This is a genomic window from Pseudonocardia sp. Ae505_Ps2 (assembly GCF_001932425.1).
GTDB lineage: Bacteria > Actinomycetota > Actinomycetes > Mycobacteriales > Pseudonocardiaceae > Pseudonocardia.
Window position 1 is genome coordinate 3,091,579 of sequence record NZ_MCIP01000001.1, and the last position, 55,951, is coordinate 3,147,529.

Below are 55,951 nucleotides of genomic sequence, written 5' to 3' on the forward strand. Positions count from 1 at the left end.
CCGGGGGGGGGGGGGGCAACGCCTACGGCGCGTCGAAGTCCTGGGTGCTGGCGTTCAGCGACACCGTCGCGGCGTCGCTGCACGGCACCGGGGTGACCGTGACCGCGGTCGCCGCGGGCCGGATCCGGACCGACGACGACCCGCAGGGCCCGCTGTGGCTCGACCCCTGCGACGTCGTGCGCCGCTCGCTCGACGACCTGGCCCGCGGCCGCACGCTGTCCGCGCCGGGCTGGGTGTACCGGGCGCTGGTCGGCTACCTGGAGGCGCCGCGCACCGCGCTGCGGCTGGCCGCACGGGTCGCGGGCCGGGGCCGGGAGCGCTGTGAGCGGCTGGAGCGGGGGAGCGGGCACACCCGGCCGTCGCCGGTCCCGACGCCGTTCCGCGACGAGCCCGCTCCGTCCCGGCCGCTGCCCGCCGTGGCGGTGGGCCCGGCGACGCCGGTGCCGCCGGTCCTGCCCGAGGAGCCGGTGCGGCCCGCGCACGTCGCCGCCGCGACCGTCCCGGCGCCGCGGGTGTCGGGCACCGGGCCGCTGCCCGTCGTGACCCGTCCGGCCGTGGCAGGGTCCGGGGCCCTCCCGGCCCGCCCGACCGCCGCGCGGGCGGCCACCTCCGCGACGGCCCGCGCCGCCGTCCGCAGGCTGCCCGCCGCCCCCCGTCCGGTGCAGCCGGCCCGCGAGGTCGCGACCGTCCGGCTCGCCGCGGGCTGAGAGCCCCGGGCCGGCTCCGGGGCCGGTTCCGGGCCGTCGGCGGGGACCGCGCGTTCGACGGCGGAAACGGACAGATGTGATGAGGCTCGCGTACCCCCCGTTGTCGGAACCCAGAGCCATGCCCTAGCGTTTGCCCGGTCGAAGGGGAGTACTCCCGAACACGGCGTCGCCGTCAATACGGAACCAGGACGAGCTGGTCCCGGTGGCGCCGGTCCATCGCGGTCACCGCGGCGGGCGGAGGAGACCTTCAGCGCCCCTATCTGCGCTGGAGGATCCCGCAATGAACGTTCCCCTCTGGGTGTGGCTGGCGACGGTCGCCGTCGTCATCGGCATGCTCGTGTTCGACTTCGTCGGGCACGCCCGTGACCCGCACGAGCCCACGCTGCGCGAGTCGGCGATCTGGTCGGCCGGCTACATCGCGATCGCCCTGCTGTTCGGTGTCGGTGTCGGTGTCTTCTCGGGCTGGCAGTACGGCGGCGAGTACATGGCCGGCTGGCTGACCGAGAAGGCCCTCTCGGTCGACAACCTGTTCGTCTTCCTGCTGATCATGACCAGCTTCGCGGTGCCGAAGGTGCACCAGCAGAAGGTGCTGCTGATCGGCATCGCGATAGCGATCGTCATGCGCGGTGCGTTCATCGCGGTCGGTGCGGTGATCATCGAGCAGTTCGTCGCGGTGTTCTACCTGTTCGCGATCATCCTGTTCTGGCTCGCCTGGTCCCAGATCCGCGAGGCGCTGTCCTCCGACGACCACGAGCAGGCCGACGCCGGTGACTCGAGGCTCATCCGCCTGGTCCGCAGGGTGCTGCCCACCTCCACCGAGTACGACGGCGCGAAGCTCGTCACCCGCATCGACGGCAAGCGGCTCCTCACCCCGATGGCGCTGGTCATCGTCGCGATCGGGCTGACCGACCTGCTGTTCGCGTTCGACTCGATCCCGGCGATCTTCGGCCTCACCCAGGAGCCGTTCCTGGTGTTCACCGCGAACGCCTTCGCCCTGCTCGGCCTGCGCCAGCTGTACTTCCTGATCGGCGGCCTGCTGGAGCGCCTGATCTACCTGGCGCACGGCCTCTCGGTGATCCTCGCGTTCATCGGCGTCAAGCTCACCCTGCACGCGCTGCACGAGAACAACGTGCCGTTCATCAACGGCGGGCAGCCGGTGCCGGTGCCCGAGGTGCCGATCTGGCTGTCGCTGCTGGTCATCACCGGGACGATCGCCGTCGCCGCCGTCGCGAGCCTGGTGGTCTCGCGCCGCCGCGCCGCCGCGGCCGGTGACGCCCCCTCCGGTGCTGCCGGCACCGGCTCCGGGGGCACCGGCTCCGACGACGGCGGGGCCGCCGGTCACGGCGACGCCGCCGGTCACGGCGACGCCACCGGCCACGGCGACGCCACCGGGCACGGCGACGACACCGTGCGCGCGGGTCAGAGCCCCAGCACCAGCCGGGCGACCGAGAAGTAGATCAGCAGCCCGGTCGCGTCGACGAGGGTCGTGACCAGGGGAGCGGACACCACCGCCGGGTCGATCCCGACCCGGCGGGCCAGCAGCGGCATCGTCGCTCCGACCGTCGCCGCCCAGCCGCAGATCGCCACCAGGGTCACCGCCACCACGACGGCGACCTGGACCCCGACCAGCAGCGACGCGACGAGCAGGCCGAGCGCGCCGAGCAGGGTGCCCAGCAGCAGCCCGACCCGCAGCTCCCGCCAGACGACGGCGGGCAGGTCGGCCAGCCGCACCTCCCCGACGGCGATCGCCCGGACCGCCGCCGACGCGGACTGGGCACCGGCGTTGCCGCCGGTGCCCACGAGCAGCGGGATGAACAGGGCCAGTGCGGTGACCTGCTCCAGGGCGTCCTCGAAGATCTGGAGCACGTTGACCGTGAGCACCGCGGCGAGCAGCAGCACCGCCAGCCACACCGCGCGGGTGCGCGCCAGCTTCGTGACCCGCACGTACATGTAGTGGCCCGACCACGGGGCCGCACCGGACTGGCGGGCGGTGTCCTCGGTATCGGCGCGCTCCAGGATCTCGACGGCGTCGTCGATGGTGAGCAGGCCCAGCAGCCGGTCCTCGGAGTCGACGACCAGCAGGTCGAGCAGGTTCGCCTCACCCATCAGCCGTGCGGCGTCCTCGGCGGTGTCGGTGGCCCGCACCCGTGGGGCGCCGTCGTCGACGAGGTCGGCGACGGCGTCGTCCGGGCGGGCCAGCACCAGGTCGCGCAGCGAGACGGTGCCGATCACCCGGCGCCCGGCGTCGGTGACGGCGAGGGTGTAGACGGTCTCGGCCCGGGCGCCCTTGCGCCGCACGACGGCCAGCGCCTCGGTCACGCTGCTGTGCAGCGGTACGGCGACGGTCTCCGGGGTCATCACCCGCCCGACCGAGCCGTCGGGGTAGCCCAGCAGCGCCGCGGTCATCTCCCGCTCCGAGGCCGAGAGCCCGGCGAGCACCCGGGTCGCGACCTTCGCCGGGGCCTCGCCGAGCATCCGTGCGCGGTCGTCGGGATCCATGTCCTCGACCAGGGCGGTCACCGCGTCGTCGCGCAGCCCGGCCAGCAGCTCCTGCTGGTCGACCGGGTCGAGCTCCTCGAACACGTCGAGCGCGCGGTCCTTGTCGAGCAGCCGGAACACCCATCCCGCGTCGACCGGTTGCATCCGGGCCAGCGCGTCGGCGATCTCGTGGGCGGGCCGTCCGTCGAGCCGGTCGAGGACTCCGGCGGGGTCGTGGCGTTCGACGAGATCGGTCCAGCGTTCCATGCGGCCGATCCTGCCGCCGGGGCCTGCCGCGTGCAGCGGCGGGAGTATGTCCGTTTCGGTAGGATCGGTGACATCTTCAGCACATCCCGGATGGCTGTGGCCGGGAGCGGGAACCCGGTCGGTGGCACCGAGGAGGTCACGATGTCCGTCACACCCCCGCCCCTGCCGCCGTCGTCGCCCGGCGGTGGGACCGGCGATCCCGATCCGCACCCGTCTGCGCGACCCCTGGACCGCGACGAGGAGCTCCGCCTCTCCGCCCTCGAGCAGGAGCTGCGCCGTTCCGACCCGCGGCTCGACACCGAGCTGACCGCACCGCACCGGCCATCGCGTGCCGCGGGCGGCCGTGCCGACCGGATCCTGCAGGCCGTCGCGATCACCGTGATCGTGCTGGTCCTCGTGCCGGGCGACTGGATCGCCGGGCTGCTGTCGTTCGGGCTGCTGCTCGGCATCCCGGTGGTGATGGCCTGGATCGCGGTCCGGGCGCACCGGGAGAACGTCGCCCGGGAGCAGGCCGAGGGCCGCGACGACGAGCGCCCCTGAGCGCCGGGCCCGCCGCGGCCCGATCGGATCCGGCGCCGTCGGCCGCGTCGACTGCCGGAGCCGCCGTCGAGCACGACGGCACCGTCGGCGGCACCGTCAGCCCGCGGTCGGAGCCGCCGTCGCCGCCTCGGTCGGGTCGGTCGTCGAGCGGACGGCCGGGAGCCCGAGGTGCTCGCGCAGCGTCGTCCCGGTGTAGTCGGTGCGGAACGACCCGCGCTCCTGCAGCAGCGGCACGACCGTGTCGGCGAACTCGTCGAGCCCGCCCGGGGTGACGTGCGGGACGAGCACGTAGCCGTCCGCGGCGTCGGACTGCACGGCGTCGTCGATCGCGTCGGCGACCGTTCGGGGGCTCCCGACGAAGGTGTGCCGCCCGGTCACCTCGATCACCGTCTCCCGCAGCGAGAGGCCCTTCTCCGCGGCGAGGGCGCGCCACTGGTCGGCGACGGCCTTCGGGTCCCGGTACTGGCGCACGCTGGCGCGCCCCTTCGACACCAGCTCGCCCTCGACCGGGTCGAACTCGGGCAGCGGGCCGTCCGGGTCGCGGTCGGACAGGTCGGTGTTCCACAGCTGCTCGGCGAACACGATCGCGGTCTGCGGGCTGACCTGCTGGGAGCGGATCACCTCGGCGCGCTCGGCGGCCTCGGCGTCGGTGTCACCCAGCACGTACGTCGCGGCGGGCAGGATCTTGAGGTCGTCCCAGGCCCGGCCGTAGCGGGCGAGGCGGCCCTTCACGTCTGCGAGGAACGCCCGTCCGGCCTCGGGCTCGGCGTGCCGGGAGAAGATCGCGTCGGCCGACGCGGCGGCGAACTCGCGCCCCTCCTCGGAATCCCCGGCCTGCAGGATCACCGGGCGGCCCTGCGGGCTGCGCGGCAGCGAGAACCGGCCGTGCACGTCGAACTGGTCGGAGGTGTACGCGAACTCGCCGCGGTCGCCTGCGCCGGTGCGCGAGTCCCAGATCGCGGCGGTCGCGGCCAGCTGCTCCTTCGCCCGGGAGTAGCGCTTCTCCTTCGGCAGGAAGCCGCCGCGGCGGAAGTTCTCACCGGTGAACGCGTCCCACGAGGTCACCACGTTCCAGGCGGCCCGGCCGCCGGACAGGTGGTCCAGCGACGCGAACTGGCGGGCGACGTCGTAGGGCTCGGTGAAGGTGGAGTTGATCGTGCCGGCGAGGCCGAGCCGGTCGGTGACCGCCGCCAGGGCGTTCAGGATCGTGAAGGTGTCCGGGCGGCCCATCACGTCGAGGTCGTAGATCTCGCCGCGGTGCTCGCGCAGGCGCAGGCCCTCGGCGAGGAACAGGAAGTCGAACCTCGCCCGTTCGGCCGTCCGCGCGAAGTGCGCGAACGACTCGAACTCGATGTGGCTGCCGGACGCCGGGTCGCTCCAGACCGTGGTGTTGTTGACGCCCGGGAAGTGGGCGGCGAGGTGGATCTGCTTGCGTGGCATGCGTGTCCTCCCGACGTGGCTCCTACCGGTGCAACACCCTCCGGGCCAGGGTGTTCCCGAGCAGCTGCGCGCACTGCACGACGACCACGATGATCGCCACCGTCAGCAGCGTCACCGGCCAGTCGAACTGCTGGTAGCCGTAGGTGATCGCGAAGTCGCCCAGCCCGCCGCCGCCGACGTAACCGGCCATCGCCGACATGTCGACGACCGCGACGAACACGAACGTGTAGCCGAGCACCAGCGGTGCCAGCGCCTCGGGCACGAGCACGCTCCACACGATCCGGAACCGGCTCGCGCCCATCGCCCGCGCCGCCTCGACGACGGCCGGGTCCACCGACACCAGGTTCTGCTCGACGATGCGGCCGATGAAGAACGTCGCCATCGCGACCATGGGGAACAGCACCGAGCGGGTGCCGATCGTCGTGCCCATCACGAGCAGGGTCAGCGGGCCCACGGCGGTGATGAAGATGATGAACGGGATCGGCCGCACGATGTTGACCAGCACGTTCAGCACGCCGAACACGGCGCGGTGCGCGTACAGGCCGCCGGGACGGGTGGTGTGCAGGGCGACGCCGAGCAGCAGCCCGAGCAGCCCGGCCAGCAGCATCGTCCAGAACACCATGTAGGCGGTCTGGAGCACCGACAGCCACAGCACCGGGCTCAGGGTCTCCCAGTCGGCCTTCATGCGGACTCCTCGTCCTGGGTGGTGACGGCGTCCGGGGTGACCCGGGTGATGCGCGAGAGCTCGTCGACACAGGCGTCGACGGCGTCGTCGTCGCCGGTCAGGGCCAGGGTGAGGCTGCCGACGGGGCGACCGGACAGCTCGCGGATGCCGCCGTGCACCACGGTCGCGCGGACCCCGTGCGCGGCCGGGACCCGCGCGATCGCGTCCTGGGCGTCGGCGGCGGCCGAGCCGGGCCCGCCGACGCCGACGGTCACCAGCCGGCCGGGGTGGCGCTCGCGCAGCCGGGCGAGCGTCTCCGGCGACGGCACGTCCTGCAGGACGCCGTGCACGAAGCGGCGCGTCGCCGGGTGCGACGGCGCGGCGAACACGTCGTACACCTCGCCGTCCTCGATGACCCTGCCCTCCTCCATGACCACGACCCGGTCGCACACGTCGGCGACGACCTCCATCTCGTGGGTGATCACGACGACCGTGGTGCCCAGCTCGCGGTTGACCCGGCGCAGCAGGGCCAGCACCTCCCGGGTCGTCTCCGGGTCCAGCGCGCTCGTCGCCTCGTCGGCGAGCAGGATCGACGGCGACGTGGCGAGCGCCCTGGCGATGCCGACCCGCTGCTTCTGTCCACCGGACAGCCGCGCCGGGTAGCGCCCGGCCAGCTCGGCGAGCCCGACGAACTCCAGCAGCTCCGCGACGCGGGCCCGGCGCTCCTCCCGCGAGCGGCCGGCGACGGCGAGCGGGTAGCCGACGTTGCCGGCGACCGTGCGCGAGTTCATCAGCGCGAACTGCTGGAAGATCATCCCGACCTCGCCGCGCAGCTCGCGCAGGCCCCGTTCGGACAGCTCGGAGGTGACCCGCCCGCGCACCGTGACGGTGCCCGACGTCGGCAGCTCCAGTGCGTTGATCATCCGGACGAGCGTGGACTTTCCCGCCCCCGACCAGCCGATCACGCCGGTGATCCCGCCCTCGGCGATGTCGAGGTCCACGTCGTCGACGGCGGTGACCCCCGGGCCGCGGCGGGCCGGGAACGTGCGGGTCGCGCCCGAGAACGAGATCACCGGCTCCGCCATCAGCGTGCCCGCAGCTGCTGCTCGATGCCGGCCAGGGTCTGGCGAAGGTCCTCCGCGGAGTTGTCGCGGAACACACCGCCGTCGCCGAGGTCGCGGCGGGCGGCGGCGAGGACCTCCGGGTCGTGGTAGATCCGGACCAGCGTCGCGTACACCGGGTCGTCGGCCTGGTCGGCCCGGGCGACGAACAGGTTGATGTAGGGCTTGGCCTTCTCCGAGTCCGGGTCCTCCTGGTAGAGGACCTGGTCCTGGGTCAGGTTGGCCGACTGCGCGTAGTTGTTGTTGACGATCGCGGCGTCGGCGCTCGCCAGGTTCGCCGCGGTCTGGGCCGCGTCGACCGGGGTGACGGTGACCTTCGAGGCGGCGCGGTCGATGTCGGCGGGGGTGGAGGTGGTGGTGCCCCCGTCGGTCAGCCTGAGCAGACCGGCGGACTGCAGGACGGTCAGCGCCCGGGCCTGGTTCACCGCGTCGTTCGGGATGACGACCTGCCCGCCCTGCGGGATCTGCGCCAGGTCGGTGTGCTTCGTGGAGTACAGCGGCAGCGGGTACACCGCGGTCGCACCGACCGGTACCAGCGTGTCGTTGTTCTGGACGTTGTAGTTCGCCAGGTACTGCAGGTGCTGGAACTGGTTGAGGTCCAGCTGGCCCTGGGCCAGAGCCGGGTTCGGCTGGTTGTAGTCGGTGAAGTTGGTCAGCTCGACGGTGATCCCCTGGGCGGCGGCCTTGTCGGTGAAGACCTTCCAGTAGGGCTCGGCGCCGTCGGAGACGCCGATCCGGACGGTCCGCGACCCGCTCTCACCACCACCGGACGAGGACTCACCGGGGGCGGAGCAGCCGGCCGCCAGCACGGCGAGCACGGCGACGGGGACCAGCAGGGACAGTGCGCGTGGCAGGCGCATCGGACTTCCTCTCGGCTCCGGCCCCGGGACGGGTCGCGTCCGGGTGCCGGTGCGGCGGTGCAGCGGGGGATGTGCCGGGCACCGGGTACGGCGCCCCGCGGGGGTGACGCCGGGCGGGAGCAGGTGCTCCGGGGGCGTGACCGGGGAGACCGGGCCACCGGACCGGGTCCCGCCGGGTGGGCGCGACCGGCCGCGGCGGGGCGGTCGGCACGATCGGAGAACCTACATCGGACGAACCACCCGGACCGCACCGCCGCGACGAAGCTCACGGTGGCCGGGCGCGCCGCCGTCCGGCGGTTGCGGCGCAGCGGTCGGAGCGGCCACGATCGGGGGGACCGTTCGCGCGTCCGTGGCCCGGGCGGCCGCTCCCGCGTGGGCCGGCCGTCACCGCCGCGACGCGCGACCCGCCACCCGGCCCCGGAACGCCTCCGCCGCCGGGCGCCTCCCGCGGAGACCTGCGCGATGCCCCCCACGGACGTCCTGCCCGCCCCGGGCGCCACCGTCTGGCTCACCGGCCTGCCCAGCGCCGGGAAGTCGACCATCGCCCACGCCTGCGAGCCGGTCCTGCGGGCCCGCGGCCTGCGGGTCGAGGTCCTCGACGGCGACGCCGTCCGCCCGCACCTGGCCGCTGCCCGCGGCTACAGCCGGGAGGACCGGGCGATCAACATCCGTCGGATCGGCTGGGTCGCCGAGCTGCTCGCCCGCAACGGCGTGCTCGTGCTGGTCTCGGCGATCGCGCCGTACGCCGACGTCCGCGACGACGTCCGGCGCGCCCACGCCGCCAACGGCACCGCCTACCTGGAGGTGCACGTCAGCACCCCGGTCGAGGTGGCCGCCTCGCGCGACGTGAAGGGGCTCTACGCCCGGCAGCGGGCCGGGGAGATCAGCGGCCTGACCGGCGTCGACGACCCGTACGAGGTGCCGCCGTCGCCGGACCTGGTGCTGCCCGCCCACACCCAGCCGGTCGCCGACTCGGTGACGCTGCTGGTCGACCATCTCATCGGCCGTGGTCTGGCCGGACCGCGCGACGTCACGACCCGGGAGACCGCATGAGCACCCCGCTGCCACTGCCACGTCTGGACGGCGCCGCCGTCGCCGTCGCACCGCCCGGGGACGGCGCCGGGCACTGGGCGGGCGCCCCGTCGGCCGTCCCTGACGGCGACGGGGGCTACGTGCTCGCCTACCGGCTGCGGGCCCCGCTCGGCGAGGGCCGCGGCCTCGCGGTGGTGCTGGCGCGGTCGGCCGACGGCGTCGCCGTCACCCCGGTCGCCGAGGTCACCAAGGACCGCTTCGGCTCCGAGTCGCTCGAACGGCCCGCGCTGGTGCGCACCGAGCAGGGCCGGTGGCGGCTCTACGTCTCCTGCGCCACACCGGACTCCAAGCACTGGTGGGTCGACGTGCTGGAGGCCGGCACCGTCGAGGAGCTGCCCACCGCGCCCCGGCGCACCGTGCTGCCCGGTGACGACCGGCACGCGGTGAAGGACCCGGTGGTCGTGCGCGAGGGCGGCACCTGGCACCTGTGGGCCTCGGTGCACCCGCTCGAGCTGCCCGGCCACGAGGACCGGATGACCACCGAGCACTACACCTCGCCCGACGGGCTGGCCTGGAGCCACGCGGGCACCGCGCTGCGCCCGCGTCCGGACCGCTGGGACGCCCGCGGCGTCCGGATCTCCGCGGTGTTCCGGGTCGACGGCCGCTGGGCCGCGACCTACGACGGGCGCGCCACCGCGGCGGAGAACTGGGAGGAGCGCACCGGGCTGGCCCTCGGCGGCACCGGTGCGCCGGGTGAGTTCACCGCGGACGGCGACGGCCCGGTCGCCGCCTCCCCGCACGGGGCGGGCGGACTGCGCTACCTGTCGGTGGTGGCCGCCCCCGGTGGCGGCTGGCGGCTGTTCTACGAGGTCACCCGCGCCGACGGGGCGCACGAGCTGCGCACCGAGCTGCTCGGTGCGCCGGTGCCCGTCGCCGGGACGGTCTGAGTGGGTCGGCTGCCCGACTTCCTGCTGCTCGGCGCGCCGAAGTGCGGCACCTCCGCGCTGCACCGTGCGCTGGCCGGCCATCCGGAGCTGTTCCTGTCCGAGCCGAAGGAACCGAAGTTCTTCCTCACCGACGGTCCGCCGCCCACCTCCGGCGGCGGCCCCGGCGACGTCCCGACCTGGGGTGAGCACGTGTGGCGGCATGCCGACTACGAGGCGCTGTTCGACGCCGCCCCGCCCGGTGCGCGCTGCGGCGAGTCGACGGTGTTCTACCTCTACGACACCGTCGCGCAGGACCGGATCGCCCGGCTGCTGCCCCGCGCCCGGCTGGTCGCGGTGCTGCGCGACCCGGTGGAGCGGGCCCACTCGAACTGGGCGCACCTGCGCGGCGCGGGCCTGGAACCGGAGGCCGATTTCCTGACGGCGCTGCGCGACGAGCAGCGCCGCATCGACGCCGGCTGGGCGCACTTCTGGCACTACGCCGCCCAGGGCCGCTACGGGGAGCAGCTCGCGCACCTGGACACGCTGTTCCCCCGGGAGCAGGTGCTGCTGCTGCGCTACCGGGATCTGCGCGACGACCCGGCCGGTACGGCGGACCGGGTGTGCGCCTTCCTCGGCGTCGCGACGGGGGTGGTCACCGGGGTGCCCCGCCACCACGTGCGCCCGGACGTGCACGGCCGCACCGGCGGCCCCACCGCCGAGGAGCGTGCCGCAGCCCTGGCCCTGTTCGCCGACGACGTGCCGCGGGTCGCGGAGCGCACCGGCTGGGACCTGGCCGACTGGCTCCGCTGACCCGGGGCCGGTCGCTCAGCGGGGCGGCTCGGCGAGCAGGCCCCGCCGGCGCAGCTCGGGCAGTACACCCTCGCCGACGCGGTAGGCCTCCTCCAGGTGCGGGTAGCCCGACAGCACGAACTCGTCGATCCCCAGCTCGTGGTACTCGGCGATCCGGTCGGCCACCTCGGTGTGCGACCCGACCAGCGCGGTCCCCGCACCGCCCCGGACCAGACCCACCCCGGCCCAGAGGTTCGGCGCGATCGTCAGCGCGTCGGCCGAGCCGCCGTGCAGCGCGAGCATCCGTTGCTGTCCGACCGACTGGCTGGCCCGCAGGGTCGCCTGGGCGCGCTCGATCTCGGCCGGGTCGAGCGCGTCGAGCAGCCGGGCGGCCTCGGCCCACGCCTCGTCGGCGGTGTCGCGGGTGATCACGTGCAGCCGGATGCCGAAGCGGGGGCTGCGGCCCAGGTCGTCGGCGAGCTTGCGGACCCGCCCGATCTTCTCGGCGACGGCAGCGGGTGGCTCGCCCCAGGTCAGGTAGACGTCGGCGTGCCGGGCGGCGACCGGCAGCGCGGCGTCGGAGGAGCCTCCGAAGTAGACCGGGGGCAGCGGATCCGGCGGGGCGAGGGTGGTGGCGCCGTCGACGTCGTAGTGGGCGCCGGTGAAGTCGAACGGCTCGGGCGACCAGGCGCCGCGCAGCACGGTGAGGAACTCGTCGGTGCGGGCGTAGCGCTCGTCGTGGGAGGCGTGGTCGCCGAAGCGGCGCTGCTCGACGGCGTCCCCGCCGGTGACGATGTTGAGCATCAGCCTGCCGCCGGAGACGCGCTGGTAGGTGGCGGCCATCTGGGCGGCGAGGGTCGGGGAGAGCACACCGGGCCGGAACGCGACGAGGTAGCGCAGCGTGCGGGTCTCGCGCAGCAGCGCCGCGGTGGTCAGCCAGGCGTCCTCGCAGAAGGTCCCGGTCGGGGTGAGGACGCCGTGGAAGCCCTGGGCCTCGGCGGCCCTGGCGATCTGGGCGAGGTAGTCGATGCTCGCCTCGCGGGCCGTCGAGCCGGCCTCGCCGCGGTCGGCGTGCCGGCGGGCGACGATGGTGCGGCCGTCGCCGGAGGTGGGCAGGAACCAGTGCGGGACGATGCTCATCGTGCTCCCGTCCGTCGGTCGGTGGGGGTGCCCGGGATGCCGTCCCGGGCCGCGGCCAGCGTGGTGGCCTCGTAGCGGCGGTCGACGAACGCGCCGACGTCCGCCCGGCCGGGGATCACCCCGGCCTCGGAGAACGCGTCGGCCAGCGCCTGCTGGGAGGCGACGACGGTGTCGTCGAGCGGGACCGGCAGGTCCGGGCCGCGCGCGACGGCCCGCCGGGTGATCGGCAGCGGGATGGTCGTCTCCTCGCTCCACACCCGGGCCCGCTGCTCGCGGTGGGAGTCGGAGTAGACCTGGGCGGCCGCGACCCGGGCCAGGTAGTCGGCCAGTGCGGCGCTGCGGGCCGGGTCGGCGAGGGTGGCGTTGGACGCGACCTGGAAGCCGTAGCCGTTCGCGTTGCCGGTGCCGTCGGCGACGATCCGGGCGCCGTCGTCGAGCTCGGCCTGGGAGGTGTAGGGGTCCCAGACGGCCCAGGCGTCGACGTCGCCCTGGCGGAACGCGCCGTAGGCGTCGGCGGGGGCGAGGAAGGTCAGGTCGACGTCGTCGAGGGTCATCCCGGCGGCCCGCAGCGTGGACAGCACCTGCCCGTGCGCCGACGTGCCCTTCCCGACGGCGATCCGCGCCCCGCGCAGGTCGGCGACGGTGCGGATCGGCGAGTCGCGGCGCACGAGGATCGCGTCGCTGGTGACGTTGCCGCGGTTGGCCGACACGACCTGCACCCGGGCGCGCGCCGCGGCGGCGAAGATCGTCGGGGTGTTGCCGGTGCCGCCGACGTCGATCGCGCCGGCCCGGGCCGCCTCGATCAGCGGGGGACCGGCGGTGAAGGTGCGCCACTCGATCCGGTAGGGCAGGTCGTCGAGGAGGTCGGCGGCCCGCAGCAGTGACCGGGAGCCGCCCTTCTGGTCCCCGACGACGAGGGTCACCCCGGCCAGCGCGGCCGGGTCGACCGGCGGCTGCACCGGGGGCCGGGACACCGGGACCGAGGAGCACCCGGCGAGCACCAGCGCCGCGACCGCGACGGCCAGCACGGTGACCCGCCGGCGCACCCGCGCGGCGGTCGTCGCACCCGCCGCACGGGTCGCGACGACCGCATCCGGGGTGCGACGGGGACGCTCACGCGGCATCGGCGGCGACCCCCAGCTCGTCGAGCACGGTGCGGCGCAGCGCGGCGAGCCGCTCGGGGTCGCGCGGGCGGTCGCCGGGGCGGTGCTCGTCGCCGATGCGGCCGTCGGTCAGCACCAGCACCCGGTCGGCGAGCAGCAGCGCCTCGTCGACGTCGTGGGTCACGAGCAGCACGCCGGGGCGGTGCCGGTGCCACAGGTCGAGGACGAGCCGGTGCATGGTGATGCGGGTCAGCGCGTCCAGCGCGCCGAACGGCTCGTCGAGCAGCAGCAGGTCCGGCTCGCGGACCAGGGCCCGGGCCAGCGACGCCCGCTGGGCCTCGCCGCCGGACAGGGTCAGCGGCCAGGCGTCGGCCCGTGCGGTCAGCCCGACCTCGGCGAGCGCGGCGTCGGCGACCCCGGCGGGGGTGTCGCCGCCCAGGTCGCGGTGCAGGCCGAGGGCGACGTTGTCGCGGACCGTGCGCCACGGCAGCAGCCGCGGCTCCTGGAAGGCCACCGCGACCGAGCCGGGGACCTCGACGGTGCCCGACACCCCGGCGTCGGAGGCGTCGTCGAGGCCGGCGAGCAGCCGCAGCAGCGTCGACTTGCCCGAGCCGGACCGGCCGAGCAGGGCGACGAACTCGCCGTCGCCGATGGTGAGGTCCAGCCGGTCGAGGACCCGGCGGCCGTCGAACTCGCGGACCAGGTCGTGCACGCGGGCGCTCATCGGTCGGCCCCGCCGGTCCGGCCGGGCGCCAGGCCAGGACACGGCGTTCCAGCCGGCGCACCAGGGCGTCGGTGCCCAGGCCGAGCAGCGCGTACACCGCCAGGCCCACGACGATCACGTCGGTGCGCAGGAACTCGCGGGCGTTCATGATCATGTAGCCGAGTCCGGCGTCGGCCGACGTCGTCTCCGCGACGATGATCGACAGCCAGGCGATCCCCAGTGCCAGGCGCAGGCCGGTGAGGGTGGAGGGCATCGCGCCGGGCAGCACCACGTGGCGCAGCTGCTCGGCGCGGGTGAACCCGGACACCGACGTCGCCTCGATCAGCTTCGGGTCCACCCCGCGGACCCCGGAGTGCACGTTGAGGTACATCGGGAACAGCACGCCGAGCGCGACGAGCAGCACCTTCGGCAGCTCCCCGATGCCGAACCACAGGATGAACAGCGGCACCAGGCCGAGGTGCGGCAGCGTGCGCAGCATCTGCACCGGCGGGTCCACGAGCAGCCCGCCCCAGCGCGAGAGCCCCGAGACCACGCCGAGCCCGACCCCGACGACCAGGCCGAGGACCAGCCCGGTCGTGACCCGGGCGAGCGAGACCAGCAGCCCCTCGGGCAGCTCCCCGCTGCGGGTGAGGTCGACGGCGGCGGTCACCACCCGCAGGGGCGAGGCGAGCTCGTCCTCGGCGAGCAGCCCGGTCGACGACGCGAGCTGCCACGCGACGATCAGGGCGACCGGGGAGATCCAGCGGCGCAGGTCGGGGCGGCGCCGGGTCCGGCGGGCGACGGGTGCGACGACGGGTGACGACGGCGTGGCGGATGGTGCACCGGCGTCGGCCGGTGCGGGGGTCCAGGTCGTGGACACGATGGCTCCCGGGATTCACGGTGATGACAGGGGTGGGCAGGGGTGGGCGCACGACGGGGCGGCCCGCGGCACGGGCGGCACGGCGCGGCGGGATCGCCGCGGTCAGCGACAGGTGCAGCCGGCGAGGCGGAGCAGGTCCACGTGGCGACGACGGGTGAGGTCCCGGCCTGGACCGACGGCGACCGTGCGTGACGGGGTGCGCCGGCCGGTGTTCATGCCACCAGGTGACCACGGCGTCCGGACCTTCACAAAACGGTGTCCGGACCGCGGGACGGGTGACAGGAGGTGTGCGGACCGCCGGCTCCCGTGCGTCCCGCTGGGTGGGATCTCAGGCCCGGGTGGCCCATTCCCGCGCCAGCAGCTCCTGCGAGGCGACCCGGTCGGTGTGCCGGTGGGTGATGGTGGTCAGGAGCAGCTCGTCGGCGCCGGTGACGGCGCGCAGCCGCTCCAGACCGTCGGCGACGGCGGCCGGCCCGCCGACGAGGCGGGTCGCGACCCGGTCGGTCACCAGCGCCGGGTCGGCCGGGAGTGCCACGGCGTCCTCGGGGCGGGGGTAGGGGATGGCGCCCACCCCGGTGCGGATGCTGTGCACCAACGGGGCGAAGCCCGCCGCGATCCGGGCGGCGTGCGCGTCGTCGGTGCCCACGACGACGTCCGCGGACACCATCACGTGCGGTCGGTCCAGCCGGTCCGACGGCCGGAACGCCTCCCGGTAGGCGGCCACGGCGTCGAGCACCGTTGCCGGGCTGACGTGGTAGTTCGCCGCGAACGGCAGCCCACGGCGCCCGGCGAGCACGGCGCTCTCCCCGCCGCTGGAGCCGAGCACCCAGGTCTGCAGGCCGGCCCCCTCGCCGGGGACGGCCCGGACCTGCACCCCGCCCGGGGCCCAGGTGCCGGCGATCAGCCCCTCGACGGCGTCGAGGAACGCCTCGTACGGCGGCGCCTGCGCCCCCGGCTGGCGCAGCGCGACCGTCGTGGCGCGGAACCGGGGCGAGGTCGCGAGCGCGGCGAGCGACACCGGGGCGGGGATCAGCACGCCGTCGACCACGCGGTCGCCGCGTCCGTCCGGTTCGCGGGCCGGCGGGCGCGGCCCGCCGGAGCGGCCGAGTCCGAGGTCGATCCGGCCGGGGTGCAGCCCGTCGAGGGTCCCGAAGTCCTCCACCACCGACAGCGGGGTCCGGTGGCCGGTCTGCACCGCCCCCGAACCGACCCGGATCGTGGTGGTCGCGGCGGCGACGGCGCCCATCAGGACGGCGGGCGATGCCCCCGCGACGCCCGGGTTGAGGTGGTGCTCGGCGAGCCAGAACCGGGCGTAGCCGGCCCGTTCGGCGGAGCGGGCCAGGTCGAGGGTGTCCCGCAGGGCGTCGGCGACGGTCGAACCGGCCGGCACCGGGGAGAGGTCGAGTACGGACAGCGGTACGGGCACGACGGCAGACCTCCGGACGTGCCCGGGGCGGTCGCGACGACCGGGCCGGGCGAGGGGTGTGCGCTCCCGGCGAGCCCGACGCGGGACGTGGGCGGGCCGGGGCGCGGGTCGGGCGGTGCGCTCCGAGCGGGTCCGGCCCGGGGCGACGCCGTCGCCCGCCGATCCTCACCCCGCGCGCGACGGGGGCGCAACCCCGGTGCTGCTTGCTACCGTCGACGTCGTGCCGGCCGCCCCGCCGCGCCGCCCGTCCGCGGGACCGCGCGACGGCCCGGTCCGGCCGGGACGCCCCCGGCGCACCCGCGCTCCGCCGGCGCCCGGCCCCACCCGGCACGTCCGATGACGACGCGTGCGGCGCGGCCGCGCGTGAGGCGGTGCTTCCCATGAGGTTCCAGGTTCTCGACATCGTTCCGCACGCCCCGCACCCGGTGACCGGCGAGATCGTCGACACCCACGAGCGACTGCGTCGGGTGGTGGACACCGCGGTGCTCGCCGAGCGGCTGGGGTTCGACTCCTACGCCGTCGGCGAGCGGCACGCCGGAGAGTTCGTCTCGTCCGCGCCCACCGTGCTGCTGGGAGCGATCGCCCAGGCCACGTCCCGGATCCTGCTCTCCACCGGGGTGACGGTGCTGTCGCTGCTCGACCCGGTCCGTGTGGCCGAGGACTACGCGACGGTCGACCAGCTCTCCGGCGGCCGGCTGGAGATCGTGATCGGGAAGGGCAACGAGGACCGGCACTTCCCGATGTTCGGGCTCGAGCTCGGCCGCCAGTACGAGTACCTCACCGAGAACTACGAGCTGCTGCGCCGCCTGCTGCGTGAGGACGGGGTGGACTGGAAGGGCACCCACCACGCCGACCTGGCGGGCGTGACGACCTTCCCACGGCCGTTCGCGGGCCCGTTCCGGATCTGGCACGGCTCGGCGACCTCGACCGTCGCCGTCGACCTCGCCGCCCGCTGGGGCGACCCGATCTTCTCGGCGAACGCGCTGCAGCCGCGGGAGAACTACCGCGTCCTCATCGACCGCTACCGGGAGAAGCTCGTCGAGCACGGCCACGACCCGGCGCTGGGCTACGTCGGCTCCGGCTCGGGCGGGCTGTTCCTCGCCGACACCGACGCCGAGGCGATCGCGGAGTACCGCCCGGTCTACGAGGGGTTCGCCGCGAAGATGCGGGCCGCGCACGCCGGGGACGACCGTCCGGGCAAGGCCACCTCGTTCGCGACCGTCGAGGAGGCGGTGGCGCACGGCCCCGCGCTGGTCGGGAGCCCGGAGCGGGTCGCGGCGAAGATCCTCGACTACCACGGGGCCTACGGCCACGACGTCCAGTCGGTGTCGGTCAACCCGGTGCTGCCCTACGCACGCCAGCACGAGGTGCTGACCCGGTTCGCGACCGAGGTGGTGCCGCTGGTGCGTCGCGAGGTGTCGACGACGCTGTGGGGCCCCGACGACGCCGGCCGTGCGGCCGGGTTCACCGCCGCCGCCTGACCCCGGCCCCTCCCACCGGCCGGTGCCCGGCGCGACGGGCGGGCCGGTCGCACTGGTCCAGCGCGACCGGCCCGCCCGTGCGGTGCGGGGAGCGGGACGGCGGTGCCGGGTCAGCCGGCGTCGGGCAGCGCCACCGGGGTCCAGTCGTTGGCGAACTCCAGGCCGCTGCGCTCGAACAGCTGGGTGACCGGGCACCGCCGCGCGGTCTCCGACACCAGCCGCTCGAACTGCTCGGGCGTCGCGTCGGTCTCGACGGTGGCCCGGACCTGCACCCGGTCGAAGTTGGCGTTGCCCTCGGCGCCACCGACGAGCACCGCGGTGTCGAGGTCACCGCGCACCTCGAAGGTCCAGTGGCCCAGGCGGATCCCCAGGTCCTTCGCGACCAGGCTCGCCGTCACCTGGTTGCACGAGGTCAGGGAGCCGAGTGCGTAGAACAGCGGGCTGGGCGCGGAGTCGGCGCCGCCGAAGGCCGGGTAGGCGTCGGCGGTGAAGACGTGCCCGACGTCGCCCTCGGGGCGCAGGGTCTGGAAGACCCCGGTGCCCTCGGAGTGCACGACGAACGGAACGACGGTCTGCTTCGGACGGACTGCGGTCATGGGTGTCCTCCCGGACGAGGTCGGTGCGGCGGGAACGGGCGTGCGCGCAGCGGGCCGGCACCGCCGCCGGGCGGGGGTGCGGTGGGGCTGCGGGCCGAGGGGGTGACCGGGTCAGCGACAGAGTGCGGACCGGGTACGACCCAGGTCCACGTGCAGGCGCGCGACGAGACGCGCGGTTCCGGTCATGGGAGCGATCGTGTCTGATCCGCTCCACGGGCGGCAAGCCACGCCCGCCCCCCCGTCCGGTCGGTGGACGAACGACGGTCGCGGTCCGGACAACGTGGGTCTCCGCCCCGCCGGTCGGGAGACCGGGACGGTCCGGCCGGTGTTACGGGGCCGGTGCGTGGTGTTCCTGACAGTGGGTCCGTCCTTGTCCGCGGCACAGCCGTCCGGTATCTGTTCTACGGTGCCGCGGGGACGACGGCAGGACGCGCGACGTCCGGCCACCGTCCCCCGTGCACGGTCGGCTGCCGCTGACCGTGCACGCCCCGTCCGGCCCGCCGGCCCCTGCTCCCGCGGGCCCCGGTGGAGGGCGAGCTGCACCCGAACCGTGACCGGCGAGCCCTCAGACGACGGAGCCCTCGTCCGCACCCGTGCCGACGGCCGCGCCTGCGGCCGCCCCCGGCACGTCGTCCGCGCGCGGACGACCCGGCCCACCCCGGCGCCGGTCCGCGCCCCGTGCCCGCCGAGAGGTCCACCGTGTCCGCGTCCACCGACACTCCGTCCGGTGCGGCTCGTGCCGCACCCCCGTCCCCGCGCCGCCTGGCGTTCGACCCCCGTACCGCGCTGCTGCCGGTCCTGTCGGTGCTGGTGTTCCTCGCCGTCTGGCAGGCCGCCGCGGCGAGCGGGGTCTGGAACGAGACGTTCGTGCCGTACCCGTCGACGGTGTGGCGCGCGTTCGTGGAGGTGTCGACCACCCACGACGGCACCCGCGGCTACGGCGGCTACCTGCTGTGGGAGCACCTCTACATGACCCTGCGCCGGGTCCTGGCCGGTGTCGTCCTCGGTGTGGTCGTCGGTGTGCTGGTCGGTCTGCTCATGGGCACCGTCGGCTGGGTCCGCCGGGTCCTGGAGCCGTGGCTGACGTTCCTGCGGGCACTGCCGCCGCTGGCGTACCTCTTCCTGCTGGTCATCTGGCTGGGCATCGACGAGGCACCGAAGATCACCCTGCTCGCGCTCGCCGCCTTCCCACCGGCGGCCGTCGCCACCACGGCGGCCGTCGCCGCCGCACCGGTCGGGCTGGTCGAGGCGGCCCGCGCGCTCGGCGCGACCCGCGGCCAGGTGGTGCGGGACGTCATCGTCCCGTCGGCGCTGCCGGAGACCTTCACCGGCATCCGGCTGGCCGTCGGCATCGCCTATTCCTCGGTCGTCGCGGCCGAGCTGTTCAACGGCATCCCCGGCATCGGCGGGATGGTCAAGGACGCCAGCAACTACAACAACACCCCGGTCGTGCTCGTCGGCATCTTCGCGATCGGCATCTCCGGCCTGGTGATCGACGCGCTGCTGCGCGCCGTCGAGCGCCGCACCGTTCCGTGGAGGGGACGAGCATGACCATCCGCACCCGACTGACCGCACTGCTCGTGGGCCTGCTGGCTGTCGGCGTCCTCGCCGGCTGCGCCGTCGGCCCTGCCGGGCAGGACTCCGGCAAGCCGACCATCCGCATCGCCTACCAGAGCTTCCCCAGCGGCGACCTGGTCGCCAAGCACAACCGCTGGCTGGAGGACGCCCTGCCCGACTGGAACGTGCAGTGGACCAAGTTCGACTCCGGCGCGGACATCAACACCGCGTTCGTCGCCGGTGAGCTGGACTTCGGTGCGATCGGGTCCAGCCCGGTCGCCCGCGGGCTCTCCGCGCCGCTGAACATCCCGTACCAGGTCGCGTTCGTGCTCGACGTCGCCGGCGACAACGAGGCGCTCGTCGCCCGCAACGCCACCGGGATCACCGACGTCGCGGGGCTGCGCGGCAAGCGGGTCGCCACCGCGTTCGCGTCCACCTCGCACTACAGCCTGCTCGCCGCCCTCGACCGTGCCGGTCTGAAGCCCACCGACGTGCAGCTGATCGACCTGCAGCCGCAGGCCGCGCTGGCTGCCTGGGAGCGCGGCGACGTCGACGCCGTCTACACCTGGCTGCCGACCCTCGACGAGCTCCGCAAGACCGGGAAGACCCTGGTCACCAGCCGCGAGCTGGCCACGGCCGGCAAGCCGACCCTCGACCTGGGGGTGGTCTCCACCCCGTTCGCCGAGCAGCACCCCGAGGTCGTCGACACCTGGCGCAAGGTCGAGGCCCGCGCCCTGGAGACCGTGCGCAACGACCCGCAGGCCGCCGCGCAGGCCGTCGCCGCCGAGATCGGCACGACCCCCGAGAACGCCGCGTCCCAGCTGAAGCAGGGCGTGTTCCTGTCCCCGCAGGAGCTGGCCTCCGCCGAGTGGCTCGGCACCGACGGCGCCCCGGGCAACCTCGCCCAGAACCTGCAGAGCGCCGCCCAGTTCCTCGCCGCGCAGAAGCAGATCCCCACGGCGCCGGACCTCGCGACCTTCCAGAAGGCGATCTACACGAAGGGTCTCCCGGATGTCCTCGCCGCAGGCTGACACCGACGCCGACACCGACACTGATACGGACCCCGACACCGGGGCCGCGGCGGGGGAGGGAGTGCCGGCGATCGCCGCGTCCGGGCTCGGGCACTCCTACCCGGGCCGCCGGGACCGGGTCCACGCGCTCGGACCGCTCGACCTGACCGTCGAGCGCGGCGAGTTCCTGGTGCTGGTCGGGGCCTCGGGCTGCGGCAAGTCGACTCTGCTCCGGCTGGTCGCCGGGTTCGAGCGGCCCACCGACGGGACGCTGACCGTCGCCGGCCGGGCACCCGAGCCGGGTGTCGGCGCCGGCGTGGTGTTCCAGCAGCCGCGGCTGTTCCCGTGGCGCAGCGTCGGCGGCAACGTCGACCTCGCCCTGAAGTACGCGGGGGTGAACCCGTCCGACCGTCCCGTGGCCCGCGAGGGGCTGCTGGAGCGGGTCGGGCTCACCGGTGTCGCGGACCGGCGGATCTGGGAGATCTCCGGCGGCCAGCAGCAGCGGGTCGCGATCGCCAGGGCGCTGGCCGCCGACCGGGACCTGCTGCTGCTCGACGAGCCCTTCGGCGCGCTCGACGCGCTCACCCGCGAACGCCTGCAGGACGACGTGCGCCGGGTCAGCCACGAGACCGGCCGGACCAGCGTGTTCGTCACCCACTCCGCCGACGAGGCGGTGTTCCTCGGCTCCCGGGTCGTGGTGCTCACCGCCCGCCCCGGACGGATCGCGCTGGACCTGCGGATCGACCTGCCGCGCTCCGGTGTGGACGCCGAGGCGCTGCGCGGCTCGCCGGAGTTCGCCGAGCTGCGGGCCCGGGTCGGGGCGGCGGTGAAGGAGGCCGCCGCGACCTGAGCACCCCGCTCCGCGGCGCGGGTGGGTCGTCCGGCGATCCGCCCGCGCCGACGGGGTGCGCCACTGCGCCCGGGCACCGTGCCGTCCCACTGTGATGCCACGACCGATCTCCCGGTCCGCGCTTGACACCGGATCGGTGCGTCGGCTGCAGTGGTGAGGTCCATCCAGAGCGGTCGAGAGTCCCGGCTCGTCGACGCCGCAGCAACCCGCCCCGTTCCGGGCAGGGTGCTACCGCCGGGTCCGATGGGAGACCCCGATGCCCCACCGCCCCGCGAGGCACCGGCCCGACGCCGGGCAGCGGGCCCGGATCCGGCTGCGCTGGGTCCGTCGCCGGCACGTCGACCTGTGCCGCACCGGCGCCGCGCTCTGTCGCTGACCTCTCCACCCGTGCCCCGCACCGGACCGCCCGCCACCGCGGCCGGCCGGTCCCCGCCTGCCCGAGGGCAGCGCTCGCACCGAGAGGTCCCCACCGTGACCGCGCTCCACCCCGCCCCGCCCACCACCTCCGCCCGCCCGGAGGTCCGCTGGGTCGCCTACACCGACCCGCTCGTCCGCCCGATGCTGGTCGAGCTCGACCAGGAGTACGGCGTCCGCTACGGCCACACCCTCGGCGACCTCGACGCCGAGACCCTCCGCGAGGCGAGCCGGTTCGCCCCACCGTCCGGCGGGGTGGTCCTGCTGCTCGACGGCGGTACCCCCGTCGCGGGGGGCGCCTTCCGCCGGTGGGACTCCGACACCGCCGAGCTCAAGCGGATCTGGACCGGCTCGGCGTACCGCCGCCGCGGCCTGGCCCGCCGGGTGCTCACCGAGCTGGAGGACACGATCGCCGCCCGCGGCTACCGGCGCATCTACCTGACGACCGGTCCGCGCCAGCCCGAGGCCCGCCACCTCTACCTCGCCGCGGGCTACACGCCGCTCTACGACCGGACCCTGCACCCGGAGACGGTCGGGCCGCACCCGTTCGAGAAGTACCTGACCGGGGGCTTCGCGTGAGCAGCCGCACCGAGGCCCGGGCCGCCCCGGGCGCCGTCCCGCCCACCGGGGACGACGACGCCGGCCTGCGGGTCGTCCCGGCCCGGCACCCGTGGCGGTGGGCGGGGACCGCGGTGGTGGCGGTCCTGGCCGCGATGGCGGTCAACGCGCTGGTCACCAACCCGGCCTGGGACTGGCCGACCGTCGGCCGCTATCTGTTCGCCCCGTCCATCGTGAACGCGGTGCTGCTGACGCTGCAGCTCACGGTGCTCGGCATCGTCGTCGGGTTCGTGCTCGGCACGGTGCTCGCGGTGATGCGGCTCTCGCCCAACCCGCTGCTGCGCTCGGTCAGCTGGACCTACATCTGGATCTTCCGGTCCGTGCCGCTGATCCTGCAGCTGCTGTTCTGGTACAACCTCGCCCTGCTCTACGACCGGCTCTCGATCGGCATCCCGTTCGGTCCGTCGTTCGTCGAGTTCGGCACGATGGAGCTGGTCAGCCCGGTCACCGCCGCGGTGCTGGGGCTCGGCCTGCACCAGGCCGCCTACGCCGCCGAGGTCGTGCGCTCGGGGTTCCTGGGCGTCGACGCCGGCCAGCTGGAGGCCGCCACCGCGCTCGGCATCCCGGCCTGGCGCCGGTTCCGGCGGATCCAGCTGCCGCAGGCGATGCGGATCATCGTCCCGACCGCGGCGAACGAGCTGATCGGCCTGGTCAAGGGCACCTCGGTGGTCTACATCATGGCGCTGTCCGAGCTCTTCTACCAGGTGCAGGTCATCTACACCCGGACCGGACGGGTCATCCCGATGCTGCTGGTCGCCGCCGTCTGGTACCTGGTGCTGACCAGTGCGCTGTCGGTCGGCCAGTTCTACGTCGAGCGGTACTACGCCCGCGGCGCGCAGCGCACGCTGCCACCGACCCCGTTGCAACGCGCGCGGGCCGCGGTGTCCGGACGGCGCCGGCGGGGGGCCACGGCATGACCGCCGCCGGCACTGCCCCGATGGTGGAGCTGCGCGGGGTGCACAAGAGCTTCGGTCCGCTGCCGGTGCTGCGCGGGGTCGACCTGACCGTCGCCCCCGGCGAGGTCACCGTCGTCATCGGGCCGTCCGGGTCGGGCAAGTCCACCCTGCTGCGCACCATCAACCACCTGGAGAAGGTCGACCGCGGCACGGTCCGGGTCGGCGGCGAGCTGATCGGCTACCGGCGGGTCGGCGCCCGGTTGCACGAACTGCCGGAGCGGCGCATCCTGCGCCGGCGCAGCCGGATCGGCTTCGTGTTCCAGAGCTTCAACCTGTTCGCCCACCTGACGGTGCTGGAGAACGTCGTCGAGGCGCCGCTGTCGGCGCAACGCCGCGACCGTGCCACCGTCCACGCCGAGGCCCGTGAGCTGCTCGCCCGGGTCGGGCTCGCCGACAAGGCCGACGAGTACCCGCGGCGGCTCTCGGGCGGTCAGCAGCAGCGCGTCGCGATCGCCCGCGCGCTCGCCCTGCACCCGCAGCTGCTGCTGTTCGACGAACCGACCTCCGCGCTCGACCCGGAGCTCGTCGGCGAGGTCCTCGAGGTCATCTCCGATCTCGCCCGGGACGGCACGACGATGGTCGTGGTCACCCACGAGATCGGCTTCGCCCGCGAGGTCGCCGACACCGTCGTGTTCCTCGACGAGGGCCGCGTCGTCGAGTCCGGCCCGCCCGCCGCGGTGCTCGACACCCCGCGTGAACCCCGTACCCGCGCCTTCCTCGGCGCGGTCCTGCGCTGACCCCGGTCTGCGCCGACCTCCCCACAGGAGTATCGATGTCCCGGATCCCCCGGCCGCTGCGCCACCTGCGCCTCGCGGCCGTCGCCCTCGTCCTGCCCCTGGTCGCCGCCGTCGGCTGCGCCGGCGCCGATCCCGACCAGGCCGCCCCGGTGGACCCCGGGACGGCGGTGAACACCAGCCCGGAGCAGAACCGTGTCCGTGCGGACCGCATCGAGGCCATCGCCGCGACGGTCCCCGCCGCGGTCCGCGAGTCGGGAGAGCTCACCGTGGCCACCACCGGCAGCGGGAACCCGCCGCTGTCCTTCCGCGCCGACGACGACCGCACCGTCATCGGCGTCGAGCCGGACCTGGCCCAGCTCGTCGCGGACACGCTCGGGCTGCGGCTCGACCTGCAGCCGACGTCGTGGGAGAACCTGTTCCTCGGGGTCGAGTCCGGCACCTACGACGCGGGGTTCTCCAACATCACCGTGACCGAGGAGCGCAAGGACAAGTACGACTTCGCGACCTACCGCGTCGACACCGTCACCTTCGAGGCCCGCAACGCGGGGAGGGTGGAGCGGATCGAGAAGCCCGCCGACATCTCCGGGCTCACCATCGGTGTCGCGCCCGGCACCAACCAGGAGCAGATCCTGGTCGAGTGGAACCGGCAGAACGAGGCGGCGGGGGTCGCACCGGCGACGATCCAGTACTACCAGAACACCGGTGACTACTACCTCGCCCTGGACTCCGGACGCCTCGACGCCTACCTCGGCCCGAACCCCGGCGTCGCCTACCACGTCGCCACCGGTGGCACGACGAAGGCGGTCGGCTCGCTCAACGGCGGCGGCGGGGGAGTGCAGGCCGACATCGCGGCCATGACCCGCCGCGGCGACGGGCTGGTCGGCCCGATCCACGAGGCGATCGACGCGCTCATCGCGAGCGGCAAGTACGGCGAGGTGCTGGCGCGGTGGCACCTGGAGAACGAGGCGCTGCAGGACTCCCGGATCAACCCGCCCGGGCTGCCGCGCCGGGCGGCGTCCTGAGCGGCGAGCGGTCAGCCGGCCGGGGGCGGGTGGTCCCCGGCCGGCGGCAGCACCGCGGCCAGCGCCGCGCTGGCCGTCTCGACCAGCCGGGGGTCGGCCCCGGCCCGGACCCGCAGGTGCAGCGGCTCCGACGGCGCCCCGGGCAGGTCGGTGCACTCCTCCAGCCCCTCGGGCGGGTCGCCCAGCCCGGCGACGAGCGCGACCCCCAGACCACCGCGCACCGCGTTCAGCACCCCGGCGAGGTAGGCGGCCTCCCCGACGACGGTCGCCGCCATCCCGGCGGCGGACAGCGTCTGCAGGGCGCGACGCCGGATGGTGCACGGCGAGTCGATCACGACCAGCGGCACCGGACCGTCCGCGGGACGACGCCAGCCCGGCGCCGCGTACCAGGTCAGCGGGATCGCCCCGGCGGCGACGCCGGGGCCCTCGACCACGTCGCCGATGTACATCGCCAGATCGAGCGTGCCGCGGTCGACGGCGTCGTTCAGCCGGCTGGAGCGGTCGAGCCGGAAGCGCACCGCGGTACCGGGGAACACCTCCTGCAGCCGCTCCATGACCCGGGGCAGCAGCTCGTCCGCGGCGTGCTCGGTGGAGCCCAGCACCAGGGACTCGCGGGTGTCGCCGACGCCGAGACGGCGCAGTGCGTCGTCGTGGGCGGCCAGGATGCGACGGACCTCGCCGAGCAGCGCCTCGCCCTCGGCGGTGAACCGGCTGACCCGGCCGTCCTTGCGGACCAGCGGGCGTCCGACGGCCTTCTCCAGGCGACGGACGTGCTGGCTGACCGCGGACTGGGACAACGTCAGGGACTGCGCCGCGCGGTGGAACCCGCCCTGGTCGGCGACGGCGACGATGCTCCGCAGCGCGGTGATGTCGAGGACGGCGGGCACGGTACCGAGGCTACCGACAATGATCGCGGATCGCGATCGGTTGTGATGCGCATTCGTCGTTGGACCCGGGCGCCCCGGCCGTCTGTGATGGTGGGCATGACCCGCCCGCGCTCCGCGACCCCCGGCCGGCACGTTCCGGCCGCCGTCGCGTGCCGTGACGGCGGGCTCACGCGTCGCCGGGTCGTCGACCACGGCACCGTCTGCTCCGCGGCCTGTCCGGCCCGCTGAACCACGGGTCGGTCGCGACCCGTCCGGAGCGCGCGGCCCCGGTCGCCCTCCGCCGGCCCTCCCCGGGCCGGTGTCCTCCGGCGTCACCCGAGACGACGTCACCCGAGAAAGAGATGAGTCCTCCATGACTGCAGTCGGCACGACCCCGGTCCTCGCGTCCTGGACCGAGCCCGAGGGCATCCGTCCCCGCGGCACCGTCGTCGTCGTCCCGGGCCGCGGCGAGCACGCCGCGGTCTACGAGCGGTTCGGCAGGCGCATCGCCGCCGACGGCTACCGCGTCTGGGCGGTCAGCGACCCCACCGTCGACGCCGCCCGCACCCTGGGTCAGATCCGCTCGCTGCTCGACCGCACCCCGTCCGAGGAGCCGGGTGAGGCCGGTCCGCCGCCGCGGGTGCTGGTCGGCTCCGACACCGGCGCGCTGTTCGCGGCCGGGCTGGTCGCCGACGGCGCGGCCGGCATCGACGGCCTCGTGCTGGCCGGGCTCCCGCTGCACACCACCCCGGGCGCACCGGACTGGGCCGACGAGCTCGCGCTGCGCACGTCCTGCCCGACCCATCGCGGCCGCCTCGACGCCGACGACACCGTCCGCCGCGGCGCGCTCACCGGCCGGCTCCCCGACGGCTGGGTCGACCGGGCCCGCCCGGCCGCGATCGGGGTGCCGGTCCTCGGCCTGCACGGCGCCGCCGACGCGGTCAGCCCGCTCGCCGACGTCCGCGACTTCTACGCCGCCCTCCCGGACGGGGAGCTGGTCGGCGTCGCCGGCGGTGTGCACGACGCCCTCAACGACGCGACCCACCGCATCGCCGCCGCCACCGCGGTGCTGTTCCTGGAGCGGCTGCGTGTCGGGTCCCCGCTGGCCCGGGTCGAGGTCGCGGCGGTGCCGCGGTGACGCGTTACGTCGTGGTCGGCGCCGGGGCGGTCGGCGCCACGCTGGCCGCCGAGCTGCACCTCGCCGGGCGCGAGGTCGTGCTCGTCGCCCGCGGTGCGCAGCTCGCCGCGCTCCGCGGCGGCCTGCGGTACCTGCGTCCCGAGGGGGAGCGGCGGGTCGGCGTACCCGCCGCCGCGCAGGACGAGGTGACCCTGCGCGCCGACGACGTGCTCCTGCTGGCCACGAAGGCCCAGGACGCCGACGCGGCGCTGGCCCACTGGGCCGCACGCCCGGTCGCCGACGGCACCGCGGCCGTGTCGCTCCCGGTCGTCGTGCTGCAGAACGGCCTGGACACCGAGCGGGCCGCGCTGCGCCGGTTCACGACCGTGTACGGCGCCGTCGTGCGCTCGCCGACGGCCTACCTCACCCCCGGCGAGGTCGTCTCGCCGGGCGCACCCGCGGCCGGGCTGGTCTGGCTCGGCCGGTACCCGGCGGGCCGCGACGCGCGCGCCGAGGAGATCGCCGCCGACCTGACCGCGGCCCGCCACCCCACCCAGCTCGTCGACGACGTGCCGCGCTGGAAGGCGGGCAAGCTCCCGCAGGTGCTGGGCAACGCGCTCGACGCGCTCTACCCGCCGGGGCGACTGCGTGAGCGGGCCGCGGCCGCGCTGCGCGCCGAGGCCCGCGAGGTGTACCGGGCCGCGGGCGTCGACCCGGCCGACCACCGTGCGGAGTCCACCGCGGACCTCGGTTCGCTGGTGGTGCGGCCGGTGCCCGGAGCACCGGCCGCGGGGCGTTCCACCTGGCAGAGCCTGCGCCGCGGGGTGAGCCCGGAGACCGACTTCCTCAACGGCGAGATCGTGCTGCTCGCCGGTCTGCACGGCACCACGGCGCCGCGCAACGCCGCCGTCGCGGACCGGGTGCGCCGCGCCGTCGCCGACGGGGCCGGGGCGCACGACCTCGACGACGCCGACCTGGCCGCGACCCTGCCCTCGGTGTCCGTGCTCGTCGACGCGGGTGCGCTGGCCGCCGAGCTGGCGGGGGACACCCCGCCGGTGCTGCTCGACGTCCGCTGGGCCCTCGGCGACCCGCACGGGCGCGAGCACCACCGTGCCGGGCACCTGCCCGGCGCGGTGTACGTGCCGCTGGACACCGAGCTCGCCGCGCACTCCGACGACCCCCGCGACGGCCGCCACCCACTGCCCGACGTCGCGGCCCTGCAGACGGCGGCGCGGCGCTGGGGCGTGCGCGCCGACCGCCCGGTCGTGGTGTACGACGCCACCGGCGGGCTCGCCGCCGGGCGCGCGTGGTGGTTGCTGCGCTGGGCCGGGCACGACGACGTCCGGCTGCTCGACGGCGGCCTGGCCGCCTGGACCGCCGCGGGCCTGCCCGTCGAGTCCGGGGACGTGCCCGACCCCGAGCCCGGCGACGTCGTGCTCACCGGCGGCGCGCTGCCGGTCCTCGACGCCGACTCCGCCGCCGCGCTGGCCCGCGACGGGCTGCTGCTCGACGCCCGCGCCGGGGAGCGCTACCGCGGTGAGACCGAGCCGGTCGACCCGCGCGCCGGGCACGTCCCCGGCGCGGTGAGCGCTCCCACCGGGGGCAACCTCGCCCCCGACGGCCGCTTCCGCGACCCCGCCGCGCTGCGCGCCCGCTTCGCCGCGCTCGGTGCGCTCGACCGGCCGGTCGGTGTCTACTGCGGATCCGGGGTGACCGCCGCCCACCAGGTGGCCGCGCTCGCCGCGGTCGGTGTGCGCGCCGCGCTGTACCCGGGGTCCTGGTCGGCGTGGTCGAACGACCCGGCGCGCCCGGTCGCCACCGGGGCGCGGCCGTGACCGGCGCCGAGGCCCGCACGCCGCCCGGACGGGGCGCCACGCGGTCATCGATCGCGTCGCGTGATCGGAACCGATCCCGATTCGTCGCTGGACCCCGACCGGTCGTCCGGGATTCACTCGTCGGTGTGGACACGACGACCTCGACCGGGCCCGCGGCGCCGCGCCGCCGTCCGGCACCGTCGTGCCCGCCGCCCGCGCCGACCGGGTTCACCCGGCGCCGCGTGATCGACCACGGCACCGTGTTCTCCGCGGGCTGTCGCGCCCGCTGAGACCCGGCCGCAGCGCCGCCCCCCGGGTCCCTCCTCCGGTCCCTGCGTGCCCCCACCGCGCGCCGCCCTCCCGACCCGCCCTCCCGGCGGGCCCGCCCCCGCCGTACCGCCCTGCGGTCCGCGGCGGGGCGCCGAACCGGAAGCAGACCTCCCTGTGCCCAGCCGTGCCGTCAGCACCGTGACCCACCCCCGTACCGACCCGTCCGCCCTGACGGGATGGAGCACCGACCCGGCCGTCCGGACCGCCGCCCGCCTGGACCGCTCCGGGTTCGACCCGGGCTCGATCCCGGATGCCGTCGTCGCCGCCCGCTCGGTGGACGACGTCGTCGAGCTGCTGACCCACGCCCACGCCACCGGCACCCCGGTCGTCGTCCGCGGGGCCGGGACCGGGCTGTCCGGGGGAGCGGTCGCCGGGGCCGGGAGCGTGGTGCTCGACCTGAGCGGTCTCGACCGGATCGTGGAGATCTCCCCCGTCGACGAGCTCGCCGTCGTCGAGGCCGGGGTCCTCACCGCCGACCTCGATGCCGCGGCCGCCGCGCACGGCCTGCGCTACGCCCCGGACCCGGCCAGCGCGGCGATCTCCACGATCGGCGGGAACATCGCGACCAACGCGGGCGGGCTGCGCTGCGCCAAGTACGGCGTCACCCGCGAGGCCGTGCTCGGCCTGGACGTCGTCCTCGCCGACGGCCGCCGGGTCGCCACCGGACGGCGCACCGTCAAGGGCGTCGCCGGCTACGACCTGACCGGGCTGTTCGTCGGTTCCGAGGGGACCCTCGGGGTGGTCGTCGGCGCGACCGTCCGGCTGCGGCCGGTCCCGGTCGCGACCGCGACCCTGGCCGCCTGGTTCGACGACGTCACCACGGCCGCCGCCGCGGCCGCCGCGATCACCGCGGCCCGGCTGCAGCCCGCCGTCGCCGAGCTGCTCGACACGACGTGCCTGGACGCGATCGCCGCGGCCGGCGGGGCCGCGTCGCACGGGGCGGCGTTCCTGCTGGTCCAGACCGACGGTTTCGGCGCCGCCGCGGAGATCGACGCGGTGCGCGCCGTGGTCGCCCCGCTCGCGTCGCGGGTCGACCTCGCCACCGACGACGCCGGGTCGCAGGCTCTGCTCGCCACCCGCCGCGCCGGACTGCCGGCCCTGGAGCGGCTGGGCCGGGTCCTCGTCGAGGACGTCGCGGTGCCGCGCTCGCGGCTCGCCGAGGCGGTCACCGCGATCGCCGCGATCTCGGCCCGCAGCGGGATCCGGATCGCGACGATGGCGCACGCCGCCGACGGCAACCTGCACCCGATCCTCGTCCTCGAACCGGGCCGTGAGCTCGACCAGCAGGTGTGGGACGTCGCCGGGGAGGTGTTCGCGACGGCACTGCGCCTGGGCGGCACGCTGACCGGGGAGCACGGCGTCGGCCTGCTCAAGCGCCGCTGGCTGCGCGACGAGCTCGGCGACGACCTGGTGGACCTGCAGCAGCGGCTGCGATCGGTGTTCGACCCCCGCGGCGTCCTCAACCCCGGCAAGGCCCTCTGACCTCCCCGGGCCGCAGCGCCCGACCGCCCACCCGTGACCCGACACCCGCCCCGGACGTGCCGCACCGCCGCGCCCCGGCCGTCCGCCCGTACCCGCACCGAGGAGACACCGTGCCCGACACGCCCGTGACCGCCCCGTCCGACACCGTTCCCGAGACGGCCGCCCGCCGCGTCGAGTTCATCTCGCTGTCGCACCTGAACCCCTCCACCGAGCTCGCCCCGCTGCCGACCCGCGGCATCGACCTGCCCTACTTCCGGCGCTACGTGCGCACCCTGGAGGAGTCCGGCTACGACTACACGCTGCTGCCCTACGGCTCGAACACCGCGGACTCCTTCGTCGTGGCCTCCGCGGTCGGACAGCTCACCGAGCGGCTGCGCCCGATCGTCGCCGTCCGGCCGAACACCGCCTTCCCCCTGGTGGTGGCCCAGCAGCTCGCCACGCTCGACCAGCTGACCGAGGGGCGCGCCGTCGTCCACCTCATCTCCGGCGGCAGCGACGCCGAGCAGGCCCGCCAGGGCGACTACCTGCCCAAGGCCCGCCGCTACGCCCGCACCAGCGAGTTCATCACGCTGCTGCGCCGCGCCTGGACCGAGACCGAGGCGTTCGGCCACGACGGGGAGTTCTACCGCTTCGACGACTTCGGGCCCGGCTTCGCGCCCTACGGCGACACCATCCCGATCTCCATCGGCGGCCAGTCCGACGAGGCGTTCGAGATCGGTGGCCGGCAGGCCGACGTGTTCAGCTTCTGGGGCGAGCCGCTCGCCGACATCCGCGCCCAGATCGGCCGGGTGCACGCGATCGCCGACGCCGCGGGCCGGCCGCGGCCGCGGATCTGGGTGACCTTCCGCCCGATCGTCGACCGCACCGACGAGCTGGCGTGGGCCAAGGCCTACCGCTACGCCGACGCCATCGGTGCGAGCTTCCGGCGCGGCGCGACCAAGCACCGCTTCACCGGCAGCCCGCAGAACGTCGGCTCGCAGCGGGCACTGGAGTTCGCCGCTCGCGCCGAGGTCTACGACCGTGCGCTGTGGACCCGCACCGCCGCCGTCACGAACGCGGGCGGTGCGTCGACCGCGCTGGTCGGCACCCCCGAGACCGTCGCCGCGGCGATCGTCGACTACATCGACCTGGGTGCCGACCTCGTGTCCATCCGCGGCTACGACACCCTCGCCGACGCCGCCGACTACGGCCGCCGGGTGCTGCCCCTGGTCCGTGAGGAGCTCGCGCACCGCGACGCCACCGGGCGCCGGGGCACCCTGCAGGCCGACCACCCGGGCGCGTTCGCCCCTGATTTCGACGCCGACGCGCTGGCCGGTGTCCTGTGACCGCGCTCGACGAGCGGACCGCGGCGCTCCCGGTCCCGGACCTGTCCGACGCCGCGTTGGCCGCGGTGACCGCCGAGCTCGCCGCCACGGCCGAGACCTACGACCGCAGCGGTGCCGTCCCCGAGGCGGGCATCGCCGCGGTGCACCGGGCCGGGCTGCTCACCGCCACCGTGGCCCGGCGGCACGGCGGCCCCGGGGTGTCGCTGCTCGACGCGGCCCGGATCCTCGTCGCGCTCGGCGAGGGCGACCCCTCGGTCGCCCTGATCACCGCGAACACCCTCAACGCGCACCAGGGCCAGGCCGCCGCCGCGACCTGGCCGGAGGCCACCTACGCGGAGATCCTGCGCCGCTCGGTGCACGAGCCGGTCCTGATCAACGCGGTGCGTGCCGAGCCCGAGCTGGGTGCCCCGGCCCGCGGCGGGCTGCCCGCCACCGTCGCCCGCCGCACCCGCGACGGTTGGTCGCTCTCCGGCCGCAAGGCCTACGCCACCGGTGGCACCGCGCTGGCCCACCACGTGGTCTGGGCGGTCACCGACGACGACGAGCCGCGCGTCGGGCACCTGCTCGTGCCCGCCGACGCCCCGGGCATCAGCTGGGTCGAGACCTGGGACCACCTGGGCCTGCGCGCCTCGAACACCCATGACGTGGTCTACGACGACGTCGCGCTCCCGCTCGACGCGTTCGTCGAGATCCCCCGCGGCGACGACGGCGTCTACCGCGACCCGGCCGCCGTCACCGGCCCGGCGAGCCTCGGCCACCCCGCGCTCTACGTCGGGGTGGCGCGCGCCGCCCGGGCCGCGTTCGTCCGCTACGCCCGCGAGCGGGTCCCCACCGCGCTCGGGCGCCCGATCGCCGAGACCGACCGCATCCGCACCGTCGCCGGCGAGATCGACGCCCACGTCGCGCAGGCCGAGACCCTCCTGTACGGGGCCCTGCTGCGCGCGGGCTCCGGCGAGACCTCGCACCTGCCGCAGCTCTCGCTGCTCAAGGTGCAGATCGCCCGCTCGGCGATCACGGCGGTCGAGACCGCCGTCGCCGCGCTGGGCAACCCCGCGCTCACCCGACACCTGCCGTTCGAACGGCACCTGCGGGACGTGCTCTGCGTGCGGGTCCACCCGCCGCAGGCGGACGCCGCGTTCCTCGACGCCGGCCGCCGCCTCCTGTCCCGCCCCACCCCGCAGGAAGAGAACCCCCGATGACCACCCCCTCCCGCCGGTCGGTGCTGCGCGCCGCCGCCGGTGTCCTCGCCGCCGCCGTCCTCGCGTCGGCCTGCGGCACCGGAGCGGTGCAGAACACCGCCGCCGGCGCCCCCACCGAGGGCGGCGACCTGACCTTCCTCATCGACTCGCTCGGCGACACCTGGGTCCCGAACGACAGCTCGATCTCCAGCTTCCAGGGCCACGTGTGGGGCCACGTCACCGACAAGCTCGTCTACGTCGACGACAAGGGCGCCGTGTCGCCGTGGGTCGCGCAGAGCTGGCAGCAGAACGCCGACGCCACCGAGTTCACCCTGAAGCTGCGTCCCGGTGTCACGTTCTCCGACGGGTCCCCGGTCGACGCGGCCGCCGTCGTCGCGAACCTCGACATCTGGGCCAAGGGCCGCCCCGACGAGGGCATCAAGCCGATCGGGCTGTTCCCGAAGACCTACCAGGCCGCCCGGGCGGTCGACCCCACGACGGTGCAGGTCACGTTCCGCTCGCCGACGCTGGGCTTCATCCCGACCCTGGGCTACCACGGCTCGATCCTGATCTCGCCGAAGACGCTCGCACTGCCCGCCGCCCAGCAGGCCGACCTGTCGAACGACATCGGCTCCGGCCCGTACGTCGTCGAGTCCTGGCGCGACGACGACAACGTCGTGCTCCGCAAGCGCCCCGACTACGACTGGGCGCCCGCCGCGCTGGACCACCAGGGCCCGGCCCGGATCGACACGCTGACCTACAAGGTCGTCTCCGAGCAGCAGGTCCGCACCTCCTCGGTGCAGTCCGGGCAGGCCGACGTCGCCTACAACCCCTCGCCCAAGGAGCTGGAGACGCTCAAGGCGCAGGGCCTGACCACCGCCACCCCGCGCTACCTCGGCTTCGTCAACGGCTTCGCGCTGAACACGACGGTCGCCCCGTTCGACGACGTCCGCGTCCGCCAGGCCGTGCAGCACGCCATCGACCGCGACGAGATCATCGCGACCGTCTACACCCCGGACTGGCAGAAGGCCGAGTCGTTCATCCAGAGCAACGTCCCCGGTGCCACCGACCACTCGTCGTCGTTCGCCTTCGACGTGGCGAAGGCCACGGCGCTGCTCGACCAGGCCGGCTGGGTGCCCGGCCCCGACGGGATCCGCGTCAAGGACGGGAAGCGTCTCTCGGTCACGCTGCACCCCAACCCCTACCTCGCCACCTCGAGGGCGATCGACGAGCTGATCGCCCAGCAGCTGCGCAAGGTCGGGATCGAGGCGCCGATCCAGGCACTCGACGTCGTCAACTACACGCAGAAGGTCGTCGTCGGGAGCCCCACGGTGCCCGCCTACGAGGTCACCCGCAGCTTCATCGACGCCGGCACCGTCTCCGGCGTGCTCACCGACGCGAACAAGGGGGAGAACTGGTTCGGCCTCGGCCGCAGCGACCAGAAGCTCGACCAGCTCGCCGACGGCATCGCCGGGGCGAAGGACCCCGCCGCGCGCAACGAGCTCCTCGACCAGCTGCAGGCCCACGTCCTCGACCAGGGGTACTTCGTGCCGATCACCCAGATCGTGCAGCGCATCTACGCGCAGTCCCCGCGGGTGCAGGGCGTGACCTACAACGGCGTCGCCTACGCGAACTACTACACCGCATGGCTGCAGGACTGATCGCGCGATGAACCGGGACTACGTCAGCTACGCGCTGCGCCGCGCCGGGCAGTCGCTCGTCGTGGTGGCCCTCGCCTACGTGTTCACCTTCGTCGTGATCAGCGTCCTGCCGGGCGACCCGGTGACGACGACGCTGCGCAACCCCGAGAACGGGTTCACCGAGGAGGAGATCGCGCGGATCGTGGCCTACTACGGCCTCGACCGCCCCGTCCCGGTCCAGCTGTGGGAGTCGGCGTCCCGGTTCGTGACGGGCGACCTCGGCCTCTCGCTGCGGTCCAACCTGCCGGTGTCCGGGATGGTGGCCGAGGCGCTGCCCTCCACCCTGGCGCTCGCCGCATCGGCCATGACGATCGCCGTCGTGATCGCCTTCGGCGTCGCGTTCGGTGTGCACCGGCTGCCCGCCCCGTACAGCTCGATCCTGCGGTCGGTGCCCGCGCTGTCGCTGTCGGCGCCGACCTTCCTGGTCGGGCTGCTGCTGATCCAGGTGTTCTCCTTCCGGCTCGGGTGGTTCCGGGCCATCGACGCCGACTCCGCCGTCGCGACCTTCTTCGCGGCGCTCACCCTCGGGATCTGGGTCTCCGCCCAGATCGCCGAGGTGCTCATCGCCAACCTCGATCACGAGGCCGACCAGGAGTACGTGGCGGTGGCCCGCTCCCGCGGGCTCACCCGGACCCGGCTGCTGGCGCGGCACCTGCTCCGGCCGTCGTCGCTGCCGGTGGTGACGGTCTTCGCGCTGATGGTCGGTGAGGTCCTCGGCGGCGCGGTGATCATCGAGGCGGTCTTCGGGCGCACCGGGCTCGGCAGTCTCGTCGAACGCTCGGTCGCCATGCAGGACCTGCCCGTCCTGCAGGCGGTGGTCACCCTCGCCGCCGTCGTGTTCGTCGTCGTCAACCTCGTCGCCGACCTGGTCTATCCGCTGCTCGACCCGCGGGTGCGACCGGTGGCCCGCCAGGAAGCAGGAGTGACCGCATGAGCGCCCCCGCCCTCACCCGCACCGACGGGGCACCCGAGCCGGACGCCCGCGCCGCCCGGACCCGTCGGTGGGCGCCGCCGACGGTGCTGGCCTCGTTCGTGGTCGTCGCGCTCGTGCTGGCCTGGGCGGTCGCGCCCGGGCTGTTCACCAGCCACGACCCGGTCGACGGGATCCCCTCGGAGCTGTTCCGCCCACCCGGCGCCGGGCACCTGCTCGGCACCGATCAGCTGGGCCGTGACGTGTTCGCCCGGATCGTGCACGGCACCGCGTCCTCGGTGACCAGCGCGCTGGTCGCGGTTGCGATCGGTGTCCTCGTGGGTGGCGCGATCGGGCTGCTCGCCGGGTTCCTCGGCGGCCTCGTCGACGTCGTGCTCGCCCGGCTCGTCGACGTCCTGCTCGCCATCCCCAGCTTCCTGCTCGCCGTGGTGATCGTCAGCGCGCTGGGGTTCCAGACCATCAACGCCGCCGTCGCCACCGGCATCTCCGCGATCGCGGTGTTCGCCAGGGTGATGCGCTCGGAGGTGCTCAAGACCCGCTCGGCCGTCTACGTCGAGGCCGCCCTGCTGCTCGGCGGCTCCCGCTGGCACGTGCTGCTGCGCCACGTCCTGCCCAACGCCTCGCGCTCGGTGCTGCAGCTCGCCGTCCTGCAGTTCGGGCTCTCGGTGCTGGTCATCGCCAGCCTCGCGTTCCTCGGCTACGGCGACCCGCCGCCCGCCTCGGACTGGGGTCTGCTCGTCGCGACCGGCAAGGACTACCCGCTGGCGCCCTGGCTCGTCTGGGCGCCGGCACTCGTCACGATCGTCACCGTCCTCTCCGTGAACAGGATCAGCCGATGGCTCCGCACGACCGACTGACCGGCACCGTCCTCGACACCGACACCGACACCGACACCGACACCGGTGCCGATCCCGCCGGCGCCGCGGAACCCACCGACCTGCCCGGACCGCCGCTGCTGCGGGTCTCGGACCTGACCGTGCACTACGGCCACCACCGCGTCGTGTCCGGTGTGGACCTGACACTGGCCGCGGGCGGCTCGCTCGCGGTGATCGGCGAGTCCGGATCGGGCAAGTCCACGATCGCCCGCTCGCTGCTGCGGCTGCTGCCCACACCCGGCCGGGCCACCGGCCGGGTCGAGGTCGACGGCCGCGAGGTGCTGGGCCTGTCCGAGCGCGCGTTCCGGCCACTGCGGGGACGCACCCTCGGGTTCGTCCCGCAGGATCCGGCCAGCTCGCTCAACCCGGTCCGCACCATCGGCTCGCAGGCCCTGGAGGCGGCCGCGCTCGCCGCCGGCGTCGCGCCCGCGGACCGGCGCGCCCTGGTGCTCGACACCCTGGAGCGCGTCGGGCTGCCCGACCCGGTCCGGGTCTACGGTGCCTACCCGCACCAGCTCTCCGGCGGGATGCTGCAACGCGTCCTCATCGGCCTCGCGGTCCTGCCCCAGCCGTCGCTGCTGGTCGCCGACGAGCCGACCTCGGCGCTCGACGTGACCGTGCAGCGCCGCATCCTCGACCTGCTCACCGGTCTGCGCACCGAGCTCGGGATCGGGCTGTTGCTGATCACCCACGACCTGGCCGTCGCCGCCGACCGGGCCGAGGAGCTGCTCGTGCTCAAGGACGGCACCGTGCAGGAGACCGGCCCGACCCGGCAGGTCTCGCAGCGCCCGGCCTCGGAGTACGCGCGCCGGCTGCACGCCGACGTGCCCGCGCTGCACCCCGACCGCTGGGCCGAGCTGCGCGCGGTCGGACGGGCACGGTCCGGGGCCGAGCCGCGGATCGAGCTCGACGGCGTCGCCAAGACCTTCCCGGGCGGTGTCGTCGCCGCCGACGATGTGTCGTTCCGCGTGCCGTCGGGCACCACCCACGCGCTGGTCGGTGAGTCCGGGTCGGGCAAGACGACCGCGGTCCGGATGCTGCTCGGCCTGGAGCGGCCCGACGCCGGGCGGATCGTCGTCGCGGGTCGCACGCTGCACGGCCGCTCGCGCGCCGAGCTGCGCGACATCCGTCGCCACCTGCAGCTCGTCTACCAGAACCCGTTCACCTCGCTGGACCCGCGATGGAAGGTCGGACGGCTGGTCCGCGAGCCGCTGGACCGGTTCCGGGTCGGCGACCGCGGCGAGCGCACCGCGCTGGTGCGGGCCGCCCTCGCCTCGGTCGGTCTGGCCGAGGAGCTGCTCGACCGGCGCCCGGCCGCGCTGTCGGGCGGGCAGCGGCAGCGGGTCGCGCTCGCCCGCGCCCTGGTGCTGCGACCGGACGTGATCGTGCTCGACGAGCCGACCTCCGCGCTCGACGTCACGGTGCAGGCCGGGATCGTGGAGACGCTGCTGCGGCTGCAGGCCGAGCTGGGGCTCACCTACGTGTTCGTCTCGCACGACCTGGCACTGGTCCGCCAGCTCGCGCACACGGTGTCGGTGCTCCAGCACGGACGCGTGGTCGAGTCCGGTCCGGTCGCGTCGATCTTCGACGAGCCGCGCGCGGAGTACACCCGCACGCTGCTCGCCTCGCTGCCCGGGACCGGGCGGGCCGCCGCGTGAACGCCCCGGCCACGTCGTCGACCGCGTCGGGCCCACGGACGGCCGCTCCGGCGGGCGGGCCTCGCCCGGTGACCGGGCTCGGCTTCAACACCCGGGTGTCCTGGTCCGACGACCACGGCCCCGCCGCCGGGCTCGCCGAGGGGATCGCGCTCTACCGGGCCGCCGAGGACCTCGGCTACGACGCCGGGTGGGCCTACCAGCGTCACTTCGACCACTACCTGTCCTCGCCGCTGCCGTTCTTCGCCGCCGTCGGGCAGCACACGTCGCGGATCCGGCTCGGTTCCGCGGTGCTCCCGATGCGCTACCAGGACCCGGTGCTGCTCGCCGAGGCCGCCGGGACCACCGACCTGCTCGTCGGCGGCCGGCTGGAGCTGGCGCTCGCGACCGGCTCCCAGGCGTCGTGGGACGCGGTGTTCGGCGGTGTCGACACCGACCCGCGGACCGAGGCGCTGCGCCGGCTCGACCGGTTCCTCGCCGGGGTGTCCGGCGAGCCGTTGCACGTCGTCGACGGGCCGGGCCAGGGCGCCCCGGTCGGCACCCCGATCCGGGTCACCCCGCACAGCCCCGGGCTGCGCGGCCGGCTGCGGATCGGCGCGGCGAGCACCGACTCCGCGCGCCGCGCGGCCCGCCTCGGGCTCGGCCTGATCACCGGCACCGTGCTGCACGGCCTCGCCGAGGGGGAGACGTTCGCGCAGTACCAGGCCCGGGTGATCGCGGCCTACCGCGACACCTGGTACGAGGTGCACGGCTCCACCCCGCCGCCGGTCGCCGTCGCCGCGTCGATCCTGCCCGGGACCACCGCGGCGCTGCGCGAGACCTACGCCGCCTACGACCACCAGCGCCGCACCGAGGGGATGGCCGCGTCCCGGCCGCGCGGCGCACTCGAACCGGTGGTCGGCGCGCAGCTCCCGGCCGGGCAGCGGATCAGCCCGGTGCACCACGGCACCCCCGACGAGGTCGCCGCCTCGGTGCTCGCCGACCCCGGGATCGCCGCCGCCGACGAGGTCGTGCTGTTCCTGCCACCGGGCTTCGGGCCCGGGGCGAACGTCCGGCTGCTCACCGACCTCGCCGCCGTCGCCCCGGCCTGGGGCTGGTCCCCGGCCTGACCCGCGCCCGGGTCACACCGGCGGCCGGTGCGCCCCCACCGGGCGCACCGGCTCGTCGTGGCGGGTCAGCTCGACGGCCGCGTGCTGGCCGGTGCAGCCCTGCGCCAGCGGCGAGGTGCCCACGTCGCGGGTGAGCACGTTCGGGTTGCCGTGCACGCAGAACGGCCGCTCCGCCGCCGGGTCCAGTGGGTCGAACCAGGCCCCGGTCGGCAGCTGCACCACCCCGGCCCGCACCTCGTCGGTGACCCGGGCCGCGGCCAGACAGGCCCCGCGGTCGTTGTGCAGCCGGACCAGGTCGCCGTCGGCGATGCCGCGGGTCGCGGCGTCGTCCGGGTGGACGGCGACGACCTCGCGGCCGTCGATCTTGTGCGCGGCGCTGTGCGCACCGAAGTCCAGCTGCGAGTGCAGCCGGGTCGCCGGTTGGTTCGCGACCAGCCACAACGGGTGCCGCGCGGTCGGCGCGTCGGTCGGTGCCCGCCACACCGGGTACCCGGGGGCGTCGGCGTAGCCGAATGCGGCGACGGTCGCCGAGTACAGCTCGATGCGGCCCGACGGCGTCGGCAGCGGGTGCGCTGCGGGGTCGGCGCGGAACGCGGCGAGCACGTCCCCGTCGTCGGGACGGGTGGGGAGCGCGAGCTCGCCCTCGACGCGGAACCGGCCGTAGGACGGAGCGGGCAGACCGCGGGCGGCCAGGTCGGCGCGGGTCACCTCGTAGAGGTGGGCGAGCCAGCCGTCGGTGTCCCGGCCGCCGGTGAACGCCGCGCCCGCGCCGAGCCTCTCGGCGAGCGCGGCGAGGACGGCATGGTCGTCGCGGGCCTCGCCGGGCGGGTCGGTGAGCCGGTGCATCGCGGTCATCACCGGGTCGTGGCGGCTCGCGCCGATGTCGTCACGCTCGATCGTCCAGGTCGTCGGGAGCACGACGTCGGCGTGCCGGGCGGTCGCGGTCCAGGCCGGCTCGTGCACCACGAAGGTGTCGAGCCGGGCGACGGCCCGGCGCAGCCGCCCGAGGTCCTGGTGGTGGTGGAACGGGTTGCCGCCCGCCCAGTAGGCGAGTCGCACGTGCGGGTAGCGGCCGCGGCGGCCGTCGTGGTCGTAGGGCTCGCCGGGGTGCAGCAGCATGTCCGCGACCCGGGCCACCGGGATCGCCTCGTCGACGCCACCCGTGCCCTGGGGGAGCGCCCCGATCGCGACGTCGACCCGGGGCCTGCCGTAGTGCCCGATCGAGCCCAGCCCGTAGCAGAACCCGCCGCCGGGCAGCCCGATCTGGCCGAGTGCGGCGGCCAGGGCGATCCCCGCCCAGACCGGTTGCTCGCCGAACTCGGCGCGCTGCAGCGACTGCGCGACGGTGACCAGGGTCCGCCCGGCCGCCGCGCACCGCGCGAGCCCGCGGATCGCCTCGGCCGCCACCCCGGTGATCCCCGCCGCCCAGACGGCGTCCTTGACGACGCCGTCGTCGCTGCCGCGCAGGTACCCGGCGACCCGGTCCCAGCCGACGCAGTACCGGTCCAGGAACGCCCGGTCGTGCCGGTCCTCCTCGAGCAGGGTGTGCAGCAGCCCGAGCATCAGCGCGGTGTCGGTGCCCGGCGGCAGCGACAGCCACCGCGGGCGCGCCTGCGCCGGCAGGTCCGAGCGCAGCGGCCCGATGTTCACCAGGTGCGCGCCGCGCGCGGCTGCCGCGGCCAGCGCCGAGCGCTCCACGTGGGCGCTGATCCCGCCCGCCCCGACCGTGGAGTTCTTCAGGTTCATCCCGCCGAAGGCGAGCACCGTGTCGGTGTGCGCGGCCACCTGGTCCCAGGTCACCGGCCCCTTGGAGACGACGTCGGTGGGGCCCAGCACGTGGCGCAGCACCGTCTCCGCGGCGGCCGCGCTGTAGGTGCCGACCGAGCGCACGTACCCGCCGAGCACGGTGTTCAGGAAGCGGTGGACCTGGCTCTGCGCGTGGTGGAACCGGCCCGCGCTGGCCCAGCCGTAGCTGCCGCCGTAGACGGCCTGCGGGCCGTGGGTGTCGCGGACCCTGGCGAGCTCGGTGGCGAGCCGGTCGAGCACCTCGTCCCAGCCGACCTCGACCCAGCGGTCGGCGCCGCGTCGCGCGTCCGGGCCGGGGCCGTCGGTCCACCACCCGAGCCGCACCGCGGGGCGCCGCACCCGTGCCGGGTGGTCGACGGCGGAGGCGACGTTGCCGAGCAGCGGCGACGGGTCGGGGTCGCCGGGCCGGGGGAACACGGCGAGCCCGGAGGGGGAGGTGACGGCCCGGAACGAACCCCAGTGCGAGCTGTGGTGGCGGGCGGACGGCGGGGGAGCGGGGACGGCCACCGTCCGAGTCAAGGCGGCCGGGACCGGCGGTGTCCAACGACGATCCGCCATCGCCGTCGATCGTCCTGCGCGATCGGTCCGGCCGGCGGTGCCGGGTCGCACCCCTGTGGGGCACCCGACGACGCGGTGCCGGGAGCGGAATCCGGCGCCCTCTCCCAGGACCGGACGGGCGCCCTATGGCGCCGCCCCGGTGTCGGCGCCCCCGTGGCTGCGGGACCTGGAGCGGGCTACCGGGCCAGGGCACGGCGCCACTGGGCGGTGACGCTCCGGCGCAGCGCCTCGGTGTCGACGCTGTCCGGGGCGAGCAGCCGCTGCAACGCGATCCCGCGCAGCTGCCCGACGACGGCGGTCGCGACCTCGTCCGCGCCGGCGTCCGCCGTGATGCTGCCGTCCGCGATGCCGGCCTCGACGTCGTCGCGCAGGTCGGCGCGGAAGGCCGCGTCCCGTTCGCGGAAGATCGGGGCGAGCTCGGGCTGGGTGGCGGCCTCGGCCCACAGCAGCAGGAAGGCCTGGTGGAACGCACCGATCCGGCCGAGCTCCCCGAGGTAGCCGTCGATCAGCCGCAGCAGGCGGTCGAGGCCGGGCGGGAGGTCGTCGAGTCCCGGGACGAACCCGGCCTGGGTGGCGCGCGCCAGCCGCTCCACCAACGCCTGCTTCCCGCCGAAGTGGTGGGTGACGATGCCGCGGCTGTACCCGGCCCGTTCCCCGACACGGGCGAGCGTCAGCGACCGCACGCCCTGCTCGACGACGAGCTCGGCGGCGGCGGTGAGCAACGCGGCTTCGGCCTGGTCGCGGCGTTCCTGCTGGGTACGGCGCATGGCCGGACACTAGCAAACAAATTTGCGTGTCATCCAACAAGTATGTGTAGGGTGGGTGTCAGGAGGTTCCGATGATCGAGATCGAAGACCACGCCCTGGACGCCCTGCTGGCCGACGACCCCGGTGGCCCGGTCGTGATGCTGAACCTGTTGCGGTTCCGCCCGGACGGCGGCCGGGAGAGCTACCAGCGCTACGCCGACGCTCTCCGGGCCGAGCTCAACCCCCGCTACGGCCTGCAGGTGGTGTACCTCGGTGTCGGTGAGCCGGCGCTGGTCGCCGAGAGCGGGCAGGCGTGGGACATGGTGGTGCTGGTCCGCTACCCGGACCGGGAGGCCTTCGCGGCCATGGTGCGCGATCCCGAGTACCAGGCGATCACCCACCTGCGCACCGAGGCGCTGGTGGAGTCGGTCCTGCAGCCGACGACGCCGGTGACGGGCTGATGCCCGCGGTGTTCGTCCACGGCAACCCCGAGACGGCGGCGGTCTGGGACCTGCTGCTGGCGGAGCTCGCGCCCACGCGGACCGACGTGGTGTGCCTGTCGCCGCCCGGTTTCGGTGCGCCCCTGCCCGCCGGGTTCGAGGCCACCCCGGCCGGCTACCGCGACTGGCTGGCCGGCGAGCTGGCGGCCTTCGGCGAGCCGGTGGACCTGGTGGGTCACGACTTCGGCGGCATCCACGTCCTCAACGTCGTGCTGAGCCACCCGCACCTGGTCCGCAGCTGGGTCAGCGACGCCCTCGGAGTGTTCGACCCGGACCACGAGTGGCACGAGCTCGCCCGCCGCTGGCAGACCCCGGGCGTCGGCGAGGCCGACGTCGCGGCGCGCTTCGGTGCCGCGCCCGCCGAGCGCGCCGCGGTGCTGGTGGAACGCGGGATGGGTCGGGCGGTCGCGGCGCGCGTCGCGGCCGGGCAGGGCGAGGAGATGGGCCGCGCGGTGCTCTCCCTGTACCGGTCCGCCGCCGCGGCCGGTGCGCCCGGCCTCGGCCTGCCGCTGGAACGCGCGGCGGCCCGGCCGGGTCTCGCCGTCCTGGCGACCGCCGACCACGTCGTCGGCACCGAGGAGCAACGCCGCCGGGCGGCCACCCGCGCCGGGGCCCGGGTCGCGGTCCTCGACGGTCTCGGCCACTGGTGGATGACCCGTGAGCCGGCCCGTGGGGCCGCGGCGCTGACCGGGTTCTGGGCGTGCCTGCGCTGAGGCACGGCGGGCGGTGGGGGTCGGCCCGGGGGCGGACGGGGGAAGCGCGACGGCGCCGCCCGGCCGCCCGTTCGACGGGTCAGTCCGCCCGGGACGCGGCCTCGGCGGTGACCGTGCGGGCGACCTCGTCCGGCACGACGCGGGCGCCCGGCCGGTAGGTCACCGCGCGCAGGTCGCCGGTGAACCGGAAGATCCCGCGCCGCCGCCGCAGCGCCCAGGACACCGGCCCGCGGGCGTCGCGGCCGACCGAGATGCCGGTCCAGGGTGCCATCCCGGTCAGCGCCCACCGGTCGGGCAGCGCGGTGACCGGGACCCCGTCGGCGGAGACGGCGAGGTGCCAGCGCAGGTCCGGGGTCGCCGTCACGGACAGGACGACCCTGCGGGCTCCGGCCGGGGCCGGGCCGTCCGCGGTGGACCCCCGGCCGCCCGCGTTGTGCAGCACGACCAGCCGCCCGTCCTCGACGGCGAGCAGGTAGCCGCCGAACGCGTCGCCGTGCGCGACGAGCACGCCCTCGTCGCCCGGGGCGAGCCCGCCGAGGGTGACCTCGACGTCGAACGACCGGAACGCGACCAGCTGCGCGGACCGGTAGCGCTCCAGCACCGGAGTGCCGGGCAGGATCCGCACCGGCTCGGCCAGGCGGGCCTCGCCCGGCCGTCGCACCGCCAGGTCACCGCGGTCGAGCAGCGGGAACACGGTGTTCTCCCAGGCGGTGCGCTCCCAGGCCGCGGCGAGCTCGGCGGCCCGCTGCGGATGGGCGGCGGCGAGGTCGACCAGCTCGGCGGGGTCGGTGCGCACGTCGTAGAGCGCCCAAACCGGGTCGTCGATGTCGCGGTGGCCCGGCTCGTGGCGGGCGAGCAGCTTCCAGCCGTCGCGGTAGAGGCCGCGGTGCCCGCCCATCTCGGAGTACTGCTCGATGTGCGGGCTCGCGGTCACCTCGCCGCGCAGGAACCCGCCCAGGTCGACGCCGTCGGGCTCGGCGGTCGGCGTGCCCGCGCGCTCGGCGAGCCGGGGCACCCCGGTCAGCGCGAGCAGCGTCGGGACCAGGTCGGTGACGTAGGTGTAGTCGCGCAGCACCCGTCCGGCGGGCAGGCCCCGCGGCCAGGACACCAGCAGCGGCACCCGCACCCCGCCGGCGTAGGTCTGCCCCTTGTAGAACCGGAACGGGGTGTTCGACACCTGTCCCCAGCCGCGCGGGTAGTGCACGCCGAGCTCCTCGGACCCGATGAGCGACTCGTCGTGGTCGACGTCGCGCTCCCAGTCCGCGGGGACGGGATGGTGCACGAAGCGGGTGAAGTAGCTGCGGGTGCCCTCCGGGCCGCCCTCGGCGGTGCCACCGTTGTCGGAGGTGAACACGATGATCGTGTCGTCGAGCTCGCCCAGCTCCTCGAGCAGGGCGGTGACCCGGCCGAGCGAGGCGTCCACGGTGGACACCATCGCCGCGTAGACCTCCATGTAGCGGGCGTAGCGGCGGCGTTCGTCGGGCGACAGCGACTCCCACGGCGGCACGTCGTAGCCGGGTTCGGGGTTGCGCGGGGCCTGCCGGGTGCCGGGCGGGAACAGGCCGCGGTCGAGCTGGCGGGCGAAGCGGGCCTCGCGGACGGCGTCCCACCCGGCGGCGTAGCGGCCCTCCTGGTCGGCGAGGTCGGCGGCGGGCACCTGCAGCGGTCCGTGCATCGCGACGTGCGCGAGGTACAGCAGGAACGGCCGGGTGGCGTCGTGCGCGCGCAGCTCGGAGACCATCGCGCACGCGCGGTCGGTGAGGTCGTCGGTGACGTAGTAGCCCGGCGGGTACTCGTCGACGTCGAGGGCGTGCTCGTCGACGGTGATCTGGTTGGGGTGGAAGAAGGAGTTCAGGCCCTCCAGCGAGCCGTGGTAGCGGTCGAACCCGCGCCGGGTCGGCCAGGAGTCCCGCGGCCGGCCGGGTGCCAGGTTCGCGTCGCGGACCAGGTGCCACTTGCCGACGGCGAACGTGGCGTACCCGCCGGCGCGCAGGTGCTCGGCGAGGGTCGCGGCGTCGTCGCCCAGCTCCAGGCGCATGCCGGGGAAGCCGGGGTCGGCGTTGGCGACCCAGCCGTACCCGGCCCGGTGCGGGTTGAGCCCGGTCAGCAGCGCGGCCCTGGCCGGGGAGCACAGCGGTGCGGTGTGGTGCTCGGCCAGGGTGAGCCCGGCCTCGGCCAGCCGGTCGAGGTGCGGGGTGGGGATCTCCGAGCCGTACGGGCCGATGTCGCTGTAGCCCAGGTCGTCGACGACGACCACGACGACGTTCGGTCGCCGGACCCGCTCGGGCTCGGGCGGCCACCAGCGCGTCGAGGTCGCGGCGGTCCGGCCGATGGTGCCGCCGAACCCGTCGTAGCCCCGTGCGCCGGGCGGGACGGACGGGACCGGCGAGGCCGCGGTGGGCGGGGGATCGGTGGGCACGACGGGACCTCCGGGCGGGGACGGGCGGGAAGCGGACGGGCGCGTGACGCGGGCCGGCCCGGCGTCCGCGGGGGCGGGCGCCGGGCCGGCGGCCGGGCCTAGTTCGTGTAGTGCGAGGAGTCGCCGGTGCGCACGACGCTGCGCGCTCCGCTGGGCGAGACCGGGATGTCGCCGGCCAGGGTGATCCGGCGCAGGGCGCGGTGGTGGTCGTCGTAGTCGGCGACGGCGTAGTGCTGGGTCGCCCGGTTGTCGAACAGCACGAAGTCGCCGTCGGACCAGTTCCAGCGCACGGTGTTCTCCAGCCGGACGATCCGGTCCTGGAGCAGGTGGTAGACGGTCTGGGACTCCTTGGAGTTCAGCCCGACGAACTCCCGGACGAAGTGGCCGAGCACGAGCACCCGCTCGCCGGTCTCCGGGTGGACGCGCACCACCGGGTGCTCGGTCTCGTAGGTGGTGGAACGGAACTCGGCGCGGTAGGCGGCGATCCGGTCGTCGTCGGGCGCCGTGGTGGTCTCGGCGTCGCGGGCGTAGTCGAAGGCGTTGGTGTGCACCGCCCAGAGCTCGTCGACGAGGTTCTTCAGCGGCAGCGGGAGCGAGGCGTAGGCGGCGCCGGTGTTGGCGAACACGGTGGTGCCGCCGTAGGGCGGCAGGTCCAGCGTGCGCAGCGAGCTGATCGCGGGGATGCGGTCGACGAAGGTGACGTCGGTGTGCCAGCTGTTGGCCTTGCCGCGGTCGGAGTCCACCGGGAGCACGTGGGTCTTCTCGCCGCGCACGGTCGGGTGCGCGGTGGTCGGGCTGCCGAACAGCGAGACGAACGCGAGGTGCGACTCGTCGTCGAGGTGGCCCTGTCCGCCGAAGAACAGCGCCTTGTGCTCGAGCAGCGCCGCGCGCAGCGTGGCGACGGTGGCGGCGTCGAGGTCGCCGCCCAGGCGGACGCCCTCGACGCGGGCGCCGATGCGTCCGCCGACCTTGCGCACGACGGGCTGCGCGGCTGCGGTGGGGGTCGGGTTCTCGGCCTGCAGGGTCATCGGATCTCCAGACGTGGGGTGCGGGTGGCCCGGGGGCGCCGGTCGCGGCGGCAGGGGCGGGAGGACGCCGGCGGGCGGGCCGCCCACCGTCCACTCCGGACGGAGTGGGGGAGCGGGGCACCACGGTCCCGGCACGTCGTCGACGGTAGGGAGGCGCCCGCGGCGGCGGCAACGGTTGCGCTCATGCCGATCCCAACCCCTGCGCCGGGACCGCGCGGGCCGCGGTTGTCAATGTGATCCGCTGCCGTGATTCCAGGCATCGACCCGGTCTCCCGGCCGCTGCTAGCGTCACCGGTGTGAGTGACGACCGCGACCGACCCGGTCCGCGGCCCGGCGTGCGCCGCGGCCTGGTCCCCGGCGTCCTGCCCTTCCTGGTCCTGCGCCGGCACGTCGATCTGTGCCGCACGGCGACCGCACTCTGTCGACCGGTCTGACCAACCCGACGCCCTGACGCGTCCCGCGACCCCGGAGCGGGCGCGGCGCCACCGCACCCGCGGTCCCGCCGCACTGTCCCGCCCGGACCGCGCGCCCCCTCGATCGGCCCCGCCGGGTCCACGTCCCACCGGCGCCGCCGTGCCCCGACCGTCCGCCGCCGCGGCCCGGACGGGGCCCGCCGACACCCAGGACCACCCGGCCACCGCGCGCCGCGGACCCCACCGAGGGGCCGCGCGACGTCGTGGCCCGCGCCCCGAGGACCGCCGATGCCCGGCCCCACCACGCCCGGACCCCCTGCCGACCTCCCCTCCGCCCCCGCCGACCCGACCGCACGCCCGTCGGCCCGGCCCCGTCCGCACCACGTCCGCCACGTCGGCGGCCACCGTCCCGCCCACCGCGCCGTCGTGCGCGCCGCGGCCCCCGAGCCGGTCACCGGGGCGGGCGTGCCGGCCGCGGCGGCGGTGCTCGGCGCCGTCCGGCGAGCCGGGGTGGTGTTCCGCGACGAGCTCGTCACGGCCACCGGGCTGTCGCACGCGACGGTGAACCGCCAGGTCGTCGCGCTCGTCGCCGCCGGAGTGGTCCGCGAGCGGCCCGACCTCGTGCCCACGGGCACGGTCGGCAGGCCCCGCATCCCGCTGGAGATCGACACCGACCGGTTCGGCGTGCTCGGCCTGCACGTCGGTCTGCACCGCACCACGCTCGCCGTCGGTGACCTGCGGGGCACCGTGGTGTCGGCGACCGACGTGCCCACCCCGCGCGACGCCGAGCCCGGCACCGCGCTGGCCGGGCTCGCCGCCCGGCTGCGACGGTTCGCCTCCCGCGGCCCGGGGCGGACCGTGCTGCAGGTCGGCCTCGTGGTCGGCGGCCAGGTGTCGGGTGAGCGCGACCGGTTCGGTCACCCCCGGCTCGGCTGGGACCCCGCCCCGCTCGCCGACATCGTCGACCGGGTCGGGCTGCCGGGGGTCGTCGTCGTCCCGCAGATCGAGGCGATGGCCGGCGCCGAGTCGCTGCTGTCCCCGCACGTCGACGAGGGGACCACCCTGCACGTCTACGCCCGCGAGGCCGTCGGTGCCGTGCTCACCGTCGACGGCAGGGTGCACGCCCCCGCCGGCGGACCCGGCACCGTCAGCCACCTGCCCGTCGGCGGGGACGGGGTGCTGGGGCGGGAACGCTGCCACTGCGGGCGGACCGGCTGCCTGGCGGCCGCCGCCGGCGACTCCGCCGTGGCCCGCGCCGCGCACGCGGCCGGGATCGTGGACGCACCCGTGATCGAGAAGGTGGTCGGCGCGGCCGAGGGCGGCGACCGACGGGCGCACGACCTGCTCGCCGAGCGGGCCGCCCTGCTGGGCCGCGGCGTCGCGCTGGTCCGCGACGTGCTCAACCCCGACCGCGTCGTCCTCGCCGGGCAGGCGTTCACCGCCTACCGGGCCGGGCTCGCCCACGTCTCCCGGAGCTTCGCCGAGGCGAGCGCGCTCCCGCCGATCAGCCTGCAGGCGGGCACCTTCGGGTCCGCACTGCAGGCGGTCGCCGCGTGCACCGCCGGCCTGCGCCCGATCTACGCCGACCCGCTCGGCACCACCCGCCGCGCCGCCGCGGTCGCCGCCGACGCGCGCGCGGCGCCTCGGCCGTTCCCGACCCCCACCACCCCCCGAGAGGCGAACCACCGATGACCACCCGACTCCTGTCCTCCCCGCTCGACCGGCGCAGCCTGCTGCGCCGCGCCGGACTCGGTGTCCTGGCCGCCGGCGCGGCCGGTGCGGGCCTGACCGGGTGCGCCTCCGCCGTCGACGAGCGGCGTGCCGCCGGGAACGCCGCCGCGAGCGCACCGGTGCGCGGCGGGACCCTGAAGCTGGCCGCTCGGACCGACCTGGTGCCCGGCAACTTCCTCACCAACTCCAACGACGGCGTCACGACCACCGTCGGCCTGGTCTACGACACCCTGGTCCGCCGGCCGAACACCGGGTTCGAGCCGCAGCCGCGGCTCGCGACGTCCTGGGAGATCAGCCCGGACGGCCGCACGGTGACCCTGCAGCTGCGTGACGACGTCTTCTTCCACGGCCGCGGCACCGAGCGGGGCCGGCCGTTCACCTCGGCCGACGTCGAGTTCTCGATCCGCACCTACGCCGACCCGAAGTGGACCGCGCAGCTGCGCAGCACCGCCGCCGCCGTCACCTCGTTCGACACCTCGCAGCCGCACCGGGTGGTGCTGGGGCTCGCGGAGCCCCTGTCGAACATCCTCGACCTGCTCGACACCGTCCCGATCCTGGACTCCGCGACCATCGACGCGCTCGGGCGTGGCGAGGCGTTCGTCGGGACCGGCCCGTTCCGGTTCGAGTCCTGGACCCCGAACACCTCGATCGTCTACGTGCGCAACGAGCACTTCCGCGACCCCGAGCGGCCCTATCTCGACCGGGTCGAGCTGAGCATCGGCGGCGACGCCCAGGCGCTGCTGGCCGGCCTGCGATCCAACCGGTTCGACGTCGTCGGCGGGCTCCCGTTCCGCGACATCGCGACCCTGGACGCGGCCGAGGGCTTCCACGCGATCACCATGGAGGGCGCGGAGCTGCAGACCTACGTGGGCGCGAACGTCACCGCCCCCGGGCTGTCCGACGTGCGGGTCCGCCAGGCCGTCGCCTACGCGATCGACCGGCAACGGGTCGTCGACGAGGTGCTGCGCGGCTCCGGCTACCCGATCAACCTGCCGTGGCCGAAGAGCTCCCCGGCCTACGACGAGGCCCGCAACGCCACCTACACCCGCAACCTCGACCGGGCCCGTGCGCTCGTCGCGGAGGTCGGCACCGTGCCACCGCAGCCGCTGACGTTCCCGGCCAGCCACCCCGTCCACGAACCGGTCGCGCAGATCGTGCAGGCCGACCTCGCCGAGATCGGCATCACCACCACGCTGCAGCCGGTCGATTCCGCGCAGTTCGTGAAGCAGCTGATCGGCGCGCAGTTCCCCAGGCTGTGGACGACGTTCCACTCGTGGGCCCAGCACACCCCGTCGACGCTGACCGTCAGCGCCTACCCCTTCAACGCGCAGAAGAACTCCTCGCGGTTCGTCTCGCCCGACTACCAGCGGGCCGCCGCCACCGCGTGGACGCTGCCCGCGACCGACACCGCCGGCCTCGGCCGCGCCTACACGGCGCTGTCCGACGAGCTGCTCGAGCACCTGTTCCTGGTCGAGATCGGCGTGGTGCTCAACCAGCTCGCCGCCTCGGACCGGGTCCAGGGGGTCGGTTGGTCCAAGCGGGCCGAGATCGACCTCACCGACGCGTACACGGCGGCCTGACATGCTGCGCTTCGTCATCTCCCGGCTGCCGTCGGCGGTCGCGGTGCTGTTCCTCGCCTCGGTGCTGATCTTCGGTCTGCTGCGCCTGGTCCCCGGCGACCCGGCGACCACGCTCGCCGGGCCGGACGCCTCGCCCGAGGTGGTCGAGACGATCCGGGTCTCGCTCGGGCTCGACCGGCCGGTGTGGGAGCAGTACGTGCTGTGGCTGGGGAACGTCCTCACCGGTGACCTCGGCCGCTCGTACCTGATCGGCGGTGAGATCGGCACCCTGGTGGCGGCCGGCCTGGTCAACACGCTCTGGCTGGCCGGCGCCGCGCTCGTCCTGGCCGTGGGGCTGTCGCTGGTCGTCGGGGTCGCGGCCGTGCTGTCGCGGGCCCGGTGGGTCGACACCGTCGTCACCGGGTTCACCACGCTGGCGCTCGCGGTCCCGACGTTCGTCACCGGTGTGGTGCTGGTGCTGCTGTTCGCGGTCGCCTTCCCGGTGCTGCCCTCCGGCGGGACCCCGCCCGGGGGGTTCCTCGCCCGCCCCGACCTGACGTGGCAGTACCTGCTGCTGCCGGCGGTGTGCCTGGCCCTGCCGGTCGCCGGCGCGCTGTCGCGGTTCGTCGTGGAGTCGCTGCGCACCGAGCTCGCGCAGCCCTACGTGCTCACCGCCCGCGCGCTCGGCGTGCCCCGCCGGCGTCTGGTGCTCGCCCACGCCCTGCCCGCCGCGCTCCCCACGGTCGCCACCGTGCTGGGGCTGCAGATCGGCAACCTGCTCGGCGGCGCCGTCCTGGTCGAGCTGATCTTCACCTGGCCCGGGCTCGGTCAGCTGATCGAGCAGGGCATCAGCCGCCGCGACTACCCGGTGGTGCAGGTCCTGCTGCTGCTGTCGGTCGCGGTGTTCGTCGCCGTCCAGCTGGTCACCGACATCCTGCACGCCGCGCTGGACCCGCGGGTGCGGATCGGAGGGAACGCATGACCGTCACCGCCCCCGGCGAGATCCTCCCGGCGAGGACGGCCGCGCCGGCCCGGCCCGGTCCCACCCGCCGCCCGCACGCGCTGTCGGCGCTGTACCGCGGGCGCGGGCTGGTCGGGGCGGTGCTCGTCGGCGTCGTCGTGCTCGCCGGTCTCGCCGCACCGCTGCTCGCGCCGTACGACCCGTTGGCGCAGATCCCGGGTGCGAACCTGCTGCCCGCGTCCGGTGCGCACTGGCTGGGCACCGACGAGGTGAACCGCGACGTCTTCAGCCGGACGCTGTACGGCATCCTCGCCAACCTGTCGATCATCGCGGTCGCGGTGCCGCTCGGGGCGGTCGCCGGTGGCCTGGTCGGTCTGGTGTCGAGTCTGTCGGCGGCCGTCGACGTCGTCGCACAGCGGGTGTTCGACGTGCTGCTCGCGTTCCCGGTGCTGATCCTCGGGATCGCACTGGCCGCGGTCCTCGGGCCGGGCACGACGGCGGTGGTCGTGGTGATCGTCCTCGCCGAGATCCCGATCTTCGGGCGGCTCGTGCGGGGTGCCGCGCTGCGGGTGCGGGAGATGCCCTACGTCGAGGCGGCCACCGTGGTCGGGGCCGGGCGCTGGTGGGTGCTGCGCCGCCACGTGCTGCCGGGCGCCGCCGAGCCCGCCGGTGTGCAGGTCGCGGTGTCGTTGTCCGTCGCCGTCTTCGTGGAGGGTGCCATGAGCTTCATCGGTATCGGGGTCCGGCCACCGGACCCCTCGCTCGGGTCGATCGTCGCCGACTCGGTGCTGTACCTCGACGTCAACCCGGCGATGGCGCTCGGCCCGCTGGCCGTGGTCACGATGCTGACGCTGGGCTTCCTGCTCGTCGCGCAGGCCCTCGCGGCGGGACGGCGGGTGGCCGGATGAGCACCGTGCTGAGCGTGCGGGACCTGCGTATCTCCTTCGGCGACACGGTCGCCGTCGACGGCGTCGACCTCACGGTGCGCCGCGGGGAGGTCGTCGCGCTGGTCGGTGAGTCCGGGTCGGGCAAGACGCTGACGGCGCGGTCGGTGCTCGGCCTGCTCCCCGACGCCGCGACGGCGTCCGGCTCGGTCGAGCTCGCCGGGGACTCCGTCCTCGGCGCACCCGAGGAGGCGCTGGACCGGGTCCGCGGGACCCGCGCCGCGATGGTGTTCCAGGAACCGCAGACCGCGCTGAACCCGGTGCGCACGGTCGGCTGGCAGCTCGTCGAGGCGATCCGGGCGCACGCCCGGGTGCCGCGCGCGCAGGCCCGCCGCCGGGCGGTGGAGCTGCTGCGGCTGGTCGACCTGCCCGAGCCCGAGCGCCGCGTGCGGTCCTACCCGCACCAGCTCTCCGGCGGCCAGAAGCAGCGCGTCGTGATCGCCCTGGCGCTGGCCGGGGAGCCGGACCTGCTGCTGGCCGACGAGCCGACGACCGCGCTCGACGTCACCGTGCAGGCGCGGATCCTGGAGCTGCTGCGCGACCTGCGCGACCGCACCGGCGTGGGCGTGCTGTTGGTGACCCACAACATGGGCGTCGTCGCCGAGCTCGCCGACCGCGTCGTGGTGCTGCACCGCGGCCGGGTGGTGGAGCAGCGCTCCGTCGCGGACCTGTTCGACCGGCCGGCGACCGACTACACGCGGGCTCTGCTCGCGGCGGTGCCGACGCTCGCCGACCGGCCGCGGGGGAGCGCCGTCGCGGCGGTGGCGCAGGCCGCCGACGTCCCCGCGCCGCGCGACCCGGAGGGGCCGGTGCCGGTGCTGTCCCTGCAGGACCTGTCGGTGGTGCACCCGCCCCGGCGCGGCCGGCCCGCGTTCCGGGCCGTGCACGCCGTGAGCCTGGACGTGGCGCCCGGCGAGGTCGTCGGGCTCGTGGGCGAGTCCGGGTCGGGCAAGACCACGATCGGCCGGGCAGCGGCCGGGCTGCTCCCGCCGGCGCAGGGCCGGGTGCTGCTCGACGGCACCGACCTGGCCGGGCTGTCGCGCTCCGGGCTGCGCCGGGTGCGTCGCGGGCTGGCGATGGTGCACCAGGACCCGGCGGCGTCGCTGGACCCGCGCCGGTCCGTGGAGGACTCGGTCGCCGAGCCGCTGCGGGTGCACGGCGCCCGGACCGGCCCGGAGCTGCGCTCCCGGGTGGGCGAGCTGCTGGAGTCGGTCCGCCTGCCACGGGAGTTCGCGACCCGCCGGCCCGGCGAGCTGTCGGGCGGGCAGCGCCAGCGGGTCGCGCTGGCCAGGGCCCTGTCGCTGTCGCCGCGGCTGCTGATCGCCGACGAGCCGACCAGCGCGCTGGACGTGTCGGTGCAGGCCGAGGTGCTGGAGCTGTTCGCGTCGCTGCAGCGCGAGCTGGGGTTCGCCTGCCTGTTCGTCAGCCACGACCTCGCGGTCGTCGACCGGGTCTCCGACCGCGTCGCCGTCCTGCGGGCGGGGGAGGTGGTCGAGCTCGGCACGCCGGCCCAGGTGTTCGGGACCCCGCGGCACGACTACACCCGCCGCCTCGTCGACACCGTGCCCCGCGTCCCCGCCCGGATCTGACACCCGCCCCGCACGAGCGGACCGGTCGTCCGGCAGGGTCCGTACGACCGGTCCGCTCGTGCAGTGGGGAGCAGGACCGTGGGGCCGGGGCCGGGTCCGGACCGGGAACCGGGGTCAGGCGGGGGCGGCGCCCCGGCGCCGGGCGTGGACGGCCGCGGGATGGTCGGCACGGACCCGTGCCTGGCCCGCACCCTGCAGGTGCTCGCGCAGGGTCGCGCCCTCCGGGGCCTCGGCGAGCACCCCACGCCGGCGCAGCTCGGGCACCACGTGCTCCACGACGTCGGCGAAGGTGCCGGGGGTGACCGCGTAGGCGAGGTTGAAGCCGTCGACGTCGGCGACCTCGGCCCAGCGTTCCAGCTCGTCGGCGACCGTCTGCGGCCCGCCCACGACGACGGCGCCCATCCCGCCGATCCCGATGTGCTCGGCGATCGCCCGCGGCGTCCACTCCCGTGTCGGATCGGCCGTGGTGAACAGCTCGACCGCGCTGCGGATGGCCTCGGTCTCGGCGAACCGCAGTGGCTCGTCGGGGTCCATCGTGGACAGGTCCAGGCCGGACCAGCCGCCGTAGAGGGTGAGGGCACCTTCCAGGCTCACGTACTGCGCGAGGTCGGCGTAGCGCTCGCTGGCCTGCTCGTCGGTGGCGCCGGTGACCACGGTGACCATCGTGAAGACCTTCACCGCACGGGGGTCGCGGCCCTGCTCGGCGGTCTGCCTGCGCAGCTCGGCGACCCGCGGGGCCAGTGTCTCCGGGGTCGGGGAGATGACGAAGACGCCCTCGGCGTGCCGGGCGGCGAACGTCGTGCCGCGTGCGGAGGCGCCTGCCTGGAAGATCGTCGGCGTGCGCTGCGGGGAGGGCTCGGTCAGGCCGATGCCCGGCACGTCGAAGAACTCGCCGTGGTGGCCGATCGGACGGACCTTCGCCGGGTCGGTGTAGACACCCTTGTCCCGGTCGAGCAGCACCGCGTCGTCGTCCCAGGACGCCTCCCACAGCTGGTAGCAGACCTCCATGAACTCGTCGGCGACGTCGTAGCGCCGGTCGTGCGGCACCTGCTTCTCCAGCCCCAGGTTGCGGGCCGCGGACTCCAGGTAGGAGGTGACGACGTTCCACGCGACCCGGCCCCGGGTGTAGTGGTCCAGGGTGGAGAACCGCCGGGCGAGCGCGTAGGGCTTCTCGTAGGTCAGCGACACGGTGATCCCGAAGCCGAGCCGCTCGGTGACCGCGGCCATCGCCGAGACGGCCAGGGTCGGGTCGCCGACGGGGACCTGCACGCCGTCGCGGATCGCC

At 75.3% G+C, this 55,951-nt stretch carries 49 protein-coding genes, 3 pseudogenes and 1 riboswitch (1 of these 53 cut by a window edge); of the genes and pseudogenes, 35 read left to right on the plus strand and 17 right to left on the minus strand.

What is annotated here, in order from left to right; all coding sequences use genetic code 11:
• Positions 1-707, plus strand: a pseudogene (locus Ae505Ps2_RS33420) (hypothetical protein); the annotation flags it as partial.
• A 280-nt stretch (positions 708-987) separates the two neighbouring features.
• Complete coding sequence (locus Ae505Ps2_RS14840; protein WP_075553712.1) at positions 988-2,163, plus strand: TerC family protein; 1,176 nt, start codon at positions 988-990, stop codon at positions 2,161-2,163.
• On the opposite strand, the gene mgtE is transcribed toward Ae505Ps2_RS14840, so the two are convergent.
• Entirely contained in the window at positions 2,127-3,452 is a 1,326-nt protein-coding gene (mgtE, locus tag Ae505Ps2_RS14845; RefSeq protein ID WP_075307442.1) for a magnesium transporter, read from the minus strand. The two genes, Ae505Ps2_RS14840 and mgtE, sit on opposite strands and share 37 nt — an antisense overlap.
• Before the next feature lie 141 nt (positions 3,453-3,593).
• Here mgtE and Ae505Ps2_RS14850 point away from each other — a divergent pair, with 141 nt between their 5' ends.
• Positions 3,594-3,992: a DUF3040 domain-containing protein gene (locus tag Ae505Ps2_RS14850; protein ID WP_158071510.1), complete on the plus strand. Its 399-nt coding sequence runs from the start codon at positions 3,594-3,596 to the stop codon at positions 3,990-3,992.
• A gap of 96 nt (positions 3,993-4,088) precedes the next feature.
• Here the strand turns inward: Ae505Ps2_RS14850 and Ae505Ps2_RS14855 are convergent, their stop codons facing one another.
• Genes Ae505Ps2_RS14855 through Ae505Ps2_RS14870 form a run of 4 tightly spaced genes read right to left on the minus strand, consistent with a single transcriptional unit; the run spans position 4,089 to position 8,077 of the window.
• Positions 4,089-5,432 carry an NtaA/DmoA family FMN-dependent monooxygenase gene (locus tag Ae505Ps2_RS14855; RefSeq protein ID WP_075307440.1) on the minus strand — a complete coding sequence of 448 codons (1,344 nt, stop codon included), beginning with the start codon at positions 5,430-5,432 and terminating at the stop codon, positions 4,089-4,091.
• Positions 5,433-5,454: 22 nt separating this feature from the next.
• A complete protein-coding gene (locus Ae505Ps2_RS14860; protein WP_075333627.1) occupies positions 5,455-6,117 on the minus strand; it encodes a methionine ABC transporter permease in 663 nt (220 codons plus the stop codon).
• Complete coding sequence (locus Ae505Ps2_RS14865) at positions 6,114-7,181, minus strand: methionine ABC transporter ATP-binding protein (protein ID WP_075307436.1); 1,068 nt, start codon at positions 7,179-7,181, stop codon at positions 6,114-6,116. Before Ae505Ps2_RS14865 ends, Ae505Ps2_RS14860 begins: the two co-directional genes overlap by 4 nt.
• Positions 7,181-8,077, minus strand: coding sequence for a MetQ/NlpA family ABC transporter substrate-binding protein (locus tag Ae505Ps2_RS14870; RefSeq protein WP_020625323.1), 897 nt, complete (start codon positions 8,075-8,077; stop codon positions 7,181-7,183). The genes Ae505Ps2_RS14865 and Ae505Ps2_RS14870 overlap by 1 nt, the downstream gene beginning before the upstream one ends.
• A gap of 462 nt (positions 8,078-8,539) precedes the next feature.
• Between Ae505Ps2_RS14870 and cysC the strand changes: the two genes are divergently transcribed.
• The 3 genes from cysC to Ae505Ps2_RS14885 are packed head-to-tail and all read left to right on the plus strand — an operon-like array spanning position 8,540 to position 10,845.
• Entirely contained in the window at positions 8,540-9,130 is a 591-nt protein-coding gene (gene cysC, locus Ae505Ps2_RS14875; protein WP_020621597.1) for an adenylyl-sulfate kinase, read from the plus strand.
• Entirely contained in the window at positions 9,127-10,056 is a 930-nt protein-coding gene (locus tag Ae505Ps2_RS14880; protein WP_075307432.1) for a hypothetical protein, read from the plus strand. Before cysC ends, Ae505Ps2_RS14880 begins: the two co-directional genes overlap by 4 nt.
• Positions 10,057-10,845 (plus strand): sulfotransferase, encoded by a 789-nt coding sequence (locus Ae505Ps2_RS14885; protein WP_233147607.1) that lies wholly within the window; start codon positions 10,057-10,059, stop codon positions 10,843-10,845. It abuts the gene before it with no gap.
• Between the two features lie 15 nt (positions 10,846-10,860).
• Here Ae505Ps2_RS14885 and Ae505Ps2_RS14890 read toward each other — a convergent pair whose 3' ends face one another.
• The 5 genes and pseudogenes from Ae505Ps2_RS14890 to Ae505Ps2_RS14910 form a co-directional block, all read right to left on the minus strand.
• Positions 10,861-11,964, minus strand: a complete 1,104-nt coding sequence (locus Ae505Ps2_RS14890; protein ID WP_075307430.1) for an LLM class flavin-dependent oxidoreductase — start codon at positions 11,962-11,964, stop codon at positions 10,861-10,863.
• Positions 11,961-13,088, minus strand: coding sequence for an ABC transporter substrate-binding protein (locus Ae505Ps2_RS14895; RefSeq protein ID WP_020621594.1), 1,128 nt, complete (start codon positions 13,086-13,088; stop codon positions 11,961-11,963). The genes Ae505Ps2_RS14890 and Ae505Ps2_RS14895 overlap by 4 nt, the downstream gene beginning before the upstream one ends.
• Entirely contained in the window at positions 13,078-13,791 is a 714-nt protein-coding gene (locus Ae505Ps2_RS14900; RefSeq protein ID WP_075307428.1) for an ABC transporter ATP-binding protein, read from the minus strand. Before Ae505Ps2_RS14900 ends, Ae505Ps2_RS14895 begins: the two co-directional genes overlap by 11 nt.
• Positions 13,792-13,816: 25 nt before the next feature.
• Positions 13,817-14,542: pseudogene (locus Ae505Ps2_RS14905) on the minus strand (ABC transporter permease); the annotation flags it as partial.
• A 436-nt stretch (positions 14,543-14,978) separates the two neighbouring features.
• Positions 14,979-16,076, minus strand: coding sequence for an LLM class flavin-dependent oxidoreductase (locus Ae505Ps2_RS14910; protein WP_075307426.1), 1,098 nt, complete (start codon positions 16,074-16,076; stop codon positions 14,979-14,981).
• Between the two features lie 380 nt (positions 16,077-16,456).
• On the opposite strand from Ae505Ps2_RS14910, the gene Ae505Ps2_RS14915 reads away from it, so the two are divergent.
• Positions 16,457-17,557, plus strand: coding sequence for an LLM class flavin-dependent oxidoreductase (locus tag Ae505Ps2_RS14915; protein ID WP_075307424.1), 1,101 nt, complete (start codon positions 16,457-16,459; stop codon positions 17,555-17,557).
• Positions 17,558-17,667: 110 nt separating this feature from the next.
• Here Ae505Ps2_RS14915 and Ae505Ps2_RS14920 read toward each other — a convergent pair whose 3' ends face one another.
• On the minus strand, positions 17,668-18,153 hold the full coding sequence (locus tag Ae505Ps2_RS14920) for an OsmC family protein (protein WP_075333625.1): 486 nt from the start codon (positions 18,151-18,153) through the stop codon (positions 17,668-17,670).
• A gap of 699 nt (positions 18,154-18,852) precedes the next feature.
• Here Ae505Ps2_RS14920 and Ae505Ps2_RS14925 point away from each other — a divergent pair.
• The 7 genes from Ae505Ps2_RS14925 (at position 18,853) to Ae505Ps2_RS14955 (ending at position 25,317) form a co-directional block, all read left to right on the plus strand.
• Positions 18,853-19,704: an ABC transporter permease gene (locus tag Ae505Ps2_RS14925; protein WP_075312076.1), complete on the plus strand. Its 852-nt coding sequence runs from the start codon at positions 18,853-18,855 to the stop codon at positions 19,702-19,704.
• Positions 19,701-20,741 (plus strand): glycine betaine ABC transporter substrate-binding protein, encoded by a 1,041-nt coding sequence (locus Ae505Ps2_RS14930; RefSeq protein ID WP_075307420.1) that lies wholly within the window; start codon positions 19,701-19,703, stop codon positions 20,739-20,741. The genes Ae505Ps2_RS14925 and Ae505Ps2_RS14930 overlap by 4 nt, the downstream gene beginning before the upstream one ends.
• Positions 20,722-21,570: an ABC transporter ATP-binding protein gene (locus Ae505Ps2_RS14935; RefSeq protein WP_075307418.1), complete on the plus strand. Its 849-nt coding sequence runs from the start codon at positions 20,722-20,724 to the stop codon at positions 21,568-21,570. The genes Ae505Ps2_RS14930 and Ae505Ps2_RS14935 overlap by 20 nt, the downstream gene beginning before the upstream one ends.
• Positions 21,571-21,727: 157 nt before the next feature.
• Positions 21,728-21,820, plus strand: a riboswitch (SAM riboswitch).
• A 221-nt stretch (positions 21,821-22,041) separates the two neighbouring features.
• The gene (locus Ae505Ps2_RS31225) at positions 22,042-22,563 is read left to right on the plus strand and encodes a GNAT family N-acetyltransferase (RefSeq protein WP_020627245.1); all 522 of its coding nucleotides are present in this window, start codon (positions 22,042-22,044) and stop codon (positions 22,561-22,563) included.
• A complete protein-coding gene (locus Ae505Ps2_RS14945; RefSeq protein ID WP_226359841.1) occupies positions 22,560-23,519 on the plus strand; it encodes an amino acid ABC transporter permease in 960 nt (319 codons plus the stop codon). The genes Ae505Ps2_RS31225 and Ae505Ps2_RS14945 overlap by 4 nt, the downstream gene beginning before the upstream one ends.
• Positions 23,516-24,295 carry an amino acid ABC transporter ATP-binding protein gene (locus tag Ae505Ps2_RS14950; RefSeq protein ID WP_075553713.1) on the plus strand — a complete coding sequence of 260 codons (780 nt, stop codon included), beginning with the start codon at positions 23,516-23,518 and terminating at the stop codon, positions 24,293-24,295. The genes Ae505Ps2_RS14945 and Ae505Ps2_RS14950 overlap by 4 nt, the downstream gene beginning before the upstream one ends.
• Before the next feature lie 35 nt (positions 24,296-24,330).
• Positions 24,331-25,317, plus strand: a complete 987-nt coding sequence (locus tag Ae505Ps2_RS14955; protein ID WP_083695742.1) for an ABC transporter substrate-binding protein — start codon at positions 24,331-24,333, stop codon at positions 25,315-25,317.
• A gap of 11 nt (positions 25,318-25,328) precedes the next feature.
• Here Ae505Ps2_RS14955 and Ae505Ps2_RS14960 read toward each other — a convergent pair whose 3' ends face one another.
• A complete protein-coding gene (locus tag Ae505Ps2_RS14960) occupies positions 25,329-26,204 on the minus strand; it encodes a LysR substrate-binding domain-containing protein (protein ID WP_075553714.1) in 876 nt (291 codons plus the stop codon).
• A gap of 96 nt (positions 26,205-26,300) precedes the next feature.
• Here Ae505Ps2_RS14960 and Ae505Ps2_RS34020 point away from each other — a divergent pair, with 96 nt between their 5' ends.
• From Ae505Ps2_RS34020 to Ae505Ps2_RS15010, 13 genes and pseudogenes are all read left to right on the plus strand, one after another.
• Positions 26,301-26,432 carry a hypothetical protein gene (locus Ae505Ps2_RS34020; RefSeq protein ID WP_255407920.1) on the plus strand — a complete coding sequence of 44 codons (132 nt, stop codon included), beginning with the start codon at positions 26,301-26,303 and terminating at the stop codon, positions 26,430-26,432.
• A gap of 124 nt (positions 26,433-26,556) precedes the next feature.
• Entirely contained in the window at positions 26,557-27,321 is a 765-nt protein-coding gene (locus tag Ae505Ps2_RS14965; protein ID WP_075553715.1) for a lysophospholipase, read from the plus strand.
• Between the two features lie 11 nt (positions 27,322-27,332).
• A pseudogene (locus tag Ae505Ps2_RS33425) lies at positions 27,333-28,214 on the plus strand (2-dehydropantoate 2-reductase N-terminal domain-containing protein); the annotation flags it as partial.
• 87 nt (positions 28,215-28,301) lie between these two features.
• The gene (locus Ae505Ps2_RS33430; protein ID WP_233147782.1) at positions 28,302-29,135 is read left to right on the plus strand and encodes a sulfurtransferase; all 834 of its coding nucleotides are present in this window, start codon (positions 28,302-28,304) and stop codon (positions 29,133-29,135) included.
• A gap of 125 nt (positions 29,136-29,260) precedes the next feature.
• A complete protein-coding gene (locus Ae505Ps2_RS32030) occupies positions 29,261-29,404 on the plus strand; it encodes a hypothetical protein (RefSeq protein ID WP_020622810.1) in 144 nt (47 codons plus the stop codon).
• Positions 29,405-29,582: 178 nt separating this feature from the next.
• Entirely contained in the window at positions 29,583-30,926 is a 1,344-nt protein-coding gene (locus Ae505Ps2_RS14975) for an FAD-linked oxidase C-terminal domain-containing protein (RefSeq protein ID WP_075307408.1), read from the plus strand.
• Between the two features lie 110 nt (positions 30,927-31,036).
• Positions 31,037-32,251 (plus strand): LLM class flavin-dependent oxidoreductase, encoded by a 1,215-nt coding sequence (locus tag Ae505Ps2_RS14980; protein WP_233147606.1) that lies wholly within the window; start codon positions 31,037-31,039, stop codon positions 32,249-32,251.
• A complete protein-coding gene (locus tag Ae505Ps2_RS14985; RefSeq protein WP_075307405.1) occupies positions 32,248-33,450 on the plus strand; it encodes an acyl-CoA dehydrogenase family protein in 1,203 nt (400 codons plus the stop codon). The genes Ae505Ps2_RS14980 and Ae505Ps2_RS14985 overlap by 4 nt, the downstream gene beginning before the upstream one ends.
• Complete coding sequence (locus Ae505Ps2_RS14990; RefSeq protein ID WP_075553716.1) at positions 33,447-35,090, plus strand: ABC transporter substrate-binding protein; 1,644 nt, start codon at positions 33,447-33,449, stop codon at positions 35,088-35,090. Before Ae505Ps2_RS14985 ends, Ae505Ps2_RS14990 begins: the two co-directional genes overlap by 4 nt.
• Positions 35,091-35,097: 7 nt before the next feature.
• Complete coding sequence (locus tag Ae505Ps2_RS14995) at positions 35,098-36,063, plus strand: ABC transporter permease (RefSeq protein WP_020623331.1); 966 nt, start codon at positions 35,098-35,100, stop codon at positions 36,061-36,063.
• A complete protein-coding gene (locus Ae505Ps2_RS15000; RefSeq protein ID WP_020623332.1) occupies positions 36,060-36,917 on the plus strand; it encodes an ABC transporter permease in 858 nt (285 codons plus the stop codon). Before Ae505Ps2_RS14995 ends, Ae505Ps2_RS15000 begins: the two co-directional genes overlap by 4 nt.
• A complete protein-coding gene (locus Ae505Ps2_RS15005; protein WP_075553717.1) occupies positions 36,896-38,593 on the plus strand; it encodes an ABC transporter ATP-binding protein in 1,698 nt (565 codons plus the stop codon). The genes Ae505Ps2_RS15000 and Ae505Ps2_RS15005 overlap by 22 nt, the downstream gene beginning before the upstream one ends.
• 68 nt (positions 38,594-38,661) lie before the next feature.
• Positions 38,662-39,699 carry an LLM class flavin-dependent oxidoreductase gene (locus Ae505Ps2_RS15010; protein ID WP_075307399.1) on the plus strand — a complete coding sequence of 346 codons (1,038 nt, stop codon included), beginning with the start codon at positions 38,662-38,664 and terminating at the stop codon, positions 39,697-39,699.
• A 12-nt stretch (positions 39,700-39,711) separates the two neighbouring features.
• Here Ae505Ps2_RS15010 and Ae505Ps2_RS15015 read toward each other — a convergent pair whose 3' ends face one another.
• Complete coding sequence (locus Ae505Ps2_RS15015; RefSeq protein WP_233147605.1) at positions 39,712-42,012, minus strand: molybdopterin-dependent oxidoreductase; 2,301 nt, start codon at positions 42,010-42,012, stop codon at positions 39,712-39,714.
• Positions 42,013-42,239: 227 nt separating this feature from the next.
• Positions 42,240-42,830 (minus strand): TetR/AcrR family transcriptional regulator, encoded by a 591-nt coding sequence (locus Ae505Ps2_RS15020; protein WP_020623336.1) that lies wholly within the window; start codon positions 42,828-42,830, stop codon positions 42,240-42,242.
• Between the two features lie 71 nt (positions 42,831-42,901).
• On the opposite strand from Ae505Ps2_RS15020, the gene Ae505Ps2_RS15025 reads away from it, so the two are divergent.
• The gene (locus tag Ae505Ps2_RS15025) at positions 42,902-43,270 is read left to right on the plus strand and encodes a DUF1330 domain-containing protein (protein WP_020623337.1); all 369 of its coding nucleotides are present in this window, start codon (positions 42,902-42,904) and stop codon (positions 43,268-43,270) included.
• The gene (locus tag Ae505Ps2_RS15030; RefSeq protein ID WP_075307395.1) at positions 43,270-44,022 is read left to right on the plus strand and encodes an alpha/beta fold hydrolase; all 753 of its coding nucleotides are present in this window, start codon (positions 43,270-43,272) and stop codon (positions 44,020-44,022) included. Before Ae505Ps2_RS15025 ends, Ae505Ps2_RS15030 begins: the two co-directional genes overlap by 1 nt.
• A 79-nt stretch (positions 44,023-44,101) precedes the next feature.
• On the opposite strand, the gene Ae505Ps2_RS15035 is transcribed toward Ae505Ps2_RS15030, so the two are convergent.
• Positions 44,102-46,441: an arylsulfatase gene (locus Ae505Ps2_RS15035; protein ID WP_075553718.1), complete on the minus strand. Its 2,340-nt coding sequence runs from the start codon at positions 46,439-46,441 to the stop codon at positions 44,102-44,104.
• A gap of 98 nt (positions 46,442-46,539) precedes the next feature.
• Entirely contained in the window at positions 46,540-47,469 is a 930-nt protein-coding gene (locus Ae505Ps2_RS15040) for a TauD/TfdA family dioxygenase (protein WP_020623340.1), read from the minus strand.
• Positions 47,470-47,765: 296 nt separating this feature from the next.
• On the opposite strand from Ae505Ps2_RS15040, the gene Ae505Ps2_RS32035 reads away from it, so the two are divergent.
• The 6 genes from Ae505Ps2_RS32035 (at position 47,766) to Ae505Ps2_RS15065 (ending at position 54,666) form a co-directional block, all read left to right on the plus strand.
• Entirely contained in the window at positions 47,766-47,903 is a 138-nt protein-coding gene (locus tag Ae505Ps2_RS32035) for a putative leader peptide (protein ID WP_158071509.1), read from the plus strand.
• Positions 47,904-48,170: 267 nt separating this feature from the next.
• Entirely contained in the window at positions 48,171-49,574 is a 1,404-nt protein-coding gene (locus Ae505Ps2_RS15045) for an ROK family protein (protein WP_075553719.1), read from the plus strand.
• Entirely contained in the window at positions 49,571-51,193 is a 1,623-nt protein-coding gene (locus Ae505Ps2_RS15050; protein WP_075553720.1) for an ABC transporter substrate-binding protein, read from the plus strand. Before Ae505Ps2_RS15045 ends, Ae505Ps2_RS15050 begins: the two co-directional genes overlap by 4 nt.
• A 1-nt stretch (position 51,194) precedes the next feature.
• Positions 51,195-52,154, plus strand: coding sequence for an ABC transporter permease (locus tag Ae505Ps2_RS15055; protein WP_075307387.1), 960 nt, complete (start codon positions 51,195-51,197; stop codon positions 52,152-52,154).
• Positions 52,151-53,041, plus strand: coding sequence for an ABC transporter permease (locus Ae505Ps2_RS15060; RefSeq protein WP_083695750.1), 891 nt, complete (start codon positions 52,151-52,153; stop codon positions 53,039-53,041). Before Ae505Ps2_RS15055 ends, Ae505Ps2_RS15060 begins: the two co-directional genes overlap by 4 nt.
• On the plus strand, positions 53,038-54,666 hold the full coding sequence (locus Ae505Ps2_RS15065) for an ABC transporter ATP-binding protein (RefSeq protein WP_075307385.1): 1,629 nt from the start codon (positions 53,038-53,040) through the stop codon (positions 54,664-54,666). The genes Ae505Ps2_RS15060 and Ae505Ps2_RS15065 overlap by 4 nt, the downstream gene beginning before the upstream one ends.
• A 114-nt stretch (positions 54,667-54,780) precedes the next feature.
• Here the strand turns inward: Ae505Ps2_RS15065 and Ae505Ps2_RS15070 are convergent, their stop codons facing one another.
• On the minus strand, positions 54,781-55,951 hold the 3' portion of the coding sequence (locus Ae505Ps2_RS15070) for an LLM class flavin-dependent oxidoreductase (RefSeq protein ID WP_075307383.1). It continues 236 nt past the right edge of the window; 1,171 of the gene's 1,407 nt are visible here — the last part of the coding sequence; the start codon falls outside the window, past its right edge; its stop codon occupies positions 54,781-54,783.

Coding starts and splice junctions, on each gene's coding strand:
- Ae505Ps2_RS14855 (WP_075307440.1), bottom strand. CDS start 5,432: ATGCCACGCAAGCAGATCCACCTCGCCGCCCACTTCCCGGGCGTCAAC.
- Ae505Ps2_RS15040 (WP_020623340.1), bottom strand. CDS start 47,469: ATGACCCTGCAGGCCGAGAACCCGACCCCCACCGCAGCCGCGCAGCCC.
- Ae505Ps2_RS14900 (WP_075307428.1), bottom strand. CDS start 13,791: ATGAGCGCCCGCGTGCACGACCTGGTCCGCGAGTTCGACGGCCGCCGG.
- Ae505Ps2_RS14955 (WP_083695742.1), top strand. CDS start 24,331: ATGTCCCGGATCCCCCGGCCGCTGCGCCACCTGCGCCTCGCGGCCGTC.
- Ae505Ps2_RS15065 (WP_075307385.1), top strand. CDS start 53,038: ATGAGCACCGTGCTGAGCGTGCGGGACCTGCGTATCTCCTTCGGCGAC.
- Ae505Ps2_RS14850 (WP_158071510.1), top strand. CDS start 3,594: ATGTCCGTCACACCCCCGCCCCTGCCGCCGTCGTCGCCCGGCGGTGGG.
- Ae505Ps2_RS14950 (WP_075553713.1), top strand. CDS start 23,516: ATGACCGCCGCCGGCACTGCCCCGATGGTGGAGCTGCGCGGGGTGCAC.
- Ae505Ps2_RS14915 (WP_075307424.1), top strand. CDS start 16,457: ATGAGGTTCCAGGTTCTCGACATCGTTCCGCACGCCCCGCACCCGGTG.
- Ae505Ps2_RS15005 (WP_075553717.1), top strand. CDS start 36,896: ATGGCTCCGCACGACCGACTGACCGGCACCGTCCTCGACACCGACACC.
- mgtE (WP_075307442.1), bottom strand. CDS start 3,452: ATGGAACGCTGGACCGATCTCGTCGAACGCCACGACCCCGCCGGAGTC.
- Ae505Ps2_RS14965 (WP_075553715.1), top strand. CDS start 26,557: ATGACTGCAGTCGGCACGACCCCGGTCCTCGCGTCCTGGACCGAGCCC.
- Ae505Ps2_RS15060 (WP_083695750.1), top strand. CDS start 52,151: ATGACCGTCACCGCCCCCGGCGAGATCCTCCCGGCGAGGACGGCCGCG.
- Ae505Ps2_RS14890 (WP_075307430.1), bottom strand. CDS start 11,964: ATGAGCATCGTCCCGCACTGGTTCCTGCCCACCTCCGGCGACGGCCGC.
- Ae505Ps2_RS14930 (WP_075307420.1), top strand. CDS start 19,701: ATGACCATCCGCACCCGACTGACCGCACTGCTCGTGGGCCTGCTGGCT.
- Ae505Ps2_RS15050 (WP_075553720.1), top strand. CDS start 49,571: ATGACCACCCGACTCCTGTCCTCCCCGCTCGACCGGCGCAGCCTGCTG.
- Ae505Ps2_RS14990 (WP_075553716.1), top strand. CDS start 33,447: ATGACCACCCCCTCCCGCCGGTCGGTGCTGCGCGCCGCCGCCGGTGTC.
- Ae505Ps2_RS15020 (WP_020623336.1), bottom strand. CDS start 42,830: ATGCGCCGTACCCAGCAGGAACGCCGCGACCAGGCCGAAGCCGCGTTG.
- Ae505Ps2_RS14840 (WP_075553712.1), top strand. CDS start 988: ATGAACGTTCCCCTCTGGGTGTGGCTGGCGACGGTCGCCGTCGTCATC.
- Ae505Ps2_RS15030 (WP_075307395.1), top strand. CDS start 43,270: ATGCCCGCGGTGTTCGTCCACGGCAACCCCGAGACGGCGGCGGTCTGG.
- Ae505Ps2_RS34020 (WP_255407920.1), top strand. CDS start 26,301: ATGACCCGCCCGCGCTCCGCGACCCCCGGCCGGCACGTTCCGGCCGCC.
- Ae505Ps2_RS14995 (WP_020623331.1), top strand. CDS start 35,098: ATGAACCGGGACTACGTCAGCTACGCGCTGCGCCGCGCCGGGCAGTCG.
- Ae505Ps2_RS15045 (WP_075553719.1), top strand. CDS start 48,171: ATGCCCGGCCCCACCACGCCCGGACCCCCTGCCGACCTCCCCTCCGCC.
- Ae505Ps2_RS14860 (WP_075333627.1), bottom strand. CDS start 6,117: ATGAAGGCCGACTGGGAGACCCTGAGCCCGGTGCTGTGGCTGTCGGTG.
- cysC (WP_020621597.1), top strand. CDS start 8,540: ATGCCCCCCACGGACGTCCTGCCCGCCCCGGGCGCCACCGTCTGGCTC.
- Ae505Ps2_RS14870 (WP_020625323.1), bottom strand. CDS start 8,077: ATGCGCCTGCCACGCGCACTGTCCCTGCTGGTCCCCGTCGCCGTGCTC.
- Ae505Ps2_RS14935 (WP_075307418.1), top strand. CDS start 20,722: ATGTCCTCGCCGCAGGCTGACACCGACGCCGACACCGACACTGATACG.
- Ae505Ps2_RS14895 (WP_020621594.1), bottom strand. CDS start 13,088: ATGCCGCGTGAGCGTCCCCGTCGCACCCCGGATGCGGTCGTCGCGACC.
- Ae505Ps2_RS15000 (WP_020623332.1), top strand. CDS start 36,060: ATGAGCGCCCCCGCCCTCACCCGCACCGACGGGGCACCCGAGCCGGAC.
- Ae505Ps2_RS15055 (WP_075307387.1), top strand. CDS start 51,195: ATGCTGCGCTTCGTCATCTCCCGGCTGCCGTCGGCGGTCGCGGTGCTG.
- Ae505Ps2_RS14920 (WP_075333625.1), bottom strand. CDS start 18,153: ATGACCGCAGTCCGTCCGAAGCAGACCGTCGTTCCGTTCGTCGTGCAC.
- Ae505Ps2_RS14865 (WP_075307436.1), bottom strand. CDS start 7,181: ATGGCGGAGCCGGTGATCTCGTTCTCGGGCGCGACCCGCACGTTCCCG.
- Ae505Ps2_RS14880 (WP_075307432.1), top strand. CDS start 9,127: ATGAGCACCCCGCTGCCACTGCCACGTCTGGACGGCGCCGCCGTCGCC.
- Ae505Ps2_RS15025 (WP_020623337.1), top strand. CDS start 42,902: ATGATCGAGATCGAAGACCACGCCCTGGACGCCCTGCTGGCCGACGAC.